At 67.4% G+C, this 55,800-nt stretch carries 54 protein-coding genes and 1 tRNA gene (2 of these 55 only partly in view); 21 read left to right on the forward strand and 34 right to left on the reverse strand.

All coding sequences use genetic code 11. The features are described 5' to 3' along the window. A protein-coding gene (modA, locus tag C5F44_RS10700; RefSeq protein ID WP_107673526.1) for a molybdate ABC transporter substrate-binding protein crosses the window boundary here: on the reverse strand, positions 1-534 show its 5' portion. Its footprint begins 237 nt before the window's first position; only the first 534 of its 771 coding nucleotides appear in the window; its start codon is at positions 532-534; its stop codon lies beyond the left edge, outside the window. A gap of 147 nt (positions 535-681) precedes the next feature. Here modA and C5F44_RS10705 point away from each other — a divergent pair, with 147 nt between their 5' ends. Further along, positions 682-1,044 carry a winged helix-turn-helix domain-containing protein gene (locus tag C5F44_RS10705; RefSeq protein WP_107673628.1) on the forward strand — a complete coding sequence of 121 codons (363 nt, stop codon included), beginning with the start codon at positions 682-684 and terminating at the stop codon, positions 1,042-1,044. A 66-nt stretch (positions 1,045-1,110) separates the two neighbouring features. On the opposite strand, the gene C5F44_RS10710 is transcribed toward C5F44_RS10705, so the two are convergent. The 20 genes from C5F44_RS10710 to C5F44_RS10800 form a co-directional block, all read right to left on the reverse strand. Continuing rightward, on the reverse strand, positions 1,111-2,100 hold the full coding sequence (locus C5F44_RS10710) for an amidohydrolase family protein (protein WP_181318249.1): 990 nt from the start codon (positions 2,098-2,100) through the stop codon (positions 1,111-1,113). A 31-nt stretch (positions 2,101-2,131) separates the two neighbouring features. Further along, on the reverse strand, positions 2,132-2,872 hold the full coding sequence (locus C5F44_RS10715; RefSeq protein WP_107673528.1) for an ABC transporter ATP-binding protein: 741 nt from the start codon (positions 2,870-2,872) through the stop codon (positions 2,132-2,134). Beyond that, positions 2,872-3,735, reverse strand: a complete 864-nt coding sequence (locus C5F44_RS10720; protein ID WP_107673529.1) for an ABC transporter permease — start codon at positions 3,733-3,735, stop codon at positions 2,872-2,874. The genes C5F44_RS10715 and C5F44_RS10720 overlap by 1 nt, the downstream gene beginning before the upstream one ends. Position 3,736: 1 nt before the next feature. Continuing rightward, positions 3,737-4,801, reverse strand: coding sequence for an ABC transporter substrate-binding protein (locus C5F44_RS10725; RefSeq protein WP_107673530.1), 1,065 nt, complete (start codon positions 4,799-4,801; stop codon positions 3,737-3,739). Between the two features lie 84 nt (positions 4,802-4,885). Then, complete coding sequence (locus tag C5F44_RS10730; protein WP_146161932.1) at positions 4,886-5,878, reverse strand: aliphatic sulfonate ABC transporter substrate-binding protein; 993 nt, start codon at positions 5,876-5,878, stop codon at positions 4,886-4,888. A 280-nt stretch (positions 5,879-6,158) separates the two neighbouring features. Continuing rightward, entirely contained in the window at positions 6,159-7,385 is a 1,227-nt protein-coding gene (locus tag C5F44_RS10735) for an ABC transporter permease subunit (protein WP_107673532.1), read from the reverse strand. After that, positions 7,382-8,188, reverse strand: coding sequence for a taurine ABC transporter ATP-binding protein (locus tag C5F44_RS10740; protein ID WP_107673533.1), 807 nt, complete (start codon positions 8,186-8,188; stop codon positions 7,382-7,384). Before C5F44_RS10740 ends, C5F44_RS10735 begins: the two co-directional genes overlap by 4 nt. Positions 8,189-8,265: 77 nt before the next feature. Next, positions 8,266-9,252, reverse strand: coding sequence for a taurine ABC transporter substrate-binding protein (locus C5F44_RS10745; RefSeq protein ID WP_107673629.1), 987 nt, complete (start codon positions 9,250-9,252; stop codon positions 8,266-8,268). A gap of 177 nt (positions 9,253-9,429) precedes the next feature. Beyond that, a complete protein-coding gene (locus C5F44_RS10750) occupies positions 9,430-10,332 on the reverse strand; it encodes a serine O-acetyltransferase (protein ID WP_228156736.1) in 903 nt (300 codons plus the stop codon). A gap of 89 nt (positions 10,333-10,421) precedes the next feature. Next, positions 10,422-11,204, reverse strand: a complete 783-nt coding sequence (locus C5F44_RS10755; RefSeq protein WP_107673535.1) for a glutathione S-transferase family protein — start codon at positions 11,202-11,204, stop codon at positions 10,422-10,424. Continuing rightward, positions 11,201-12,508, reverse strand: coding sequence for an O-acetylhomoserine aminocarboxypropyltransferase/cysteine synthase family protein (locus C5F44_RS10760; RefSeq protein WP_107673536.1), 1,308 nt, complete (start codon positions 12,506-12,508; stop codon positions 11,201-11,203). Before C5F44_RS10760 ends, C5F44_RS10755 begins: the two co-directional genes overlap by 4 nt. 11 nt (positions 12,509-12,519) lie before the next feature. Further along, a complete protein-coding gene (locus C5F44_RS10765; RefSeq protein WP_107673537.1) occupies positions 12,520-13,080 on the reverse strand; it encodes a carboxymuconolactone decarboxylase family protein in 561 nt (186 codons plus the stop codon). Positions 13,081-13,092: 12 nt separating this feature from the next. Next, on the reverse strand, positions 13,093-13,722 hold the full coding sequence (locus C5F44_RS10770) for a CMD domain protein (protein WP_107673538.1): 630 nt from the start codon (positions 13,720-13,722) through the stop codon (positions 13,093-13,095). Between the two features lie 178 nt (positions 13,723-13,900). Continuing rightward, positions 13,901-14,281, reverse strand: coding sequence for a hypothetical protein (locus C5F44_RS10775; protein WP_107673539.1), 381 nt, complete (start codon positions 14,279-14,281; stop codon positions 13,901-13,903). Between the two features lie 76 nt (positions 14,282-14,357). Continuing rightward, positions 14,358-16,217, reverse strand: coding sequence for a family 2A encapsulin nanocompartment cargo protein cysteine desulfurase (locus C5F44_RS10780; protein ID WP_107673540.1), 1,860 nt, complete (start codon positions 16,215-16,217; stop codon positions 14,358-14,360). Beyond that, positions 16,189-17,118: a family 2A encapsulin nanocompartment shell protein gene (locus C5F44_RS10785; RefSeq protein WP_107673541.1), complete on the reverse strand. Its 930-nt coding sequence runs from the start codon at positions 17,116-17,118 to the stop codon at positions 16,189-16,191. The genes C5F44_RS10780 and C5F44_RS10785 overlap by 29 nt, the downstream gene beginning before the upstream one ends. Before the next feature lie 154 nt (positions 17,119-17,272). Then, a complete protein-coding gene (locus C5F44_RS18260; protein ID WP_268876922.1) occupies positions 17,273-17,398 on the reverse strand; it encodes a hypothetical protein in 126 nt (41 codons plus the stop codon). Positions 17,399-17,674: 276 nt separating this feature from the next. Next, a complete protein-coding gene (locus tag C5F44_RS10790; RefSeq protein ID WP_107673542.1) occupies positions 17,675-19,051 on the reverse strand; it encodes a phosphohexomutase domain-containing protein in 1,377 nt (458 codons plus the stop codon). Further along, entirely contained in the window at positions 19,051-20,508 is a 1,458-nt protein-coding gene (locus C5F44_RS10795; RefSeq protein WP_107673543.1) for a mannose-1-phosphate guanylyltransferase/mannose-6-phosphate isomerase, read from the reverse strand. Before C5F44_RS10795 ends, C5F44_RS10790 begins: the two co-directional genes overlap by 1 nt. 169 nt (positions 20,509-20,677) lie before the next feature. Beyond that, positions 20,678-21,841 (reverse strand): alpha-hydroxy acid oxidase, encoded by a 1,164-nt coding sequence (locus C5F44_RS10800; protein ID WP_107673544.1) that lies wholly within the window; start codon positions 21,839-21,841, stop codon positions 20,678-20,680. Positions 21,842-22,108: 267 nt separating this feature from the next. On the opposite strand from C5F44_RS10800, the gene C5F44_RS10805 reads away from it, so the two are divergent. After that, complete coding sequence (locus C5F44_RS10805; protein ID WP_107673545.1) at positions 22,109-23,128, forward strand: P63C domain-containing protein; 1,020 nt, start codon at positions 22,109-22,111, stop codon at positions 23,126-23,128. A 344-nt stretch (positions 23,129-23,472) separates the two neighbouring features. Here C5F44_RS10805 and trpA read toward each other — a convergent pair whose 3' ends face one another. Together trpA and C5F44_RS10815 are read right to left on the reverse strand one after the other, a co-directional pair. After that, positions 23,473-24,264, reverse strand: a complete 792-nt coding sequence (gene trpA / locus C5F44_RS10810; RefSeq protein WP_107673546.1) for a tryptophan synthase subunit alpha — start codon at positions 24,262-24,264, stop codon at positions 23,473-23,475. Positions 24,265-24,330: 66 nt separating this feature from the next. Beyond that, positions 24,331-24,741, reverse strand: a complete 411-nt coding sequence (locus tag C5F44_RS10815) for a VOC family protein (RefSeq protein WP_107673547.1) — start codon at positions 24,739-24,741, stop codon at positions 24,331-24,333. Positions 24,742-24,859: 118 nt separating this feature from the next. On the opposite strand from C5F44_RS10815, the gene ychF reads away from it, so the two are divergent. The 4 genes from ychF to C5F44_RS10835 all read left to right on the forward strand — a co-directional run bounded on the left by ychF (position 24,860) and on the right by C5F44_RS10835 (position 29,247). After that, complete coding sequence (gene ychF / locus C5F44_RS10820; RefSeq protein WP_107673630.1) at positions 24,860-25,957, forward strand: redox-regulated ATPase YchF; 1,098 nt, start codon at positions 24,860-24,862, stop codon at positions 25,955-25,957. Positions 25,958-26,186: 229 nt separating this feature from the next. Further along, a tRNA-Ser gene (locus C5F44_RS10825) sits at positions 26,187-26,277 on the forward strand. A gap of 194 nt (positions 26,278-26,471) precedes the next feature. Continuing rightward, positions 26,472-27,848, forward strand: a complete 1,377-nt coding sequence (locus C5F44_RS10830) for an aspartate aminotransferase family protein (RefSeq protein ID WP_107673548.1) — start codon at positions 26,472-26,474, stop codon at positions 27,846-27,848. Between the two features lies 1 nt (position 27,849). Further along, positions 27,850-29,247 (forward strand): glutamine synthetase family protein, encoded by a 1,398-nt coding sequence (locus C5F44_RS10835; RefSeq protein ID WP_107673549.1) that lies wholly within the window; start codon positions 27,850-27,852, stop codon positions 29,245-29,247. Positions 29,248-29,253: 6 nt separating this feature from the next. Here C5F44_RS10835 and C5F44_RS10840 read toward each other — a convergent pair whose 3' ends face one another. From C5F44_RS10840 to ade, 8 genes are all read right to left on the reverse strand, one after another. After that, on the reverse strand, positions 29,254-29,949 hold the full coding sequence (locus C5F44_RS10840) for a sirohydrochlorin chelatase (RefSeq protein WP_107673550.1): 696 nt from the start codon (positions 29,947-29,949) through the stop codon (positions 29,254-29,256). Then, positions 29,946-30,857 (reverse strand): LysR family transcriptional regulator, encoded by a 912-nt coding sequence (locus C5F44_RS10845; RefSeq protein WP_107673551.1) that lies wholly within the window; start codon positions 30,855-30,857, stop codon positions 29,946-29,948. Before C5F44_RS10845 ends, C5F44_RS10840 begins: the two co-directional genes overlap by 4 nt. A gap of 52 nt (positions 30,858-30,909) precedes the next feature. Continuing rightward, positions 30,910-31,587: a DUF1028 domain-containing protein gene (locus C5F44_RS10850; protein ID WP_107673552.1), complete on the reverse strand. Its 678-nt coding sequence runs from the start codon at positions 31,585-31,587 to the stop codon at positions 30,910-30,912. Positions 31,588-31,644: 57 nt separating this feature from the next. Beyond that, entirely contained in the window at positions 31,645-32,058 is a 414-nt protein-coding gene (locus C5F44_RS10855; protein ID WP_107673631.1) for a RidA family protein, read from the reverse strand. A gap of 44 nt (positions 32,059-32,102) precedes the next feature. Beyond that, on the reverse strand, positions 32,103-33,227 hold the full coding sequence (locus tag C5F44_RS10860) for an aromatic ring-hydroxylating oxygenase subunit alpha (protein ID WP_107673553.1): 1,125 nt from the start codon (positions 33,225-33,227) through the stop codon (positions 32,103-32,105). Between the two features lie 103 nt (positions 33,228-33,330). Continuing rightward, the gene (locus C5F44_RS10865) at positions 33,331-33,978 is read right to left on the reverse strand and encodes a GDSL-type esterase/lipase family protein (protein WP_107673554.1); all 648 of its coding nucleotides are present in this window, start codon (positions 33,976-33,978) and stop codon (positions 33,331-33,333) included. A 137-nt stretch (positions 33,979-34,115) separates the two neighbouring features. Continuing rightward, positions 34,116-34,478, reverse strand: coding sequence for an arsenate reductase family protein (locus C5F44_RS10870; RefSeq protein WP_107673555.1), 363 nt, complete (start codon positions 34,476-34,478; stop codon positions 34,116-34,118). Then, on the reverse strand, positions 34,475-36,172 hold the full coding sequence (gene ade / locus C5F44_RS10875) for an adenine deaminase (protein ID WP_107673556.1): 1,698 nt from the start codon (positions 36,170-36,172) through the stop codon (positions 34,475-34,477). Before ade ends, C5F44_RS10870 begins: the two co-directional genes overlap by 4 nt. 103 nt (positions 36,173-36,275) lie before the next feature. Here ade and C5F44_RS10880 point away from each other — a divergent pair, with 103 nt between their 5' ends. Beyond that, positions 36,276-37,211 (forward strand): DMT family transporter, encoded by a 936-nt coding sequence (locus C5F44_RS10880; protein ID WP_107673557.1) that lies wholly within the window; start codon positions 36,276-36,278, stop codon positions 37,209-37,211. A gap of 1 nt (position 37,212) precedes the next feature. Here the strand turns inward: C5F44_RS10880 and C5F44_RS10885 are convergent, their stop codons facing one another. Beyond that, complete coding sequence (locus C5F44_RS10885; protein ID WP_107673632.1) at positions 37,213-38,361, reverse strand: ROK family transcriptional regulator; 1,149 nt, start codon at positions 38,359-38,361, stop codon at positions 37,213-37,215. A gap of 284 nt (positions 38,362-38,645) precedes the next feature. On the opposite strand from C5F44_RS10885, the gene C5F44_RS10890 reads away from it, so the two are divergent. The 10 genes from C5F44_RS10890 to mnhG all read left to right on the forward strand — a co-directional run bounded on the left by C5F44_RS10890 (position 38,646) and on the right by mnhG (position 48,131). Next, positions 38,646-39,668, forward strand: a complete 1,023-nt coding sequence (locus tag C5F44_RS10890; protein ID WP_107673558.1) for a sugar ABC transporter substrate-binding protein — start codon at positions 38,646-38,648, stop codon at positions 39,666-39,668. Between the two features lie 134 nt (positions 39,669-39,802). Then, positions 39,803-40,864 (forward strand): ABC transporter permease, encoded by a 1,062-nt coding sequence (locus C5F44_RS10895; RefSeq protein ID WP_107673559.1) that lies wholly within the window; start codon positions 39,803-39,805, stop codon positions 40,862-40,864. Positions 40,865-40,877: 13 nt separating this feature from the next. Continuing rightward, entirely contained in the window at positions 40,878-41,648 is a 771-nt protein-coding gene (locus C5F44_RS10900; protein ID WP_107673560.1) for an ATP-binding cassette domain-containing protein, read from the forward strand. Then, positions 41,645-42,253 (forward strand): nucleoside/nucleotide kinase family protein, encoded by a 609-nt coding sequence (locus tag C5F44_RS10905; protein WP_107673561.1) that lies wholly within the window; start codon positions 41,645-41,647, stop codon positions 42,251-42,253. Before C5F44_RS10900 ends, C5F44_RS10905 begins: the two co-directional genes overlap by 4 nt. 117 nt (positions 42,254-42,370) lie before the next feature. Continuing rightward, a complete protein-coding gene (locus tag C5F44_RS10910) occupies positions 42,371-45,166 on the forward strand; it encodes a monovalent cation/H+ antiporter subunit A (protein ID WP_107673562.1) in 2,796 nt (931 codons plus the stop codon). Continuing rightward, positions 45,166-45,519 carry a Na+/H+ antiporter subunit C gene (locus C5F44_RS10915; protein ID WP_107673563.1) on the forward strand — a complete coding sequence of 118 codons (354 nt, stop codon included), beginning with the start codon at positions 45,166-45,168 and terminating at the stop codon, positions 45,517-45,519. Before C5F44_RS10910 ends, C5F44_RS10915 begins: the two co-directional genes overlap by 1 nt. Then, positions 45,516-46,979, forward strand: a complete 1,464-nt coding sequence (locus C5F44_RS10920; protein WP_107673564.1) for a monovalent cation/H+ antiporter subunit D — start codon at positions 45,516-45,518, stop codon at positions 46,977-46,979. The genes C5F44_RS10915 and C5F44_RS10920 overlap by 4 nt, the downstream gene beginning before the upstream one ends. Beyond that, on the forward strand, positions 46,976-47,467 hold the full coding sequence (locus tag C5F44_RS10925; protein ID WP_107673565.1) for a Na+/H+ antiporter subunit E: 492 nt from the start codon (positions 46,976-46,978) through the stop codon (positions 47,465-47,467). The genes C5F44_RS10920 and C5F44_RS10925 overlap by 4 nt, the downstream gene beginning before the upstream one ends. Beyond that, complete coding sequence (locus C5F44_RS10930) at positions 47,464-47,736, forward strand: K+/H+ antiporter subunit F (protein WP_107673566.1); 273 nt, start codon at positions 47,464-47,466, stop codon at positions 47,734-47,736. The genes C5F44_RS10925 and C5F44_RS10930 overlap by 4 nt, the downstream gene beginning before the upstream one ends. After that, entirely contained in the window at positions 47,733-48,131 is a 399-nt protein-coding gene (gene mnhG / locus C5F44_RS10935; protein WP_107673567.1) for a monovalent cation/H(+) antiporter subunit G, read from the forward strand. The genes C5F44_RS10930 and mnhG overlap by 4 nt, the downstream gene beginning before the upstream one ends. A gap of 1 nt (position 48,132) precedes the next feature. On the opposite strand, the gene nhaD is transcribed toward mnhG, so the two are convergent. Continuing rightward, positions 48,133-49,437, reverse strand: coding sequence for a sodium:proton antiporter NhaD (gene nhaD / locus C5F44_RS10940; RefSeq protein ID WP_107673568.1), 1,305 nt, complete (start codon positions 49,435-49,437; stop codon positions 48,133-48,135). A 170-nt stretch (positions 49,438-49,607) separates the two neighbouring features. Between nhaD and deoC the strand changes: the two genes are divergently transcribed. The 3 genes from deoC (at position 49,608) to C5F44_RS10955 (ending at position 53,920) form a co-directional block, all read left to right on the forward strand. Next, positions 49,608-50,624, forward strand: a complete 1,017-nt coding sequence (gene deoC, locus C5F44_RS10945) for a deoxyribose-phosphate aldolase (protein ID WP_107673569.1) — start codon at positions 49,608-49,610, stop codon at positions 50,622-50,624. Positions 50,625-50,816: 192 nt separating this feature from the next. Further along, the gene (locus C5F44_RS10950; protein ID WP_107673570.1) at positions 50,817-53,156 is read left to right on the forward strand and encodes an aldehyde dehydrogenase family protein; all 2,340 of its coding nucleotides are present in this window, start codon (positions 50,817-50,819) and stop codon (positions 53,154-53,156) included. Continuing rightward, positions 53,153-53,920: a potassium channel family protein gene (locus C5F44_RS10955; RefSeq protein WP_181318250.1), complete on the forward strand. Its 768-nt coding sequence runs from the start codon at positions 53,153-53,155 to the stop codon at positions 53,918-53,920. Before C5F44_RS10950 ends, C5F44_RS10955 begins: the two co-directional genes overlap by 4 nt. Before the next feature lie 64 nt (positions 53,921-53,984). Here C5F44_RS10955 and C5F44_RS10960 read toward each other — a convergent pair whose 3' ends face one another. Continuing rightward, positions 53,985-54,992, reverse strand: coding sequence for a type I glyceraldehyde-3-phosphate dehydrogenase (locus C5F44_RS10960; RefSeq protein WP_107673571.1), 1,008 nt, complete (start codon positions 54,990-54,992; stop codon positions 53,985-53,987). A 268-nt stretch (positions 54,993-55,260) separates the two neighbouring features. Here C5F44_RS10960 and C5F44_RS10965 point away from each other — a divergent pair, with 268 nt between their 5' ends. After that, on the forward strand, positions 55,261-55,800 hold the 5' portion of the coding sequence (locus C5F44_RS10965; protein ID WP_107673572.1) for an IclR family transcriptional regulator. Its footprint extends 270 nt past the window's final position; the window shows 540 of its 810 coding nt (coding positions 1-540); it begins with the start codon at positions 55,261-55,263; its stop codon lies beyond the right edge, outside the window.

Below are 55,800 nucleotides of genomic sequence, written 5' to 3' on the forward strand. Positions count from 1 at the left end.
CAGCGTCGCCCGCACGTTTTCGGCCTGCGCGACCAGAGGTTCGACCGCCGGCCAGATCCCCAGGCTTTCCAGCGAAGCCTTGCCATATTGCCCGGCGGGCACCGAATCGACCATGGCCATGGCCAGCTTGCCATCGCCCAGCAAGGCCTTCAGATCGAAGCCGGGCTTGATCTCGACCGGGGCCGCGTCCTTGCCATGGGCGATCAGCACCAGCGTATTGCCCAGCAGGTCTTCGCGGGTGCCGGGCACCACCAGACCGGCCTTCTCGACCTCATCCATCCAGTTGACGGCGGCCGAAATGAAGATGTCGGCCGGGGCGCCTTCAAGGATCTGCTTGGCCAGCGCGTTCGACCCGGCATAGCTGATGGTCACCGTATTGCCGGTGGCGGTCTGGAAATCGGCGGCCACCGCATCCAGTGCGTTCTTCAGCGAGGCGGCGGCGAACACCACCACCTCTTCGGCGGCAGCAACCTGCGGCAGCACCAGGCTGGCCGCAATGAGCGAGGCAAACAGGGGACGGCGGGGGAAGGACATGGGGGCTCCTTGGCGTTATGTCTGGAGAAACATAACAATCCACGGACCGGCCCCGCGCAAGCGATATTTCCGGCAAAACACAACCCCGGGACATTCCCCGCCTGATCCCGCTTGATCCCCGCCGCCGTTGCCCGCAAAACTGGCAGCATGACCGACCTGCCCGATGATGCGCGCCTGTTCCTTCGCCTGTTCTTCGGCGATTTCCGGTTTGGTCCGGGCAAGGCCGCCATGCTGGAAGGCATCCGCGACACCGGCTCGATCTCGGCCGCCGGCCGCCGGATGGAGATGAGCTACAAGCGCGCCTGGATGCTGGTCGAAGAGATGAACGCCGCCTTCGCCACCCCGCTGGTCGAAAGCAGCCGTGGCGGCAGCGGCGGCGGCGGCGCGCGTCTGTCAGAGACCGGCCATCAGGTGCTGGCCCATTTCCGCGCCATCGAGGCCGCAGCCGCCACGGCCGCCACCCCCGACATGCAGGCCCTTGCCGCCCTGATGCGCCCACGGGACCACTGACGCAAACCGGCAGCACACGGGATGCGGCTCAGCCACCATGGGCCAAGGACACAGGAGCGCGGCCTTTCACGCCGATCTGACACGCCTTGCATCGTTGCCGGAGTCTGCCGCCCCCAGCCCCAACACCTTTCGCAGCGTGCCCGAGGCGATGGCGGACTGCGCGTCGGGGGACAGACCGGCGCCGTTCAGTGCGGCCTGCAGGCGGGGGCGGATCGGGCCCTGGCTGACGATGGGCCAGTCGCTGCCCGCAAGCACGCGGTCCGGCCCCAGCGCCGCCGCCAGTGCGGCAATCACCACCGGGTCAAACCCCATGGTGTCGGCAAAGACCTGACGGCGCAGCACCTTGGCCGCCGGGCTGCGCCCGTCTTCGGGCTGGTCATAAGCCGCGCCCAGCAGGATGCCGGCAATCGCCAGATTGGTGACAACCACCTGCAACCCGGGAAGGCGGTCGAAGACCCCTTCGGCGATCAGGCTGGCCAGCGCCGCACTGTTAACCGTGCCGCGGGCCAGCAGCGTGCCCAGCCGGCCGAAGGGGGCAAGCTGTTCGGTCAGACCGGGCGGATTGACCGGGTGCAGGAAGACCGGAACGCCCAACCCGGCGGCGGCTTCCAGCACAGGGCGGGCTTCGGGCGCGTTGATCAGGCGGTCGCCGCGCCCGCTGTCAAGGAATACCCCGTGCAGGCCCAGTTCCTGCACGGCGCGGGTCAGTTCGCGCGCCGATGCCTCGCCACCGAAGGTGTCAACGGCGGCCAGCCCGAAAAGCTGCCCCGGCCGTTCGGCCACCAGCGCGGCCAGGGCATCGTTCAGCCGGGCCGGCAGGTCGGCGGGAAACCCGGCCGGATGCGGGGCGATCAGGGCCAGCGGCACGTTCACCACCCGCCCGGCCAGATCGCCGCTGTCGATGTCTTCCACCAGCGCACGGGGGTCGGTGATCTTGCCGATGACCGATTGCCAATGCGCCCGGTTCGCGGCGCTGCCCGTGACCAGATGGCCCAGATCGAACCCCGGCGGGATGTAGTGGCTGTGAAAGTCGATGATCGACAGGGGCGCAGGCATGGAGACGGGTTCCTTCTGAGGGGCCGGCCGTTCAGGCGGCATGGGCACCGGGGCCGAACAGCAGATCAAGGATGCGGGCCTTTTCGGCCTGAAAGGCGGCCGAGGTGCGGGCGCGCGGCTGCGGCAGGTCGATCTTCAGATCGGCCCGGATCTCCCCGGGCGGGCCCGCCAGAACCAGAATCCGGTCAGACAGGGCCAGCGCCTCGTCGATGTCATGGGTGATGATGACGACATTCGGCACCTCCTGCCCAACCATCTCCAGCAGGTGATCCTGCATCCGCAGCCGGGTCAGCGGGTCCAGCGCGGCGAAGGGTTCGTCCATCAGCAGAAGCCGGGGCCGGCGCACCAGCGCGCGGGCGATGCCCACCCGCTGCGCCATGCCGCCCGACAACTGGCGCGGCAGGGCATTGCCGAAGGCGGGCAACTGCACCTGCGCCAGCGCCGCCTGAACCGCGGCGGCGCGGTCGCTGGCGGGCTGATCCCAGATGCCAAGCTCGATATTGGCGCGCACGGTGGCCCAGGGCAGCAGGCGGGGTTCCTGGAACACCACGGCCACATCCGGCCGCGCGCCGGTGATCGGTGTGCCGTCCAGCCGCACCGTGCCGCCGGTCAGCGGATCAAGCCCGGCCAGAACCCGCAGCAGAGTGGACTTGCCGCAGCCCGAGGGGCCGACGACGCCCAGCACCCGGTCCTCTCGCCCCAGCGAAAAGGTCACGGGACCAAGCGCGCGGAAGGCGCCGTAGGTCTTGACCAGTGACTGCACCTCAAGCATCAGCTTGCCCTTTCCAGCGTGTCCTGCCAGCGCAGCGCCCAGGCGGCGATGGCGGCAAGGATCATGTCGGTGACCTTGCCGCAGGCGGCGAAGATCAACATGCAGGCCATGACCAGCGCCGGACGGCCGGTCATCTGCCCGTCCAGCAACAGAAAGCCGATCCCGCGCGAGGCGCCCATCAGTTCCGCCGCGACGACCACGATCCAGGCCACGCCCATGGATTGCCGCAGCCCCACGAAATATGACGGCAGGCTGGCCGGCAGCAGGATGCGCCCCATGAGCCGCAGCCCGGTCAGCCGGTTCACCCGGCCCACCTCGATCAGCTTGCGGTCCACGCCGGCAACGCCGGCCATGGTGTTCAGATAGACCGGAAAGAAGGTGACCAGCGCGATCAGCGCCACTTTCGACGCCTCACCGATGCCGAACCACAGGATGAACATCGGAATCCACGCCAGCCCCGGAATGGTGCGCAGCGCATGGATGGTGGGGTCAATCAGGGTGCGGAAGGTCAGCACATAGCCGGCCAGAACCCCCAGCACGGTGGCGGTGCCGGCCCCGATGGCAAAGCCCGCCATCACCCGGCCCAGCGAGGGCGCAAGCTGGTGGCGCAGTTCGCCGCTGCGCAGCAGATCCACCAGCCAGACCACCACCTCAGCGGGATGGGGCAGCAGATAGGCGGGAACCCGGCCGGAAATGCTGACCAGATACCAGACCAGCAGGATCGCGGCGGGAAAGACCAGCGCAAGCGCCAGCCGGCGCAGACGCGCGGCCCAGGCCGGCCAGGGCTTGCCTGTCCGGGCATGGGCATCGGGCGGGGGTCGACGGGCAACGGCGGGGCGGTCGGGCAGGCTGGCGTCAGTCATGTCATTCCGCCGCCGCAATGGCCGGCACCGGCGTTTCCGCCAGCAGCGCCTGCGCGCGGACCAGCGGCCCGAAGTCGATGAACCGGGTGAAATCGACCGGCCGGTCGATGAAGCCGTGGTCCACCAGCAGCCGGTTCTGGCTTTCCAGCCGCGCGATCAGCGTGTCGTCCAGCGAAAGGCCAAGCTGTTCATGCACGCGGGGCGAGAAGGCCCGGTCAACCAGATCTTCGGGCAGGCCGGATTCGATGGCGATCAGCCGTTTGGCCTGCCGCTCTTGCGCCCTTGCCCAGGTGGCGGCGCGCAGGGTCTGGGCGACCACACGGTCCACCAGATCGGGGCGGCGGTCCAGCAGATCGCCGGTGACCGTCAGTGTCAGAGGCGCGTCGTTGTTCACCCAGCGGGCGGTGTCCTGACTGTCGAAGATCGCCCGCGCTCCGGTGAAGCCTTGCGTGATGGCGGCGATGGCGCCTTGCGAAAAGATCGCGTCCACCTCGCCGCGGATCAGCGCCTCGGCCTCTTCGCGCTGATGGCCCAGCATGAAATCAGCGCGCCAGAGGCTGTCTTCCGCGCGCCGGGCATCCTGCGCGCTGTCCACATAGGCGCGGGCGATGCGGACCTCGGTTGGAACGGTGTCCTGCAAGCGCAGGCCGTTGGCGGCCAGCACATCAGAGAAGCCGCGCAAGACGGTGGTGCGCCAGAAATCCACCGGGTCCGCCAGCCGCCGCGGGATCGAGATCCGCTTGCCGCGAAGGTCAGCCACACTGCGAATGTCGCTGTCAGGGCGGACAAGGATGACGCGCAGGCTTTCGTTGAAAGACAGCCCGATCAGCCGCACATCCCGCCCGGCGGCGCGGGAAAACAGCGGGGGTGTATTGCCGCCCTGCCGGAAGAAGTTCGGCTGGGTCTGCTGGAAATGTGATTGCCGGGCGCTGCGGTCGGGTGTGGTGGCCAGCGACCGGAAGGCGATGCCTTCGGTTTGCAGATCCTGCGCGATCCAGCCATTCAGCACGGCCAGGCTGAAGGCGGTGGGCACCGGGCAGCGGGTATACCAGAAGGTGTTGGTCATCGGGGGCTATCCTGTTCGGGCAAGACTGCGAGGGGGGCGCGCGCGCCCCGGACCTGAAGGCCCGGGGGCACATGGGGCGGCGGATCAGCCCGCCGCCAGAACCTGCGTGATGTAGCTGCCCGCCAGCAGGCTGTTCGTGGCGGCTGCAAGGTCGGTTCCGGCCGGGATCGACCCGGTGTCGCGCAGCGCCTCGCCCGCGGCGATCAGGTTGGCCACGTCGGCATCGGTGATAGCGAACTGATCCAGCACGTTGCGGTTGAACGACCGTTCGGCCACCGGCTGTTCCAGCTTGCCCGCCGCCGCGTAAAGCGCCAGCGCCTCGGCCGGGTTGGCCTTGATGTAATCGACCGCGCGGACATTGGCCTTCAGGACGGCCGTCACCAGATCGGGGTTTTCGGTGGCAAAGTCCTTGTGGACGTTCAGCACGCCGCCGGTGATCAGCGACAGGTCGCGGTAGATCGGCACCGAGCCGCGGGTGATCTCGGTGATGGCGAAATCGGGGTCCAGCGCCGCCCAGGCATCGACCTGCCCGCTTTCCAGCGCCAGCCGTCCTTCGGGGTGTTGCAGGGGCACCACCTCGACCTCGGTGGCGGGGATGCCTTCCTTCGCCAGTGCGCGCAGCAGGAAAAGATAGGGTTCGGTGGCGCGGGTGGCGGCCACCTTCTTGCCGCGCAGATCCTGCAGTGTCTTGATGCCCGAGTCGGGCAGCGCCAGAAGCGTGGTGCTTTCCCCGCGCGACAGCCACGAGATCACCTGGTTCGGCGCGCCATTGGCATGGCCCAGCAGGGCCGCCGATCCGGCAGAGGCGCCAAAGTCGATGGCACCGCTGCGCAGGAATTCCAGCGTCTGGTTCGACCCGCGCGACAGGGTCCATTCCACGGCAATGCCCTTGGCGCCGAACTCTTCCTCAAGCCAGCCCTTTTCCTTGATCACCAGCGTAGACGGCGTGGCGTAGGAAAAGCCCAGCCGAACGGCGCTTGCGGCCGCCCGCGCCTGTCTGACAAGCGCCGGTGCCGTCAGGGCCCCGATGCCGGCCAGCGTGGCCAGGGTGAAATTGCGTCGTGTGATCGTGGTCATGCTGCGCACCTGCTGGTTGATTTTCGGGCCACCCGGCCCTGAAATGTTGCCCGGCCTTCGGTGGCCGCGCGGAACAGGCCCCAAGGGTTGCACCGCGCAGACATGACGTAAATATCTACCAGATAAGTCGAGTAATTTTGGAAAACCCGCCCTGCCAGCCCCCCTTCCGGCGAAGCGGCGCTTCCCCGGAACGGCCTGTCCGCGACAAGACCGTTCCTCGCCCTGTGATTGTTGCCGGGGGCGGCAGGCGCGCGGATGATTCGCGCCGCCTGCCGGTGGGTCAGGCCTTGCCGCGCCAGGGAACCAGCCGCCGTTCGGCGAACCGCATCAGGATGTCGATGCCGTAGCCGATGATCCCGATCAGCAGGATGCCCATCACCACGATGTCGGTAAGCTGGAACTTCGAGGCCACCAGGATCATCATCCCGGCCCCCTTTTCCGCCGCCACCAGTTCGGCCGCCACCACGGTGCCCCAGCAGACGCCCAGCGCAACGCGCAGGCCGGTAAAGATGTCGGGCAGCGAGTTCGGCACGATGACATGCCACAGAACCTGTCGCGGCGAGGCGCCAAGACTGTAGGCGGCATGGACCTTGGACAGGCGGATGCCGGTCACGCCGGTGCGGGCGGCGATCACCATGATCCACAGCGCAGCCAGGAACAGCAGCACGATCTTGCCGCTTTCCCAGATGCCGAACCAGATGATGATCAGCGGAATCAGCGCAAGCGGCGGCACAGGCCGCATGAATTCGACGATCGGGTCGAACCAGCCGCGGAACCAGCCCGACAGGCCCATTGCATAGCCCAGCGGCACGCCGACCAGCGTGCCCAGCACCAGCCCCGCCAGCACCCGCCACAGCGAGAAGCCGACATGTTCCCACAGCGAATTGTTCTGGTAGCCGTTCCGCGCAATCTCGACAAAGCGCGCGGCCACGGCTTCGGGCGGGGGCAGCCAGATCGGCTCCATCTGCCAGCCGGCATCAGGGGTGAAGCTGACCGACCCCTTCGAGGTGAGGACGGCGCGGCCATGCGCCACGCGCACCGCCTGGTCTGCGGTCACGGGCTGGCCGTCGATGGCGGTGATGCGCGCCCCTTCCCCGTCATTGGCGGCGGGGCGGACCAAGGCGCTGCGCCAGGCCGGGGTGATTTCGGCATCGTCCACCGCAATGCCGCTGCCACCCGTGGCAGCCGGCGCCTGGGGCTTTTCGCCCGGGCGGTGGACACGCACGGTCACGGTGCCCTGCCCGGTGCCGCCCTTGCCATCCTCGACCGTGTAGGTGAAGGCGGTGTCGCCCAGGAACGGCCCCGGCACATGCAGCGGCACCAGCCGCGACCCGGTGAAGGCGCCCCAGATCAGGAACAGCACCCCCACCGACAGGACCGAGGCCACCCGGCTGGGCCGGATCGCGCTGGTGTCGCCAAAGGCGGCGCGGGGTGTCTTGCGCCAAAGCAGCCGGGTCAGCGCCCAGGCCACCACGAACAGCGCCACATAGGCCAGAAGGACGGTCATGCCGCCACCTCGGACCGGCCCATGATCTCTTCCTCCATGCCCCAGATCAGCGACAGGATCTCATCCCGGCGGGCATGAAAATTGGGGCGCGACTTCACGGCGCGCAGATCGGCATCGACCCCGGCTTCGGCAAAGGGCAGGTGATATTCGCGGAAGATGCGGCCCGGACGCGGCGCCATGACGATCAGCCGTTCGCCCAAGAGCAGCGCCTCTTCGACGGAATGGGTGATCAGGATCACCGTCTTGCCGGTTTCCTTCCACAGCTTCAGCACAAGGCCCTGCATCTTTTCCCGCGTCAGCGCATCCAGCGCGCCCAGCGGTTCATCCATCAGCACCACCTGCGGATCGCCCGCCAGGCACCGGGCCAGCGCCACCCGCTGCTGCATACCGCCCGACAGCGCATAGACCGGCTTTTCGGCAAAGCCCTGCAACCCGGTCTGCACCAGCAGCCGGTCGGTCTGCCGGTCCCGCTCGGCCCGTGCCACGCCGCGCATCCTTGGGCCGAAATCCACGTTGCGCCGCACGCTCATCCATTCGAACAGGGCGCCTTGCTGGAACACCATGCCCCGGTCCGGCCCCGGCCCGGCAATCGGGCGGTCGCCCAGCAAGACCTTGCCCGAGGTGGGGCGCAGGAAGCCGGCCAGAATGTTCAGAAGCGTGGTCTTGCCACAGCCCGAAGGCCCGAGGATCGACACAAGCTGCCCCGTGGGGATGGTCAGGGAAATATCAGACAGGGCCTGCGTGGGCGCCTGCCCTGCGGTGCCGAACTGCATCGACACCGCATCAAGGGTCAGGGTCGTCATACGGGGGAATCCTTCAAAACAGGTCAGGCGGCGCAGGGAGGAGGGCCCGCGCCGCCTGTTTCGCCGGTGGAAACGCCTTACAGCTTCGACGCGGCCTCAAGGTAAGAGGCATCGACGACGCCGTCATAGCTGTCCAGCGCCGACGGAATGTTGCCCGAGGCGACGAAGAAATCGGCCACGCCCTTCAGATAAGCCTGCACGCCGCCGCCCAGCCATTTGTCCGACAGCTTTTCTTCCAGCGTGGGCAACGTGAAGCCGGCCAACTGGTCCTTGGTCACCGCTTCATCCAGCCCCGAATCCTTGGCCAGGATCGGAACGAACTTTTCGGGGTCGGCGGCATAGGCGGCGTTCTGGTCGTTCACCACCTTCAGGAACTTGGCCACCAGATCAGGGTTCTCGGCGGCAAATCCGCCCGGCGTCGAGATCACGTCGAAGACGCGGATGCCGGCGGCCTCTTTCTCTTCGGCGCTCAGCAGCACATTGCCATATTCCTTGGCCCGCGCCAGCGAACCGCCCCAGCCGCAGAACACGTCGATGTTGCCCTGTGCGATGGCGGCGGCGGCATCGGGCGGGGTCAGGTCAACGACCTGCAGCTTGGACACGTCGATCTTGAAATGCTCAAGCTGCTTGAGGAAACCGTAATGCGCCGCGGTGCCCAGCGGCACGCCGACCTTCTTGCCCTCCAGTTCCTGCACGTTGTCCTTGGTGATCTCCAGATCCTTGCGCACGACGCAGTTGTCGTTTTCCGAATAGCTGACGGCCACATCCACCGCCTTCAGATCCTGTCCCGCCGAGGTGGCGGTGATGAAGGGCGGCACGCCCTGGCTGATCAGGAACTGCACGTCGCCCGCGGCGGCGGCGGCCGACATGGCAACGCCGGTGTCGAAGGCGCGCCAGTTCACCTTGAGGCCCAGTTCCTTTTCAAAGGTGCCATCCACCTTGGCCGCCTCGAACGGAAGGGGCCATTCCAGGAAGTAGGCAACGGTAATCTCTTTCGGCTGGGCCAGCACGGGGGAAGCCAGCAGCGCGGCAAAGGCAGCGGCCAGGCCGGTGATACGGGGCATTTCAGTCTCCATCGGACAGGTGCGGGCAGCGCCCGGTTTAGACGACTCATTTTGTCGTTGATCTGCAGTCTGCGATGCCGGCCGGGCGGGGGCCATTCCAAAGCCGGGGCGCCCGGCAGCAGGGCAAGGGTGGAAGAAGCAGAGAAAAGGGAAGGAAATTCCCCGGTCTGCCGCAGATCAGGCCTGCCGCAGCGCCACCACCGACAGTTGCGGCTTGGCCTGGGTGACGGCGGTGCCGGGCGGAACGCCTTCGGTCAGCCAGACGCCGCCGCCGATGACCGAGCCGCGACCGATGGTGATGCGGCCCAGGATGGCCGCGCCGGCATAGATCACCACATCATCCTCGATCACCGGATGGCGCGGCTGGCCCTTGACCAGTGCGCCGCTCTCATCGGCCTCGAAGCGTTTGGCGCCCAGTGTCACCTGTTGATAGATGCGCACATTGCGCCCGATCACCGAGGTTTCCCCGATCACCACGCCGGTGCCATGGTCGGCAAAGAAGGCCGGCCCGATGCGGGCACCGGGGTGGATGTCGATGCCGGTCACGCTGTGGGAATATTCCGCCATGATCCGCGCGGTCATGGGCGCGCCCAGCCGATACAGCTCATGCGCGATGCGGTGGTGCAGGATGGCCGACACGCCGGGAAAGCAGAACACGATCTCGTCCAGGCTTTTCGCGGACGGGTCGCCGGCATAGGCGGCAGCAATGTCGGTATCGTGCAGGTCGCGGATGCGGACCAGGCTGTCAACGAAGCCTGCCGCCACCACCGCGGCATGGGAGCTGCCGGCCTGGCCGGGGTGGGATTCGGACAGATGCCATTCCCGTTCGACCTGCTGGCGCAGGCGTTGGCGCACCGACCCCAGCATCCGCAGGACATGGGCATCGGTTTCGTCCGGGGTCAGGCCGGGGGGGCCGAAGTGGCGGGGATAGAGCAGCCCGACCACATCCGTCAGCACAGAAATGATCTCGGGCTTCGAGGGCAGAAGCGGGGTTGGCCGGCCGTGATAGCGGCGCTGCTGCGACACGATGCGGATCAGCCGCAACCGTTCCGCGACCGACTCTATTCCGGTCAGTGGCACGGTTTGGGGCCCGGTCAGGGGCCTGTCTTGTGGCGTCCCGTCCATGCGCGTCCTCACGCCTTCCCACCGCTCCAACCGTTGACGCAGCGCTATCGCAAAGCGCCGCCATCGCCAATGGAACGGACTTTCGTATTCAGGGTTCGCCAGAGAAGGTTGTTCTCCGGCACGGGCTCGGCCGCCTCGGGGCCAAGGGCGGCCGACCAGTCGGGCTGTTCGTCCCGCCGCGCCACCAGCGCCCCGCGTTCCCAGGCCTGACGCGGCAGATCCAGCCGGCGGGCGGCGGGAAGTTCCCCGCGCACCTCGGGCCGGGCCAGCAACCAGCCCGCCCGGGCCTCAAGGCGGCCGAAGCCGATCAGCAGGAAACTGTCGAACACCTCGTCCAGCGCCTTGAGCCGCCACAGAAGCGGCGCCAGCAGGGTGTCCAGCAGGCTGAACCCGGAGCCAGAGGTTGCCTGCGCCGATGCCAGAAGCGTCTCGATCCGGGTCAGGCGGCTGCGCAGCAGGTGGATCGCCAGATCCAGTTCGCGCGGGGCCTTGGCGTTGCAAACCTGATCCAGCACGGGAAACACCGTCCTGACCAGCGCCAGACCTTCGCGATGTTCGGCCCGGCGGACCGGGTCGCGGGGGTGCAGCGGCTGGTCGGGGTGCAGATCCTCGGTCAGATCCAGCATCGCCAGCGGATCGCGCAGCACGACCTGCGGCTGCGCCGCGCGGCGGCAGGTCAGCCGCAGCGCTGTGTCATCTGCCAGATCGACCGGCTGGCGCAGCGGCACCCGCTCCAGCGAGGTGCCGCGCACCGCCAGCGAGATTGCCACCGCCTGTGCCAGCGGGTGGCCCTCCGGGGCGGCCAGGCTGAGCGATGGCGCGGTCATTCTGCGGCCACGCGCTGCGCCCCGGCCGCCGCCAGCGCCTGATCCAGATCGGCAAGGATGTCGTCGATATGCTCGATCCCGACCGACAGCCGCACATAGCCCGCCGTCACCCCGGTTTTCGCCTGATCCTCGGCGGTCAACTGGCTGTGGGTGGTCGAGGCCGGATGAATGGCCAGACTGCGCGCATCGCCGATATTGGCAACGTGGTAGAACAGCTTGAGCGCGTCGATGAAGCGGCGGCCCGCCTGTTGCCCGGAAGCCAGTTCAAAGCCCACCAATCCGCCATAGCCGCCGCGCAGCACCGCATCGGCGCGGTTGCGGGCAATCCCTGTTTGCAGTCCGGGGTAGATCACGCGCGAAACCTCGGGCCGTCCGGCCAGCCATTCGGCCACGCGGGCGGCATTGCTGCTGTGCCGTTCGATCCGCAGCGGCAGCGTTTCAAGGCCTTGCAACGTCTGCCAGGCGTTGAACGGCGACAGCGCCGCGCCCAGATCGCGCAGCAGCGTGGTGCGGGCCTTGATGATATAAGCCACCGGCCCCAGCGGTTTCGTCGCCTCGACCCAGACCGCGCCGTGATAGCTGGCATCCGGCGTGTTCAGCGCCGGCTGGCGTTGCGGATGCGCCGCCCAGTCGAAGGTGCCGCCATCGACGATCAGCCCGCCGATGCTGGTGCCATGCCCGCCCAGATACTTGGTCGAGGAATAGACCACGATCGCCGCGCCATGATCGAAGGGCCGCGCAAGCAGCGGGGCGGCGGTATTGTCCACGATCAGCGGAATCCCCAGCGGACGGCCCAGATCGGCCACCTCGCGGATCGGGAACACCTCGAGCTTGGGGTTGGGCAGGGTTTCGGCATACCAGGCGCGGGTGCGGTCATCGCTGGCGCGGACAAAGGCATGTGGATCGCGCGGATCGACGAAGCGCACCTCGATGCCCTGATCCTTCAGCGTATTGGCAAACAGGTTCCAGGTGCCGCCGTACAGGTCGGTCGAGGACACGATGTTGTCGCCCGCCCGCGCCAGGTTCTGGATCGCGAAGGCCGAGGCCGCCTGACCCGAGGCCACCGCCAGCGCGGCAACCCCGCCTTCCAGCGCGGCGATGCGCTGTTCCAGCACATCGGTCGTGGGGTTGCCGATGCGGGTATAGATATTGCCCAGCTCGGCCAGCGAGAACAGCGCGGCGGCATGGTCCGTGTCGCGGAACTGGTAGCTGGTGGTCTGGTAGATCGGCACCACGACCGACCCGGTGGCGGGGTCGGCCCGATAGCCGGCGTGAAGGGCAAGGGTCTCGGGGTTCAGGGTCATGGCTGTTTCCTTCAAAGTTCGGTTGTTGTCGGTTCGCCCAGTCCCAGCGTCAGCCGGACCGTCCAGTTCATCAGCGCGGCCGCCAGGATCAGATCGACGATCTCAAGGTCGTCGAGCCGCTCTTCCTCAAGCCGCCAGATCTCGCGGCGGGTCAGGCCGGGGGGCACCGCGCTTAGCGCCCCGGCGGCGCTGACAATGGCCCCCAGCCGCCCGGTCAGCGGCGAGGGAAGCCCCTCTTCCAGCAGCACCCGCACCTCTCGCGGGCGTTTCAGCCCTTGCACGGCGGCCTGTGCCTGTTCGGCCGTCTGTGCAAAGCAGCCCAGCCGCCGGGCCACCGCCGCAGCCGCCAGCGCGCGTTCCCCCGGGGCAAGCCCGGCGCGGCCACCGTCCTGCACCGCCTGCGTCAGGGCGGTTGCTGCCGCATGTGCGTTGCCCGCGCGGGAAAACAGCCGGTCCGAGGCCGCGATGCCCGCGCCGCCGCCCGGTTCAAGCCAGGGCAACCAGCCGACCGGCGCGCGATCAAAGGCGGTCGGGCGCCGGTTGGCAGGGCGATGCAGCACGGTGTCAGCCATCGGCCGCGGCCCCTATTCGGCGGCCAGCAGGCTGGCCTGCCGGGCGGCAAGATAGCTGCGCAGCCCGGCCACCACCCGAACCTGGAAGCTGACCAGCCCGATCACCTGCGTCAGCACGACAATGCCATCCCGGGTCCATCCGGCGCTGAGCAGCGCCTCCAGCGCCTCGGGGCCGGCATCGCGCGGATGCAGCGCCAGAAGGTGGGCATGTTCCAGCGCCGCTGACAGCCGCTCGCCAAGCTCAAGCCGGGTCGCGTCATCGACAACATAGACCGGCCCGTCCAGGCTTTCGGCCGACAGCGGGCCTTCGGGAAAGGCGCCATAGGGGCCGGGATGGGCGCTGCCATCGGCCTCATGCGCAATCAGGCGGGCCAGCGGCGCCAGGGCCGGATCGGTCTGGCGCAGCAGGGCCAGGAAATGCGCCCGTGTCTCGGGTTCGTCCTGCAGGGCGGCCACGAAGGCCGCGACCGCGCGGCGCTCCAGCAGCGAGACAGGGCCGGCCACCTCGGGGAACAGCAGCAGTTGATAGCAGCGTTCCGACTGCGCCCGCGCCTCGGGCCGGGCGCGGAAGGCACGGCCGACCGGGCTGCCCGGGGCCACACCGGCCAGACGTTCGATCAGGGTCAGGTCATGGTGGGTCATCTTGGGTATGCCTTCATGCCGGTTGCGGTGGTGTTGTCCCCTCAAGGTTGCATGGAGCGGCATAAAAGACGATAAAACAGAGCGTGTTTTTTGCGGGCTGTTTGGGGAAGGATCATGTCCGACCGGGCGATGCCAGAGATGGAAGTCGCCGCCGGCGGTTCCCACCCGGCGAATCGCCTCAGTCCAGACGGCCAAGCCTGGGTTGCAGTTGCAGCTCCGCCGCGCGCAGGGCGGGCAACAGCACGTCAGGCACCGAAGCCGCGAACCCGGCCCGGGCCAGCCGTTGCAGGGCAACGGCAAGCAGTTGATCTTCGCTCAGCAGCCAGGGCGGCGGCAGGATCAGCAGGCGGCGGGCGCGCTGCATCGCCCCGTCCCGCCCCCACAGGATATCGGCCTTCGGCCCGGCGAAACGCACCGACCAGCCCACCTGAAAGGCCGGCGCCAAAGCGGCGGCCAGCGCGGGGCGCCGGGCCAGAAACCGGGCACGGCAGGGCCGGGTCAGCAGCCACAGCGCAAGGCCTTGGGCAGGTCGGCGTGTGCTGACGCTGGCTTCCATCATTGCTGCCCTGCCCCTGATCCGCGACACGGAACGGCAGGCCGGCCCCCGTGCGGCCGGCCTGCCTTCTTCTTGCCTGTCATGCCTTTGCCAATCGCCGCACCACGGCGATGAAGCGGTCCACCTCTTCACAGGTGTTGTAGAAGGCCAGCGAGGGGCGCACCGTGGCCTCAAGCCCGAAGCGCCGCAGGATCGGCTGGGCGCAGTGATGCCCGGACCGGACGGCGATCCCTTCATCATTCAGGGCACGGCCCACCTGCTCGGTCGTGTGCCCGTCCAGCACGAAGGACAGGACGCTGGCCTTTTCCGCGGCGGTGCCGATGATCCGCACCCCCTTGATCGGGGCCAGATGCTGCGTGGCATAGGCCAGAAGGTCATGCTCATAGGCGGCAATCGCCTCAAGCCCCAGCTTCTGCACATAATCCAGCGCCGCCCCCAGCCCGACGGCATCGGCGATATTGCCGGTGCCCGCCTCGAACTTGTTAGGCGGCGCCTGGTAGAGGGTTTTCTCGAAGGTCACGTCGGCAATCATGTTGCCCCCGCCCTGCCAGGGCGGGATGGCGTCCAGCACGGCCTTGCGGCCATAGACCACGCCAATTCCCGTGGGGCCAAAGACCTTGTGCCCCGAGAACACGAAGAAATCGGTGCCGATGGCCTGCACGTTGACGCGCAGGTGGCTGACCGACTGCGCCCCGTCCACCACCGTGGTTACCCCGGCGGCCTTGGCCAGCGCCACGATCTGATGCACCGGAACCACGGTGCCAAGCGCGTTCGACACCTGCGTGACCGAGACCAGCTTTGTGCGCGGGGTCAGCAGGCGGGTGTACTCCTCAAGGATCACCTGGCCGGTATCGTCAACCGGGATGACGCGGATCTTCGCCCCCTTGCGTGCGGCCAGCATCTGCCAGGGCACGATGTTGGCGTGATGCTCAAGATGCGAGACGATGATTTCGTCGCCCGCGCCGATATTGGCCTCGCCCCAGGTGTTGGCGATCAGGTTGATCCCCTCGGTCGCGCCGCGGACAAAGACGATCTCTTCGCTTGAGGCGGCTCCCAGGAAGAGCCGCACCTTGTCGCGCGCGCCTTCATAGGCATCGGTCGCGCGGGCGGCCAGTTCATGCGCCGCGCGGTGGATGTTCGAGTTTTCGTGTTCGTAGAACCGGGTCAGCCGGTCGATCACGGCCTTCGGTTTCTGGGTGGTCGCGGCATTGTCAAACCAGACAAGCGGCCGCCCGTTCACCCGTTCCTGCAGGATCGGGAAATCGCGGCGGACGGCGTTGACATCCAGCCCGTGAAACGGGGCCGAGGCAGGGGCCGCCCTGGGGGTTGCGGGGGCGAAATAGTAATCCGCGCCCGGCGCGGCAGGCCGTGGCGGCTCCGCCAGAAGATGCGCCAGATCGCCCTGCCCCGGCAGGCCGAAGCCTTGCGCCGAAACAAGGTCTGGTCCGGGCGGCACCGTCGAAGCCGGGGCCGCGGGTGTGCCGGCCAGGAAGTAATAGGCTGGGACAGGAGGGTGCGCGGCCGGGGCCGGGGTCGAAACCGGGGCGGCAGCCGGGGCCGGAACGCCCAGCGAATGGCCCCCGAAGCGGCCATTGATGGCGGGCGGCGCGATGGCGGCCAGATCGGGCAACCCGTTCACCGCCACCGCCTTGGGAACCAGCGCCGGGGCCGAAGCGACCCCGGCCACCGCCGATTGCGGCGAGGTTGGCGCCAGATTTCCCCCCGGCACCAGCGCCCCCGGCAGCGCCGGCCCCTTGGCAAAGGGGCCAGGGTTCAGCCCGCCGGGCAGCGGATCTTCGGGCACCGGGTTTGAAGGCAGCACGTTGCCCCCGCCGCCGGGCAGCGCGGCAAAGACCTGTGCCGCAAGCTGCGTCAGCGTGGCCACATCCGGCAGCCCGGCCGCCCCCGGATCATGTCCGGTAGGTGTCGGGATAGTCATGGAATTTTCCGATCTCAACATCTTCAAGCACGGCCAGCGCATCGGGGGATTGCACCACGAGGCTGCAGTAAAGGCTGATCAGGTATGAGGCGATGGCCGCCCGGTTGATGCCCATGAAGCGCACCGACAGACCCGGCGACTGTTCCCCCGCAAGACCGGGCTGATACAGCCCGATCACGCCCTGACGCTTGTCGCCCACGCGCAGCAGCAGGATCTTGGTCTTGCCGCCCACCACGGGAATCTTGTCCGACGGCACCAGCGGCAGCCCGCGCCATGTCAGGAACTGCGAGCCGAACAGGCTGACGGTCGGCGGCGGCACGCCGCGGCGGGTACATTCGCGCCCGAAAGCGGCAATGGCATCGGGGTGCGCCAGAAAGAAGGCCGGTTCCTTCCAGACCTTGGCGATCAACAGATCCAGATCGTCGGGCGTGGGGGCGCCGGTGCGGGTCTTGAGCACCTGCCCCTGCGCGACATTGGCCAGAAGCCCGTAGTCCGGGTTGTTGATCAACTGGCCTTCCTGGGTTTCCTTGATCGTCTCGATTGCCAGCCGAAGCTGTTCCTTCACTTGGTCGAAGGGGCTGGAATACAGGTCCGAAACCCGCGTATGCACATCCAGCACCGTCGAGACAGCATTCAGGAAATACTCGCGCGGTTTCTCGTCATAGTTCACGAACGTGGTCGGCAGGTCCGATTCATCGCGGCCCGCGCAGGCCACCTCGACGTTCTCGGGGTTCTTCACCGTGTTCAGCCGGTAGATGCCCGCTTCAACCGGCACCCATTGCAGCAGATGCACCAGCCAGCGCGGGCTGATCGTCGGCAGGATGGGGGCGGTCTTGGTCGCATTGGCAAGCTGGCGCGCGGCGTTGTCGCTCAGCGCAGCCTGCGGAAGAAATTCAGCCATGTCTGTCTTGGGCTCCTTTGGGGGTCACAGGGGTAAGAACGGTGGTGGCGACGCCGGGCCGGGGCGGGGCGGGCAGGCGCAAGGCGCGGGCATGGCCGCCCTGCCCGCCCGCGGCTGCCGCCGCATCGCTGGCCCGCCTGGCCGGGCGCAAACGTCACGACAGCGCGGCCAGCAGCAGCGCGACGGCGACGTAGCCAAGGCCAAGCGCCAGAGCCACGACCTGCGCCCCGCGCGAGGCCTGCGGTTCGATCTCGTCCGGCTCGCCTGCAAGCAGGGCCACAAATTGGGGGTCGTAACCGTTCCAGTACATGTGATGTCCTTTCTTGCCTTGGCCCCGGGCGGGATGAAGCGGAATGCCGGGCCGTCAAGAAAAGACTATTCGACTGGTCGTGATTTATCTTTCCAAAGACACAGGTCTTTCAAGAAGACCGTTCTCCTGAAGCGACCGCCGCCTGCGGTTTCATCCTAAAAATGCTGTCGGGACGATCGGCCGCAGCCGGCCCGCGATGCAGCAAGGCACGACAGGCGCCAGCCCGGTTGCTGCTTCCGCGCGGGGTCAGGGTTCGGCGCGGATCAGGGCGCAGAGTTCATCGACCTTGCGGTCCAGCAGCGCGCGGTCTGCGCGCGTCTCGACGTTCAGGCGCAACAGGGGTTCGGTGTTCGAGGAGCGCAGGTTGAACCGCCACACCCCCATGTCCAGCGAGAGCCCGTCGGTTTCGTCGCGCCCGCGGGCCCCGGCGGCATAGGCGGCATCCACCCGCGCCCGGATGGCTGCCGGGTCTGCGACGACAAAGTTGATCTCACCCGAGGACGGGAACGCCGCGCGGCGGGCCGCGACCAGCGACGCCAGCGACTGGCCCGACCGGCCCATCAGCTCGATCACCAGAAGCCAGGGGATCATGCCGCTGTCGCAGCAGACGAAATCGCGGAAGTAGTGATGCGCCGACATCTCGCCGCCATAGACGGCATCATGGTCGCGCAGCGCGGCCTTCAGGAAGGCATGTCCGGTGCGCGACTGGATCGCGGTGCCGCCGGCCTGGGCCACCACGTCGCGCGTGTTCCAGATCACCCGCGGATCGTGGATGATGCGCGCACCCGGTTCGCGGGCCAGGAAGGCCGCGGCCAGCAGGCCGACGATGTATTCGCCGTCGATGAACCGGCCCTCGGCATCGAAGAAGAAACAGCGGTCGAAATCCCCGTCCCAGGCAACCCCAAGGTCCGCCCCGGCCGCGCGAACGGCTTCGGCGGTGACAGGCTGGTTCTCGGGCAGCAGCGGGTTGGGAATGCCGTTCGGAAAGCTGCCGTCCGGCTCATGGTGCATCCGCAGGATCTGGAGCGGTGCGCCCCGTGCGGACAGGGCCGCCGCGATGGCATCGAAGGTCGGGCCGGCCGCGCCATTGCCGGCATTGACCACGATCTTCAACGGCCGCAGCGCCGCCACATCGACAAATTTCAGCACGGTTTCAACATAGGCGGCCCGCGCCGTTGCGGCGACATCGACCCGCCGGCCACCGGCCCGCGCGGGGCCAAAATCATCGGCCTCGGCCAAGGCCCGGATCGCGGCAAGCCCGGTGGCGCTGTCCAGCGGCGCCGACCCTGCTCGCACCATCTTCATCCCGTTGTAATCCATCGGGTTATGCGAGGCGGTGACCTCGATCCCGCCGTCGGCACCGAAGAAGGTGACGGCGTGATACATCTCCTCGGTCCCGCACAGGCCAAGGTCCAGCACTTCGACGCCCTCGTCGATCAGCGCCCCGGAAACGGCGGCGGCCAGCTCCTCGCTTGAGGCGCGGATGTCGCGGCCCAGCACCACACGCCGCGCCGTCAACGCCCGCGCAAAGCCGCGGCCAATCCGGCGGGCAATCCCGACATCCAGATTGTCGCCCAGCCGCCCGCGCACGTCATAGGCCTTGAAACAGGTCAGCGTCGCCATCAGCCCTTCGCCCCCTGACCCCGGGCGTAGATGTCGTCGTAGCGCACGATGTCATCTTCCCCCAGATAGCTGCCGGTCTGCACCTCGATCAGCACCATCGGCACCTTGCCGGGGTTTTCCATCCGGTGAACGGCCCCAAGCGGAATGTAGACCGACTGGTTCTCGCCCAGAAGCTGCACCTTGTCGTCCACCGTGACCCGCGCCGTGCCTTCGACCACGATCCAGTGTTCCGACCTGTGATGGTGGCTTTGCAGGCTGAGCGCCGCGCCCGGATTGACGACGATCCGCTTGACCTGGAAGCGCGGGCCAAGGACCAGCGTTTCATACCAGCCCCAGGGACGATAGTCGCGCGGCAGGGTTTCGGCCTGGCGCTGGCCACGCGCCTTCAGCAGATCGACCGCCTTCTTCACATCCTGCGCCCGGTCCTTCGGCGCCACCAGCACGGCATCCGGCATGGCCACGGCAATCATGTTGTCCAGCCCGATCCCGATCAGCACCTGGCCCTCGGATTCCGCGCGCAACAGCGTGTCATGGCAGTCGATCGCCGCGGCCGGGCCGGACAGCGCCACCCCGTCGGCATCTGTCGGCTGTTCGCGCCAGACGGCATCCCAATCGCCCAGGTCGGACCAGCCGGCCGAGAAGGGCACCACGGCCAGATTGGGCGCCTTTTCCATCACGGCATAATCAACCGAGATCGAGGGCGCCTGTGCAAAGGCCGCAGGGTCAAGCCGCAGGAAGCCAAGGTCGGCGCGGGCGGCGGCCAGCGACCGCTCGACCGGGGCCAGGACATCGGGCGCATCTTGGCGGAAGGCGGCCACCAGATCAGAGGCCCGAGCCAGGAAGATTCCGGCATTCCAGAGGAAGTTGCCCGAAGCCAGCATGGCCCTTGCGCGGTCTGCCTCGGGCTTTTCGACAAAGCGCAGCAGATCGACGGGGGCCCCGTCTGCCCCCGGACGGGCCGCAAGTTCCAGATAGCCATAGCCTGTCTCGGGCCGGTCGGGGGTGATGCCGAACGTCACGATCTTGCCCTGTGCCGCCGCCGCCCGCCCCCGCGCCACGGCATCGCCGAAGGCCGCGCTGTCAGGGATGGAATGGTCCGACGGGGCGATCAGCACGATCGGATCGGGCGCATCCGGGTTCCGCGACACCAGTGCCAGAACGGCCGCCAGAATGGCCGGCGCCGTGTTGCGCGGTTCGGGTTCGATCAGAATCGTGCCGGGGCGGATGCCCACCTCGGCCAGTTGTTCGGTGACGATGAAACGGAAGTCGGACCCCGTGACGATCGTCGGCGCCGCAAACCCGCCTTGCCCGAACCGCAGCGCGGCCTGCTGGAACAGCGATCTGTCCCCCAGAATCTGCGCGAACTGCTTGGGATACGACTTGCGCGACAACGGCCAGAGCCGGGTTCCCGAGCCGCCGCAAAGGATGATGGGACAGACTTGGTCAGGTTCGGTCATGCTTTTCACACAAGCGCGATTTCCGCATCAAATCAAGGCCGCAAGCCCCCTGCCCCGCGATCATGGCGAAAGCCTGCGTCGGTTGCGGGGGGCCACGCCCCTCACCGGCAGCACCACAGGCAGCGCCTTGCAGATCCATCCCGGCGCGGTGATGCGGCGGCCCTTTGCCTCAGGCCCACTTGCCTTCGAAATCTGCCGGGACCAGCAGGTTCTGCGGGCCAAGATGCGCCACGTCGCGTTCGCCGCACAGGGCCATGGTGACATCCAGCTCCTTGCGGATCACCTCCAGCGCCTTGGTCACGCCGGCCTCGCCCATGGCGCCCAGGCCGTGAATGAAGGCGCGGCCGATCATCGTGCCGGTCGCCCCCAGAGCCAGCGCCTTCAGCACGTCCTGCCCCGAGCGGATGCCGCTGTCGAGCCAGATCTCGGTCTTGCCACCGATCGCCCGCACGATGGACGGCAGCATCCGGATCGACGACAGCGCGCCGTCCAGTTGCCGCCCGCCGTGGTTCGACACCACGATGGCATCGGCCCCTGCGTCCACCGCCATCTGCGCATCCTCGGCGTCAAGGATGCCCTTCAGCACCAGCTTGCCGCCCCACTGATCGCGGATGCGGGTCACCTTCGACCAGTCAAGCCTGAGGTCGAACTGCTCGTTCGTCCAGGCCGACAGGTCGGCCAGGTTGGTCACGCCCTTCACATGGCCCACGATGTTGCGGAACTGCCGGCGCGGGGTTTTCAGCATCCCCAGCGACCAGCGCGGCTTGGTGGCCATGTTCAGGATGTTCGGCAAGGTCAGGCGCGGCGGGCTGGTCAGCCCGTTCTTCAGATCCTTGTGCCGCTGCCCGATGATCTGCAGGTCCAGCGTCAGCACCAGCGCGCTGCATTTCGCCGCCCGGGCGCGTTCGATGATGCGGTCCACGAAATCCTCGTCCCGCATGACGTAAAGCTGGAACCAGAACGGATCGGGGCTCGCCGCCGCCACATCCTCAATCGAACAGATCGACATGGTGGACAGGGTGAAGGGCACGCCGAACCTTGCCGCTGCCCGCGCGGCCAGGATTTCGCCGTCAGGATGCTGCATCCCGGTGCTGCCCACCGGCGCCAGCGCCACCGGCATCGTAACTGTCTGGCCCAGCATCCTGCCCGACAGAACCCGGTCCGACAGATCACGCGCCACCCGCTGCCGCAGCCGGATCAGCGAGAAATCCGCGCTGTTGTCGCGGAAGGTCTGCTCGGTATAGCTGCCGCTTTCGCAGTAATCCCAGAACATCCGCGGCGTCCGCTTCCGGTGCAGGCGCTTGAGGTCTTCGATGCAGGTGATCACAGGCATGCACGGCTCCTTCGCGGGCTGTCTTCCGCCTGTTACCAACGGTGCAACGGCGCGTCTATGGGGAGCGGGGGGTGGGGGATGGGCGGGGAGCGGACGGTCAATGCGAACGTGCGCGCTCAGACTACCGGCTTAACCTGAGCAGATTCAGATGGGCATCACAAAACGGCACGCTCGAGCAAGCATAATTTGCCACACTGAAAAATATGCTTGCAACGGCCCATTTTAGCAAGCATATTTTGCAACATAATTGCAAGCATGGAGTGTTCTATGATTGAGACCCCACAAAGTAAGGGTGGCAAGGTTCGCGCGGAAAAGCTGTCGCCGGAAGAACGTCAAGCGATTGCCAGTGCGAGCGCAAAGGCTCGTTGGGCTAAGGCGAAAGACGAGGGCTCTCCTCCGAAGGCAACCCATCGTGGCACGCTCAGGATCGGGGATTCTGAGATCCCTTGCGCAGTTCTTGAGGATGGAAGGCGCGTTCTGTCGGAGACCGGAGTTACATTGGCCCTTGGCTCTCGAAGCGGTGGCTCAAAGAGGATCAAAAAGGCAGAGGAAGCTACGGGTTCTGCTTTACCTGTTTTTGTGGCACCTGCGAATATCCGACCCTTCATCAAAGAGGAACTCATAACGGGAGCACTTAAGCCGATCCTTTACAAGGATGGGCGGCGGCACGTTGTCGGTTACGATGCGTCCGTGCTCACAAAGGTCTGCGACGTTTGGTTGGCTGCCCGCGAGGCCGGAGCGCTTCAGAAACAGCAGCTTGACCGTGCGCAGAAGGCTGAGGTTCTGATACGAGCGCTTGCCGACATTGCTATTGTCGCCTTGGTCGATGAGGCAACCGGATTCCAGTATGAGCGCGAGAAAGATGAACTGAGCAAGTTGCTTGCTCTTTACCTATCCGAGGAGAGGCTTTCGTGGGCAAAGCGTTTTCCGAACGAATTCTATCATCAGATCTATCGGTTGCGTGGCTGGGAGCTACCAGTTGGGCGAGCCAAAACACCACTTCTCGGTCAAATCACCAATGATATCGTTTACGAGCGTTTGCCTGAGGGTGTTTTGGCGAGATTGCGCGAGCTCAACCCCACTGACGAGGCAAGCAAGCGCCGGAAGTGGAAGCACCACCAGTTTCTTTCGGAGGAGGTCGGACAGACTGATCTCCGTGACCACATTCTGCAGATCTTGCCCATCATGAAAATCTCCAAGAACTGGGCAGCCTTCATGAAGCACCTGAACATCGCGTTCCCAAAGCCTCACTCCCAGATCGAGCTTGACCTTGAGGACGGCGACTGAAACTCAGCGGCGATGCCGAGTTGATCTCCAAGCTTGATAGTTGGCGGTCATCTCGGCTCGGCCTCGCCTCAGTTTCCTTAAGCATCCCGCCAATTCGCCACCGATAGACCTTGACCAGATCTGGCCCGCCCAGCGCCTGCAAGATTTCGCTCAGCTTGCGTCCGATCCTCGTGAACCTCAACGAGAAGACTCGCCCTCAACCGCGCGGCAGACCGAAATCAGGCAGCTTTGTGCTAGTAGGTCATTGAGATCGGTCAGGCTAGAACGACCTAATGCGGCTGCGCCCAGCATCTGATGCGAGCGTCCGCTCTGGGCCAACTTACACCGCCCTCCGCTCCCTCGCCTCAGGCCGAATGCGCGCCTGCGGCCAGGGCGGCCACCTTGGTCAGCACTTCGGCCACGGGTTTGCCTTCGCCGATGTCCTTGACGATGGCAGAGCCCACCACGCAGCCATCGGCGATGCCGGCAATCGAGCGGGCGGAGTCCGGGGTGTTGATGCCGAAGCCCACGATGACCGGCAGGTCGGTAGAGCGTTTGATCCGGGCCACTTCCGGCGCCACATCGGCCGCCTGTGCGGCCGCCGCGCCGGTGATGCCGGTGATCGAGACGTAATAGACGAAGCCGCTGGTGTTCTGCAGCACCTTGGGCAGGCGCTTGTCGTCGGTGGTGGGCGTGGCCAGCCGGATGAAGTTCAGCCCCGCCTTCTGCGCCGGCAGGCACAGTTCGTCATCTTCCTCGGGCGGCAGGTCCACCACGATCAGCCCGTCGATCCCGGCCTCGGTCGCGTCTTTCAGGAAGCGGTCCACGCCGCGGGAATAGATCGGGTTGTAATAGCCCATCAGCACGATCGGGGTGGTCTTGTCGCCGTCGCGGAAGGCGCGGACCATGGCCAGCACGCGGTCCATCGTCATGCCGCCTTCCAGCGCCCGCTGGCCCGCGGCCTGGATGGTGGGGCCATCGGCCATCGGGTCGGTAAAGGGCATCCCCAGTTCGATGATGTCGACGCCCGCGCCGGGCAGGCCCTTCATCACGGCAAGCGAGGTTGCCTCATCCGGGTCGCCGCCCATGATATAGGCGACGAAGGCCTTCTTCCCCTGCGATTTCAGTCGCGCGAAGGTATCGTCGATCCTGGTCATGGCCGTCCCCGTAGCACCTGTGCGCCTTGGGGTTTCGCACGGGCGCACGGGAAAGATCAATGGCCCTCAGCCCTGCCGCCAGGGGGCCGAGATCATCCAGTGTGTTCCGAACCTGTCCTTCAGCATCCCGAAGCCGTCGGACCAGAAGGTCGGGGCAAACTCCATGATCACCTCGCCCCCTTCGGCAAGGGCCGCGAACACCCGCTTTGCGTCGGGCACCGAGCCGGCGATATGGCTGACCGAAACCGCCTGCTGCGGATCGCCCTTGAATCCCGGCGGGAAATCAGAGGCCAGCAGCATCCGCCCGTCCGTCAACAGCATCCCATGCATGATGCCGTCCGAAGCCTTCATTTCGGCCGTCGCGTCGGGCGCATCGCCATAGCCCATCAGTTGCAACTCGCCGCCGAACACGGCCTGATAGGCCGTCATCGCCGCACGGCAGTTGCCCTGAAAATGCAGGTAGGGGTCGAAGGGCATGGCGGGATACTCCTGTAAACACGTTACGCCACCAGCCTAGCCCTGAGGGGCTGAGTCGGAGAACTTGATCCTTCGCCCGCCCGCCCGTAGAAGCGGCCCGTCGCCAATGGAGGGCAAGATGGGTTTCAAGATGGGCATCGTGGGGCTGCCGAACGTGGGCAAGTCCACCCTCTTCAACGCGCTGACCCGCACGGCGGCGGCGCAGGCGGCGAATTTCCCGTTCTGCACCATCGAACCCAATGTGGGCGAGGTGGCGGTTCCCGACCCGCGGCTGGAGGTTCTGGCGAAGATTGCCGGATCGAAGCAGATCATCCCCACCCGGATGACCTTTGTCGATATCGCCGGCCTGGTGCGCGGCGCGTCCAAGGGCGAAGGTCTGGGCAACCAGTTCCTGGCCAATATCCGCGAATGTGACGCCATCGCCCATGTGCTGCGCTGTTTCGAAGACGGCGACATCACCCATGTCGAAGGCCGCATCGACCCGGTGGCCGATGCCGAGACCATCGAGACCGAGCTGATGCTGGCCGACCTTGATTCGATCGAGCGGCGCCGCGCGAACCTAGCCCGCAAGATCAAGGGCGGCGACAAGGACAGTCTGGATCAGGACCGGCTGCTGGCCCAGGCCGAAGCGGCGCTGAGCCAGGGACAGCCGGCGCGCACCATCAAGGTGGCGGAAGACGATGCGCGGGCCTGGCGGCTGCTGCAACTGCTGACCGCGAAGCCGGTGCTTTATGTCTGCAACGTCGAGGAAGCCTCGGCCGCCACCGGCAACAGCCAGTCGGCCCGCGTGGCCGAGATGGCGGCGAAGCAGGGCGCCGGCACCGTTGTGATCTCGGCCCGGATCGAAGAGGAACTGGCGCAGCTTCCCGAAGAAGAGGCGGCGGTGTTCCTGGAAGAGATGGGCCTGCACGAAGCCGGCCTTGACCGGCTGATCCGGGCCGGCCACGAACTCTTGGGCCTGCAGACCTATTTCACCGTCGGCCCCAAGGAAGCGCGGGCCTGGACCATCGCCAAGGGCACGCTGGCGCCGCAGGCGGCTGGCGTCATCCATGGCGATTTCGAAAAGGGCTTCATCCGCGCCGAAACGGTGGCCTATGACGACTATGTTGCCGGCAAGGGCGAGGCCGGCGCCAAGGAAGCCGGCAAGTTCCGCGTGGAAGGCAAGACCTATGAGGTGAAGGACGGCGACGTCCTGCACTTCCTGTTCAGCGGCTGAAGCCGACCGCAGCCCGACATCACCGCAGCGGACCAGCCCTCGACGTGTTCGGCAGAGGGTTCCCCGTTCCCCATGCGCCCCCTTCCCCAGGGCCGCCGGAGCTTGGCGCGCGCCGGGGCCCGGAGGCTGCGCGCTGTCTTTGACCCAGGATGTGGAAGCTGCGGCAAATCCACCATCCCCCACGCCTTTCCGCTTGCCCCCGCCCGGCTTCCCCAATAAACACGCCGGCGGAGACGTGGCCGAGTGGTCGAAGGCACGCCCCTGCTAAGGGCGCAGACCTCTAAAGGGTCTCGAGGGTTCGAATCCCTTCGTCTCCGCCATTTCCCTGCTAACCCGCTGATACAAAACGATACCGCGGTTCGGGAAGGCCGAAACCCGTGTTGTGGCACCGCGAGGGCACCCCTTACGACCCGGCCCCGCACTCTGCGCAACAGATCCGGGGCGCCGCACAGTTGCGGCTCTTGCAATTTGATCAAATCATCCGGCATAGTGTCTGGCGACCAGAGGTGCCATCATGACCGCCGAAACCATTGCCGGACTCCGCAAGGATCGCCTTGACGCCTTTGCCGCGCGTGAGGCGCGGCGCTTTGCGCAAGGCCGCCCGAAATCGGCCGAAGCTCAGGCCGAAGCCGCCGGTTTCTGGCTGGGCGGGGTGCCGATGCACTGGATGGCCGACTGGCCGATGCCGCACCTGCCGGTGATCGCCAAGGCCGAGGGCGCCCGCATCACCGATATCGACGGCTATCAGGTTGATGACTTCTGCCTGGGCGATACCGGCAGCATGTTCGGCCACAGCCCGAAGCCGGTGGCGAAGGCCATCCGCCATCAGGCGCGGCGCGGGCTGACCTATATGCTGCCCTCGTCGGACACGGCCGAGGCGGGGCGGCTTCTGTCCGAACGCTTCGGCCCCTTCCGCTGGCAGATCGCCACCACGGCGACCGATGCCAACCGCTTTGCCCTGCGGGTGGCGCGGGCGGTGACGGGGCGGCGCAAGGTTCTGGTGTTCAACGGCTGCTATCACGGCACCGTCGATGACGCGATGGTCACGCTGGATGGCACGGGCCGCACCATCACCCGGCCGGGCCTGCTGGGCCAGTTTGCCGATCTGGCCGAAGGCGCGGTCTGTGTCGAATTCAACGATCTGGCCGGGGTCGAAGCCGCGCTCAAGGCCGGCGACGTGGCCGCCGTGCTGACCGAGCCGGTGATGACCAACAGTTGCATGGTGCTGCCCGAAGCAGGCTTCCATGACGGGCTGCGGCAGCTGACCCGCCACTATGGCGCCCTGCTGATGATCGACGAGACGCATACGCTGTCTTCGGGTCTGGGCGGCTATACCCGCGTTCATTCGCTGTCGCCCGACATGTTCATCGTCGGCAAATGCGTGGCCGGCGGGATGCCGACCGCGGTCTGGGGCATGACCGATGACGTGGCACGCCGCTATGCCGAGGCGAACGCGAACCGCGCCTCGGGCCATTCCGGCATGGGCACCACGCTTTCGGCCAACCCGATGCAATTCGCCTGCCTGCGGGCGAACCTGTCCGAGGTGATGACGGAAAAGGCCTATGCCCATATGGAAAAGGGCGCGGACCGGCTGTCGCATGGGCTGTGGAAGGCGATCGAGCGGCATGGCCTGCCCTGGCATGTGGTGCGCGTGGGCGCGCGGGTCGAATTCATCTGCGCCCCCGGCCCGCTGAAGAACGGCGCCCAGGCGGCAACCGCGCATCAGCCCGCGGTCGAGGCGGCGCTGCATGTGGGCCTTCTGAACCGCGGCAGCCTGATCGCCCCCTTCCACAACATGATGCTGGTCAGCCCGGTCACGAAAAAGGGCCAGATCGACCGGCTGATCGCCAGCTTCGATGAAATCCTTTCCGACCTTTGCCCGAAAGACTGACATGACCGCCGCCGACGCCAGCCCCTCCGGTTCGACCCTTGCCGAAGCCGAGGCCTTTCTTGCCGCCCACCCCGAGATCGAGGCCTTCGACATCGTGCTGCACGATGCCAATGGCATCGGCCGGGGCAAGATCATCCGCCGGCATGAACTGCTGTCGTTCTACAAATCGGGGCGGCACCTGCCGATCTCGATCCTTGGCCTCGACATCGTGGGCGAGGATGTACACGAGACCGGCCTGATCTGGGATCAGGGCGACGGTGACCTGCGGGCCTGGCCCATTCCGGGCACGCTGGTGCCGCTGCACAACACCACGCCGCCGCGCGGCGAGGTGTTCATGTCGATGTACACGCTGGACGGGGTCAAGATGACCTCGGACCCGCGCCACGCGCTGCAACGGCAGGTCGATGCGCTGGCGGCGGAAGGGTTGCACCCGGCGGGCGCGTTCGAGCTGGAATTCTTCCTGTTGGACAACGACCGCGGGCCGGACGGCAAGATGCAGCCCGCCCGCGACGTGCTGGACGGCCGCAAGTCGCGCAAGACCGAGGTCTATTCGGTGGATCACCTGCACGGGATGATGCCGCTTTTCAACGACATCTATGCCGGCGCCAAGGCGGCCGGGATCACCGCCGAGACGATGATCAGCGAATACGCCCCCGGCCAGTATGAACTGACCCTGCACTACCGCACCGATGTGATGCAGGCCGCCGATGATGTGGTACGCCTGAAGCGGATCGTGCGGGCACAGGCGCGGGCGCATGGCGTGACGGCCTGTTTCATGGCCAAGCCGAACGAGGATTATGCCGGTTCGGGAATGCATTTCCATGTGTCCATGCTGGACGATGCCGGCAAGAACGTCTTTGTCGAGCCGGTCGAGGGCCAGTGGAACCCCACGCTGCTGCACGCCCTTGGCGGGTTGCGCGACACCATGGCGGAATCCATGCTGGTCTTTGCCCCACATGCCAATTCCTGGCGCCGCTTCGCCAGCCAGAGCTATGCGCCGGTCAGCCCAAGCTGGGGCGTCAACAACCGCTCGGTCGCGCTGCGCATCCCGGCGGGCGACATCCGCGCGCGGCGGATCGAACACCGGCCCTCGGGCGTGGATGCCAACCCCTATCTGGTGGCTGCCACCGTTCTGGCGGGCATCCGGCACGGGCTGGCCAACCGCATCGACCCCGGCCCCGAAACCACCGGCAACGGCTATGAAGACGGGCCGGACCATGCCGGCATCCCGTCCGACTGGAAATCGGCCATCGACGCGGCCAGGGCCTCGGCCTTCCTGAAGGATGCGCTTGGCGAAGACATGCACCGCACCTTTACCGCCATCAAGGCGGCGGAATACCAGCGGGTGATGCGGACGGTCAGCGAAGTGGACTTCGACCTTTATCTGCACACGGTCTGACGCCGGTCACGCCCAGCGGCAGGCCCCGGCGCAGACCGGGGCGGCGGCCACAATCGCGCGGGCGATCAGCGCCGGCACGTCAGGGTGCTGCCCGACAGCGGGCAGCAGGCGCCCGCCGAAGCCGGCCTCGGCCAGCGCGGCGGGCAGGTCGGTGGTGACATGGCCGCCCGGCATGGCAAAGAACGGCAGGCAGACCGCATCGGCGCCATAGCCCGTGGCCAGTGCCAGCCGCGGGGTCTGGTCGATGAAGGCGGCCGCAGCCTCGGCCCCGGTCGCGGCGGTGATGCGGGCGGCAAGATACCGGGCAATGGCCGAGGGCGCGGGAGATTTCGAAGATCCATGCGCCGCCAGCAGCACCCGCGCGGCACCGCTTTGCGCCGCGATGCGCACCGCCAGATCCTGCACCGCCGGATCGCAGCCGAAGGGTTCCAGCACCTGCCAGCCCGTCGCCCCCGCCTCGGCCAGACGGGCGGGGATCAGGTGGCGGGTGAACCATCCCCCGGCCATGAACAGCGGAAACACCACGCCGGGCGCGCGCCCCGCCGTGGCCCGCGCCAGCGCGCCGGGCTCCGCCAGCGTGGCGGCGGCAAGGTCATGGTCCGGCAGCAGGGCGGCCACCCGGTCGGCCAGGCGCGCCAGTTCGGCGGCCGCAGGCAGCGGGTCCGATGGCTGGCCATGCGCCACGATCAGCGCGGCGGTCATGCGGGCGCCCCGCCGGCCAGCCGGTCACGGCAATGGTCGATGAAGGCACGGATCGTCAACGCGCCCTTCGCGCCCTCGGTCAGCACCAGCCCCAGATCCAGCGGCGGCGGCCCTTGCAGCGGCACTGTCACCAGCGGCTGCCCGTCCGGCGCGGTTTCCGGTGCGGGGCGGATATTGGCGATGGAATAGCCGAACCCGTTGGCCACCATGGCCCGCATCACCCCGATGTCGCGCGTCCGCTCCACGATCTGCGGCTTCCGGCCCAGCGGGCGGAAGGTTTCCAGGAAGTAATCGGTGGAAAACGGCAGGTCGAGCAGCACCATCGGCAAGGGCGCAAGATCGGCGGGCGTCACGCTGGCACGGGCGGCCAGCGGATGCCCCACCGGCAACAGCGCATAGGGCGGCAGGCTGATCAGCGGCACGAAGGACAGGTCGGGCGGAATGTCCAGATCGTAGGTCAGCGCGACATCCAGCCGGGCCTGCCGCAACCCTTCAAAGATTTCGGCCTGATGATGTTCGGACTGGCGGAAATCCACCTCGGGGAAACGGGCGGTGAAGCTGCGGCGCAGGCCCGGCAGCAGCACCTGCGCAAAGGTCACAAGGCAGCCCACCGACAAGGGGCCGCGCACCTGCCCGGTGATGGCATTGGCCAGATCGTTCAGCCGCCCCGCCGCGGCCAGCACGGCACGGGCCTCGTCCACGAACTGCCGCCCGCCTTGCGTCAGCGACAGGCCCTGCGCATGGCGGCGCACGAACAGCGGCAGGCCGAATTCCTGTTCAAGCTGGGCAATCGCAGTCGAGATCGAGGGCGACGAGACATTCACCCGATCCGCCGCCGCGGCGATCGACCCGGTCTCGCCGACGGCGACCAGATATTCCAACTGTCGAAGGGTGAAGCGCAGCGCCATGCCCCGCAGGCTATCCGCCCGGCGGGCGGCGGGAAACCCCGTTTGTCACAGCCTATTCGTCGCCCGGCACACCGTAAGAGGGCGCCGCGCGCGGGTCACGGGCGCGCTGGACATAGGCCGCCATCTGCGGCGCATAAACCGCCCAGGCGCGGGCAACCTCTTGGATGGGCGTGGCGGCATCGGACCAGTCGGCGCGCAGGCTGGCCACCGGCCAGCTTTCGCGGTCAACCATCAGCAGCCCGGCGGATTGAACAGGCCCCGCTTCGCCCCCGGCGGCGGCCCCGGCCTGCAAGGCGGCGACCAGCCGGTCCCCGAAATCGCCCGCGGCGGCGGCAAAGCCCGCAACCATGGCCTGCGGCACGGTCGGGTTGGCCAGCAGATTGCCCCCCGCCACCACCCCCGGCCCTTCGGCCAGCGCCCAGACCCCCAGCGTCTGCGCGCCGGAATGGCAGGCGGTGCGGCCCTGCGCATCGACGCACAGAAGCTGGCGATAATCGACATGCGGCGCCTCGGCCACCACCTGCGCCATGGCCTGCGGCGCAGTCGCCCCGGCCTGCATCAGATCCAGCAACCGCGGCCCAAGAGCGGGATCGGTGATGTTCTGTGTTGCCGCCACCCCGACCCCGGCACGGGCATGTGCGCAGCGCGCGGCAACCGCCGGCGATGAGGACGAGATCACCATGCCGAAACGGCCGGTCGTCGGGCAGCGGGCAAGCAGGGAAAAGGTCATGCGGCAGCTTTCCGGGGCTGGCCGCCGGGGGCGCTTCGCCCCCCGGCAGCGAAACGGTCAATCGGGAATGACGGCGGTGGCGTCGATCTCGACCAGCCACTCGGGGCGGGCCAGGGCCACCACCACCAGGCCGGTGCATACAGGATGCACGCCGCGGATATAGTCGCCCATGGTGCGATAGACCGCTTCGCGGTGGCGGACATCGGTCAGATAGACCACCAGCTTGGTCACATGTTCCATCCGGCCGCCACATTCCTCGACCAGTTGGCGGATGTTCTGCATCACCTTGTGGGTCTGTTCGACCGGATCATGGCTGTCGATGTTCCTGGCGGTATCCAGATCCTGCGGGCACTGGCCGCGCAGGAAGATGGTGGTCCCGCGGGCCACCACGGCCTGCGCCAGATCATTGTCCAGCTTCTGCTCGGGGTAGGTGTCTTTCGTGTTGAACTTGCGGTGGCGGATATGGGCCATCATGGTCCTTTCGGGGTGTCTTGCGGCGTCTTGCGGGCCTGGCTTCAGGGCATCCGCGAGGCGATCCAGCGGGCGAAATCGTAATTCGGGCGTTCCAGATGGCTCAGGGCGCCCGGCACGGAGAGGCCGGCGCAAAGGCCGCGATAGACCCGCTCGACACAGCCCTTGTCCTCCAGGTTCACCTCATCCAGCAGCGTCTTCAACTGCGCCAGATGCGCTGGCGCCTCGGGGTCGGCGATCCAGTCCGCGCTCATCCCGCCGCCGAACAGCACATGCACCCGGCCGGGGCCTTTCGGCGTCAGCGACAGATACCAGAAATAGCCCGGCGTCAGGGTGATCAGCAGGCTGGGATAGATCGCCAGCAGCCAGGTGATCCGGCGTTCGTCGCCTTGCAGGGCGGTGTTCGACGGATGCGCCAGCGACAGCGGCAGCGAATCGTTCTTGACGATCCAGTGGTGGTTGAAGGCGGCATCGCCTTCAGGGCAGGTCATCAGGTTCAGGTCGCAGGTGCCGCCGATGGTGGCCTCATGGCAGACCGGCAGGTGGTAGCTTTCCATGAAATTCTCGGCCAGCACCTTCCAGTTGGTGTCCCAGTCGAACTCTTCGCGGAAGACCTCGGAATAGGTTTCCATCGGCAGATAGCCGACCAGCCGGTCCACCCCGGCCAGCGTTTCCGCCGGGGGCGGCGCGTCGGGGTTCAGCGTGACCATGATCCAGCCGCGCCAGTTTTCCACCCGAATCGCCGGCAGGCGGATCTGGTCGCGACAGAAACTTTCGTTCCGGGCCATCGCGGGGGCACCGCGCAGGCTGCCATCCAAGTTGTAGGTCCAGGCATGGTAGCTGCAGACGATGCTGCGCACATTGCCGCGGCCTTGCAGCAGGGTGCTCATCCGGTGGCGGCAGACGTTCGACAGGCCGCGCAAACTGCCGTCACGGTCGCGCAGGATGATGACCGGCTCGCCCGCGATCTCCATCGTCAGATAGTCGCCGGGGTTCGGCAGCGCCTCGGCCCGGCCCGCACACAGCCATTCGGCGGCAAAGATGTGGCGGCTTTCCAGCTCGGCAAAGGCTGGCGAGGTATAGACCGATTTCGGCATGGCCTGCGCACGTTCGAACGGCAGCGCGACATTGGCGCGCAATTCCTGCAAGGCGGGGTCATGTGCGGTCATGGGGCGGCCTTTTGCGAACGGGGATCGGGGGACACAGGAAAGAAATCACCCAGATTCACGTTTTGGAAAAGGACGTTGTGGCAGAGCCGTGATTAGGTTGCGCCTAAGCAGGGGCGAAATGCCGGCGCACGGCGGCGGCCACCGCCTCGGCCAGCACGGGGTTCGCCTCGGGGCCGTAGTGAACACCGTCGATCGGGCTGACGCGAACCATGGCCCCGGCATCCAGCCAGGGCACGCCGATGCGCTGCGCCATCTCGGCGATGCGCGCGCCCAGAACCTGAGATTTCGCCGCCCCGCCCCGGAACATCCCGGCCAGCACGCCGACCTCAAGAACAGGCGGCGGCGCGATCAGCAGAACACCGGGGGCGGCCCCGCCCGGGCCGGCGCCCGAGGTGCGGATCACCCCGACCAGCCGTTCCAGCGACAGGGCGATGTCATCGGCATTAACCGAAAAGCGATCTTTCAGGTCATTGGTGCCCAGCATGACCACCACCGCATCAACCGGGCGATGCGATTCCAGAAGTGCTGGCAGCACCCGCAGCCCGTTGCGATGTGCGCCTTCGATCGGGTCGTCATGCAGCGTGGTGCGGCCGGGGTGGCCTTCGGCGATCACCTCCCAATCGGGCAGCAGGGCGCGCAGGCGGCCGGGCCAGCGTTCGCCGGGGCCATAGCGGCCCTGATCGCCCAGCGAAGCCACCGGCATCGTGCCATGGGTGTTGGAATCGCCAAACAGAAGCAGGGTGCGTGTCATGTGGTCCCTCATGCAGCCGGGCGCCCAGCTTAACCGGGTCTGGCCGCAGGGAAAGGCCCCAAGACCTTTCCTCTTGGCCCAAATACCTCGGGGGTAGCGCGGAACGCGCGCGGGGGGCAGCGCACCCCTGCCTGCAGTTACCGGGGGCGCAACGCCAGCAGATCCTGCACCGTGCCGGCCGGGCGGCACAGACGGGTGCCCCAGGGCGTTGCAATGAAGGGCCGTTCGACCAGCGTCGGATGCACGACCATGGCCTCGATCAGCCCCTGTTCCGACATCTCGGGCGCGGTCAGGCCCATGTCTTCCGCCGGCGTGCCGCGGGTGCGCAGCGCCTGCCGCGCGGTCAGCCCGGCGTCGGCGAAAAGCCTGCGCAGGTCTTCCGCCCGCCAGCCCGGCTTGCGCGCGTCAATCACCTGCAGGGTCAGCCCCGCCTCGCGCAGGGCGGCCAGCACCTTGCGCGAGGTGCCGCAGTTCGGGTTGTGCCAGATCGTGACGGTCATGGGATCACCTCGAATCTATCGACATCCACCAGCCCGTGATCGGTGATCTTGAGATGCGGGATCACCGGCAGGGCCAGGAAGGCCAGTTGCAGGAAGGGTTCCTCAAGCGTGACGCCAAGGCTGTGGGCGGCGGCGCGCAGGGGGATGAGGGCATCGCGCACCTCTTCGAAGGACAGCAGGCTCATCAGCCCGGCCACCGGAAGGGCCAGTTCCGCCAGCACCTTGCCGCCTTCGGCCACGACAAACCCGCCCTCGATCTCGGTCAGGCGGTTGGCGGCCAGCGCCATGTCGGCGTAATCGGCGCCCACGACGGCAATGTTGTGGTGATCATGGCAGACGGTCGAGGCGATGGCGCCGCGTTTCAGCCCGAAGCCCTGCACGAAGCCGGTGGCGCGGTTGCCGTTGCGGCCATGGCGTTCGATCACCGCGATTTTCACCAGATCGCGGTCCGGATCGGGGCGCTTGTCACCATCGACCGGCGGGATGTCGAAGGTCAGGTGCGGCGTGATGATCTTGCCGGGCAGGATGCCGATCACCGGGGTTTCCACCCGGTTGCCGCCGGTGCGGAAATCCTGCGGCGTCACCCGTGGCGCCTTGACCGAGGCGCGGGCGACGGGCGCGGTGGTCGGCCTTGCGGCAAAGGCGGCGGGGGTCAGTTCCACCCCGCGGGCAAAGACGCGGCTGGCGTGGCAGGTTTCCAGACTGTCGATCACCGCGATGTCGGCGCGCTTGCCCGGCGCGATCAGCCCGCGGTCCTTGAGCCCGAAGGCCTCGGCCGCCGAAAGGCTGGCGGCGCGATAGACGGCAAGCGGCGGGCAGCCCAGCGCGATCAGGCTGCGGATCATGTAATCCAGATGGCCGTGTTCGGCGATGTCCAGCGGGTTGCGGTCATCGGTGCAGAGGCAAAGATAGGGGGAATGGCGTTCCGTCAGGATCGGGGCCAGCGCGTGCATGTCCTTGGAAACGCTACCTTCCCGGATCAGGACGCGCATCCCCTTGCGCAGTTTTTCCAGCGCCTCGGCCGCCGTGGTCGCCTCATGTTCGGTGCGGATGCCGGCCGCGATATAGCCGTTCAGATCGGCGCCGCGGAGGAGGGGGGCGTGGCCGTCGATGTGGCGGCCGCGGAAGGCTTGCAGCTTGGCGAGACAGGCTTCGTCCTTCATCAGCACGCCGGGGAAATTCATGAATTCCGCCAGTCCGATGACCTGCGGATGGTCCTTCAGCGGCAGAAGATCGGCGGCGTCCAGACGCGCGCCCGCGGTTTCCATATGGGTCGAGGGCACGCAGGAGGACAGTTGAACCCGGATGTCGATCAGGGTTTGTGCTGCAGAATCAAGGAAATACCGGATGCCGGTCAGGCCGCAGACATTGGCGATTTCATGCGGGTCGCAGATCACCGTGGTCACGCCGCGCGGGCCGACGCAGCGGTCGAATTCATGCGGGGTGACAAGCGAGCTTTCGATATGCAGGTGGGTGTCGATGAAACCCGGCACCAGCACCTGACCGGAAACGTCTGTTTCGCGTATGCCTGTATAGCTGCCAAACGTACCGACGATGGTGTCACCACAGATCGCCACATCGGTTTCGACCAGATCGCCGGTGATCAGGTCGAAGACGCGGCCGCCCTTCAGCACCAGATCGGCGGGGGTCAGGCCACGGCCCTGGTCGATCAGGCGGGATAGCGGTTCTTGCATGGGGCACCTCCGGGCGGACAGCAAAGCCGCAAGGCAAGGCGGCGTCCAGAGGGATTGCGCCCCGGCGGTCCGCGTGATTCATCGTAACCGGAAGGAGACCGCGATGCCCACCCATGACCGGCCGCTGCGCGGCATTGCGCTGAAACTTGGCTCGGTGCTGATCTTCATCGTGATGTCGGCGATGATCAAGACGACCTCGGCCCATGTGCCCGGCGGGCAGGCGGTGTTCTTCCGGTCGTTCTTTGCCATTCCGGTGATCGTGGGCTGGCTGCTGTGGAGGCGCGAGCTGTCATCGGGGCTGCGGACGGACAACCCGCTGGGCCATGTCTGGCGCGGCTTTGCCGGGACGGTGGCCATGGGCCTTGGCTTTGCCAGCCTGGGCTATCTGCCGCTGCCCGAGGTGACGGCCATCGGCTATGCCGCGCCGCTGCTGACGGTGATCTTTGCCGCGATGTTCCTGGGCGAGGAAGTCCGCGCCTTCCGCATCGGGGCGGTGGCGCTGGGGCTGCTGGGGGTGCTGATCGTGCTCAGCCCCCGGCTTTCGGTGCTGCACGGCGCGGAAACCGGCCATGCCGAGGCCTTCGGCGCCAGCCTTGTGCTGACCAGCGCGGTCTTTGCCGCCCTGGCGCAGGTGTTCGTGCGCAAGCTGGTGCAGACCGAACAGACCCCGACCATCGTGTTCTGGTTTTCCGTGACCGCAACCGTGCTGTCGCTGGCCACCCTGCCCTTCGGCTGGGTCTGGCCCACTCCGGGCGAGACGGCGTTCCTTGTCGGCTCGGGGCTGCTGGGGGGTGTGGGGCAGATCCTGCTGACATCAAGCTACCGCGAGGCGGATGCCTCGCTGGTGGCGCCGTTCGACTATGCCTCGATGATTTTTGCGCTGCTGATCGGCTATTTCATCTTTGCCGAGGTGCCGACGCTGACCATGCTGGGCGGGGCGACGCTGGTCATTCTGGCGGGCATCCTGATCATCTGGCGCGAACGCCGGCTGGGGCTGGAACGCGCCCGCCAGCGCAAGGCGATGACACCGCAGGGATAGGCTACCCCTGCCGGGCGGGGGCGTTCTGGTCGATCAGATAGCGGTGCGACAGCGGAATGGCCGCCGCGCCAAGGGCGCGGGCATCCGCCCCCACGGTGCCTTCGCGGATGACGGGCGGATCGACGCCGGCCAGATCCAGCGCCTTGAACGCCGCTTCGGTGGCCTGCACCAGTTCGGCGCGCACCGAGACAGGCATCCAGCCATCCAGAATGACGGCCTCGATTTCGACCAGGGCGGCGGCGTTCAGCGTGGCATGGGCAAGGCCCTGCGCGGCGCTGGCAAGCCAGCGGTCCAGCAGAGGGCGCGACACCTGCCAGTGCTGGTGCTGTTCCCAGATATGGTCGCTGGATTCGCCCGCCTCCTCCATCTTTTCGGCCAGCACGTTCAGCGAGGCCACTTCCAGCAGCCGAAGCAGGCGGCCATCGGGGCCGGGCACCAGCATGGGGCCAACGCCGGCGGCATTGCCGGTGCGGCCCAGGAAAAGCTGGCCGTTCATCACCAGCCCGCCACCGATGAAGGTGCCCAGATAGAAATGCAGGAAATCCTTGGGCCGGTCGCCGGTGCCGAAGATCAGCTCGGCCCCGCAGGCCGAGGTGGCATCGTTCTGCACATGCACCGGCAGGCCCAGCAGGGCCGACAGGTCGGCGCCGATGTCGCGGTGGCGCCAGGCATCCATTGCCTGTTGCGGGGCGCCGATGATGGTGACCCAGTTCCAGAGCTGGAACGGGATCGCCACCCCCATGCCGGTGACGCGGGCGCGTTCGTCGGCGCCCAGCGGGGCCACCAGCGCGGGCGCGGCCTCGGCCACGAAGGCCACCACGGCATCGGGCGTGGGGTAGCGATAGGTCTTGCGGCGGGCGGCGCGGATGCGACCGAGAAAGTCGATCAGGATCAGGTCGGCCGACCGGCGCCCGACCTTGAGCCCGAAGAAGAACGCCCCCCCGGCGGCCAGCGACATGGGCACCGAAGGCTGGCCCACGCGGCCCCGGATCGGCTCGCCCCGGGTCAGCAGCCCGTCCTGTTCCAGTTGCCGCATGATGACCGACACGGTTTGCGCCGAAAGCCCGGTCATGCGGGCGATGTCGGATTTCGCCAGCGCCTCATGCCGGCGCACCAGGCTGAGGACCAGACGTTCGTTATGCGCCCGCATCCCCGACTGGTTGGTGCCGCGCAGACCCGCCTCATCCGGCACGGGTCGCAGGTCGGCGGCGGTGTCGACGGCGTATCTCACGTTTCCCCCCAATCCCCGCCGGTGCGCGGGGTCTGACCAGAGTGCGGAGGAAACGGGCAATCTGTCAATAATAAATCAGAGTGATTTAATTATCTTGACGCAAGGGCGGGAATCGGCTTTCCTGTGCCCGTCGCAGCGGGAGAGACGGGCTGCGCCAGGAATCGAAACGGGGGGCGCCTGCCCCCTTCCGTGGGAGGAAGCAGATGAAATTCACCACCAAGGCCCTGATGGGCGCAGCCACTGTTGCGCTGCTGTCGGCGGCGCCGGCGCTGGCCGATGGCGTGACCGCGTGCCTGATCACCAAGACCGACACCAACCCGTTCTTCGTGAAGATGAAGGAAGGCGCCGAGGCCAAGGCCAAGGAACTGGGCGTCACGCTGAAAGCCTATGCCGGCAAGGTGGATGGCGACCATGACAGCCAGGTTGCGGCGATTGAAAGCTGCATCGCCGATGGCGCCAAGGGCATCCTGATTGCCGCCTCGGACACCAAGGCGATCGTCGATCAGGTGAAGAAGGCACAGGCCGCCGGCATGGTGGTGATCGCGCTGGACACGCCGCTTGACCCGGCCGATGCCGCCGACGCCACCTTCGCCACCGACAACCTTGAGGCCGGCAAGCTGATCGGGGCCTGGGCCGCCGCCACGCTGGGCGACAAGGCCAAGGATGCCAAGGTGGGCTTCCTGGACCTGACGCCGTCGCAGCCCACGGTGGACGTGCTGCGCGACCAGGGCTTCATGATCGGCTTCGGCATCGACCCGAAAGACCCCGCCAAGATTGGCGACGAGGATGATCCGCGCATCGTGGGCCATGACGTGACCAACGGGAACGAGGAAGGCGGCCGCAAGGCGATGGAGAACCTTCTGCAGAAAGACCCCGACATCAACGTGATCCACACGATCAACGAACCCGCCGCCGTGGGCGCCTATCAGGCGCTGAAGGCCGTGGGCAAGGAGAACGACGTGCTGATCGTGTCGGTCGATGGCGGCTGCCCCGGCGTGGCGGCGGTGAAGGACGGCCAGATCGGCGCCACCTCGCAGCAATACCCGCTGATGATGGCCGCGCTGGGCGTGGAAGCGATCAAGAAATGGGCCGACGAAGGCGTGAAGCCGCAGCCGACCCCGGGCAAGGACTTCTTCGATACCGGCGTGACCCTGGTCACCGACAAGCCGGCCGAAGGCGTGCCCTCGGTCGATACCGCCAAGGGCACCGAGCTGTGCTGGGGCTGAGGCGGACCGCCTGATCCGAAAATCTTGTGCGGGGGCCGGTGCCCCTGCATGATCCCGCTCGGGGAGGAGGGCGGCCTTCTGGGGCCGCCCTTGTTGCAAGCGTCGGCAGGTTTGCCGGGGGACAAGGGGGGAAGATGAGCCAGCCACAGGAATTCGAGAAGGTTCTGACCGGCAGCGCGACGACCGTCGCACAGTTCGAGGAACCGAAAAGCGGGCTGAAGAAGTTGCAGCACATGCTGCACGGCAACCCGGCCCTGGTGCCGCTGATCGTGCTGGTGGCGCTGGTGTTGTTCTTTGGCATTGCCAAGGGCGAGCGGTTCTTTTCCGCCTATACGCTGACGCTGATCATGCAGCAGGTCGCGGTGGTGGGCATCCTGGCCGCGGCGCAGACGCTGGTGGTGCTGACGGCGGGGATCGACCTGGCCATCGGCGTGATCATGGTCTTTTCCTTCGTCATCATGGGCAACGCCGTGCTGTCCTATGGCCTGCCCTGGCCGCTGGCCATTCTGGCCGGATTTGCGATGGCGGGCTTCTGGGGCTTCGTGAACGGCTTCCTCGTCTCGCGGCTGAAGCTGCCGCCGTTCATCGTGACGCTGGGCACCTGGAACATCGTGATGGCGATCTGCCTGATCTATTCCGCCAACGAGACGATGCGCGAAGCCGACCTGACCGCCATCACCGGGGCGCTGCACATCTTCGGCACGCCGATCAAGATTGGCGGCGCGGTGATCACGCTGGGCGTGCTGGCGATGATCGGGCTGTATGTCGCGCTGTGGTACATGCTGAACTACACCGCCTTCGGCCGCCACATCTATGCCGTGGGCGATGATTCCGACGCCGCCGACCTGGCCGGTATCCGCAGCAACAACATCCTGCTGAAGACCTATACGCTGGCGGGGCTGATCGCGGGGCTGGCGGCCTGGGTGTCGATCGGGCGGAACGGGTCGATCTCGCCCTCTACGGTGACGACCGACTACAACCTTCAGGCCATCACCGCCACGGTGATCGGGGGCATCTCGCTGTTCGGCGGGCGCGGCTCGATCCTGGGGGTGCTGTTCGGCACGCTGATCGTGGGCGTGATGAGCATGGGCCTGAACATGCTGAACGCCGATCCGCAATGGAAGGTGCTGCTGACGGGTGGGCTGATCATCGGCGCGGTTGCCGTGGACCAGTGGATCCGCAAGGTCTCGGGCTGAGGGAGAGCGACAGATGGAACCCATTCTCACCGGACGCGGGCTGGTCAAGCGCTATGGCCGCGTCACCGCGCTGGACCATGCCGATTTCGACCTGTACCCCGGCGAAATCCTGGCGGTGATCGGCGACAACGGCGCCGGAAAATCCACCCTGATCAAGGCGCTGTGCGGCGCCGTGGTCCCGGACGAGGGCGAGATCCGGCTGGAAGGCCAGCCCGTCCATTTCACCAACCCGATGCAGGCCCGCGATGCCGGTATCGAAACGGTGTACCAGACGCTTGCCATGTCGCCCGCGCTGTCGATCGCGGACAACATGTTCATGGGGCGCGAACTGCGCAAACCGGGCCTGATGGGCAAGGTGTTCCGCCAGCTTGACCGCCCGCGGATGGAGGCTTTCGCCCGACAGAAGCTGTCGGAGCTGGGGCTGATGACGATCCAGAACATCAACCAGGCGGTGGAAACGCTGTCGGGTGGCCAGCGGCAGGGCGTGGCCGTGGCGCGGGCCGCGGCCTTCGGGTCGAAGGTGGTGATCATGGACGAACCCACCGCGGCGCTGGGGGTCAAGGAAAGCCGCCGCGTGCTGGAGCTGATCCTGGATGTGAAGAAGCGCGGGCTTCCGATCATTCTGATCAGCCACAACATGCCGCATGTGTTCGAGGTGGCCGACCGCATCCACATTCACCGCCTTGGCAAGCGGCTGTGCGTGATCGACCCCAAGGAATACACCATGTCCGATGCGGTGGCCTTCATGACCGGCGCCAAGACGCCCGAGCATGTGATGGCATGACGCCGGACGGGCTGATCAAGCTGATCCGCGCCCGGGCCGATGGTCCGGGCCGGTTCCTGGTGGCGCTGGCCGGTCCGCCGGCCAGCGGGAAATCAACGCTGGCGGCCCGGCTGGCGGCCGACCTGGCGCCGGGCGCCCGCGTGGTGCCGATGGACGGTTTCCATTATGACGACGCGGTGCTGACCGCGCGGGGCCTGCGGGCGCGCAAGGGATCGCCGCCCACCTTTGATGCGGCGGGCTTCGTTCACCTGATCCGCCGCCTGCGGGCCGAGGATGAGGTGGCCATCCCGATCTTTGACCGCAGCATGGAACTGTCACGCGCGGCCGCCGATGTGGTGGGGCCGGAGGACCGCATCCTGATTGTCGAGGGCAATTATCTGCTGCTGGATCAGGCGCCGTGGAACGCGCTGCCGGCGCTGTTCGACCTGACGGTGTTCCTTGACGTGCCCGAGGCCGAACTGGTGCGCCGCCTGACCGCGCGCTGGCGCGACCACGGCAAGGACGACGCGGCGGCGCGCGACTGGATCGCGTCGAACGACCTGCCAAATGCGCTGACCGTGATCCGCGAGTCCCGCCCGGCCGAGATTGTTCTTCGGGGCGTCTGACGCGGTTTTCGGGCCGCAAACCCTTGACACCCCCCGCGATGTGCCCAAGTTGAGGCGAAACCCGCCGCGACGCGCGCGACAGCCGCCCGCCACGCCACGACGAGGAACACCGCCCGCATGTCCCCTGCCCTGATCGCCGCGCTTCCGTTCCTTGGCGCGCTTTTGCCTGCCATTGCCGCGCAGGCGGGCCGGTCGGCGGCGGCGCTGGCGGCGGGGGCCGTGACACTGGCCGCGCTGGCGGGGCTGCTGGCCCATGCGCCGGCGGTGCTGGCCGGCGGGACGGTCACGGCGCATCTGGACTGGGTGCCCTCGCTGGGGCTGGCCGCCAGTTTCCGGCTGGACGGGCTGTCGCTGATGTTCGCCGGGCTGATCCTGGGGATCGGGGCGCTGATCATCCTGTATGCCCGGTTCTATCTGGCCGAGGATGAGGATGTGGGGCGGTTCCTGTCCACGCTGCTGATGTTCCAGGGCGCGATGACCGGGGTGGTGCTGACCGACAACATCCTGATGCTGCTGGTGTTCTGGGAGCTGACCTCGCTGTCGTCCTTCCTGCTGATCGGCTGGTGGCAGGACCGGCCCGAAGGCCGGCAGGGCGCGCGGATGGCGCTGGCGGTGACGGGCGGCGGCGGGCTGGCGATGATTGCCGGGATGATGATCCTGGGCCAGATTGCCGGGACTTACGAGATTTCCGATATCATTGCCCGCGGGGCCGAGATCAAGGCAAGCCCGCTGTATCTGCCCGCGCTGGTGCTGATCCTGATCGGGGCCTTCACCAAATCGGCCCAGTTCCCGTTCCATTTCTGGCTGCCCCATGCCATGGCCGCGCCGACGCCGGTGTCGGCCTATCTTCATTCGGCAACCATGGTGAAGGCGGGGCTTTACCTGATGGCGCGGCTGTGGCCGGCGCTGGCGGGCACGCCGGAATGGACGGCGATTGTCGCCACCGCCGGGCTGGTGACCATGCTGGTCGGCGCCAAGATCGCGTTTTTCAAGGACGACCTGAAGGCGCTGCTGGCCTTTTCCACGGTCAGCCATCTGGGGCTGATCACCTTTCTGCTGGGGCTTGGCACCAAGGCGGCGGCCACGGCGGCGATGCTGCACATCCTGGCCCATGCCAGTTTCAAGGCGGCGCTGTTCATGGTGGCGGGGATCGTCGATCACGCCGCGCATACCCGCGACATCCGGCGGCTGGGCGGCCTGGCCCGCGCGATGCCGGTGACCTTTGCGCTGGCCGCGGTGGCCGCGCTGTCGATGGCGGGGATACCGCCGCTGAACGGCTTTCTGTCGAAAGAGGCGATGCTGACCGAGGCGGCGGCAAGCGGCCTTCTGGTGGCGGCGCTGGCGACCATCGGGGCGATGTTCTCGGTGGCCTATTCGCTGCGCTTTCTGGCGCATACCTTCCTGGGCAAGCCGCGAAAGGCGCTGGCGCATCCGCCGCATGACCCGGGCCCCGGCCTTTGGGCGGCGCCCGCGGTGCTGGTGGGGATCGTCATCGCGTCAGGCCTGCTGCCGATGGCGACCTTCGGCCCCTTTGTCGATGCGGCGGCGGGCGCGGTGACGGGCGGGCCGGTCCATGCCCATCTGGCGCTGTGGCACGGGCTGGAGCCGCCGGCGCTGTGGCTGTCGCTGGCGGCGGTGGGCGGCGGGCTGATGGTGCTGGGCGGCTGGCCGCGCCTGCGGGCGCTGTGGGATGCCGCCCCGCGCCCCGAGGCCAAGGCGATGTTCGATGCCACCCTGTCCGGGCTGGTTTCGCTGGCCCGCATGGTGACCGATGCACTGCACGGCGGCGGACTGCCGCGGGCGCTGGCGATCACCACGGCGGCGCTGCTGGCGGGCGGGGCCTGGGCCTTCCTGACGGGCAGCCACAGCCCCGGCACCCGCGCGATGTTGCCGCTTGAGGCCGCGCCGATGGTGGTCTGGGCGGTGCTGATGGCGGCCACGCTGGCGGTGGCCGCGCTGCACCGCAACCGCCTGCTGGCGCTGCTGTTGACCGGGATCGTCGGGCTGCTGCTGGCGGCGGCCTTCGCCTGGGCCTCGGCCCCCGATCTGGCGCTGACGCAGATCGCGGTCGAGGTGGTGGCGATCCTCTTGATGCTGCTGGCGCTGAACTTCCTGCCGCGCCAGACCCCGGTGGAAAGCAGCCGGCTGCGCCGCGCGCGCGATCTGGGGCTGGCCGCGCTGGCGGGGCTGGGCACCGGGGCGCTGGCCTTTGCGCTGATGACGCGCGAGGCGGCCTTTGCGCCGATTTCCGCCTTTCACTGGGCGCAGTCCAAGCCGGGCGCGGGCGGCACCAATGCGGTGAACACGATCATCGTCGATTTCCGCGGCTATGACACCTATGGCGAGATCATCGTGCTGGGCATCGCCGCGCTGGTGATCTTTGCGCTGGCCGAAACGCTGCTGGCCAGCCGCCGCGCCACCGCCCGGCTGGCCGCGCTGGACACCGGCGGCAACGCCGGCGATCCGCATCCGGTGATGACGGCGATCGGCCTGCGCTTCCTGCTGCCGATGGCGCTGATGGTGGGGGTGTATCTGTTCCTGCGCGGGCACAACCTGCCGGGCGGCGGCTTTGTGGCGGGGCTGGTCTTTGCCATTGCGCTGCTGCTGCAATACCTGGCCTCGGGCTATGTGTGGTCGTCGCGCCGCCGGCGGTTCGACAGCCATGCGCTGATCGGGGCGGGCGTGCTGGTCGCCACGGCCACGGGGGCCGGGGCCTGGGTGTTCGGCCTGCCGTTCCTGACCTCGGGCTATACCTATGTGAAACTGCCGGGGATCGAGAAGTTCGAGCTGGCCACCGCGGCGCTGTTCGATCTGGGCGTGTTCTTCTGCGTGCTGGGCGCGGTGCTGCTGGCGATTGCCACGCTGTCGCGGCTGGCCCAGCACACGCCCGACCGCGAAAGGAGGGGTGGCTGATGGAGGCCCTGTTCGCCATTGCCATCGGGGCGCTGACCTTTACCGGGGTCTATCTGATGCTGCGGCTGCGCAGCTTTCCGATGATCCTGGGGCTGACCTTCATTTCCTATGCGGTCAACCTGTTCCTGTTCATCTCGGGGCGGCTGCGCAGCGGGGCGGCGCCCATCGTCGGCACGACCGACACGCCGGCAGACCCGCTGCCGCAGGCGCTGGTGCTGACCGCCATCGTGATTTCCTTCGGCATGACCGCCGTCATCGTGATGATGTCGCTGGGCGCCCGGTTCGAGGGCGGCGATGACCGGGTTGATGGCGGCAGCGACGGGCCGGGCAACCGGCCGGAGACGACGCAATGACCGGCGACTGGATCATTGCCCCCGTGGTGCTGCCGGCGGCGCTGGCCGGGCTGGCGCTGCTGTTCGCGCGGCGAAACCTTGGCCTGGCGCGCGGCATTTCGCTGGCGGGCACGGGCGCGCTGCTGGCGCTGGCGATCTGGGCGGTGGCCACGACCGGCGACCCGCAGGTTTACCGGCTGGGCAACTGGCCGGCGCCCTTTGGCATCGTGCTGGTGCTGGACGGGCTGTCGGCCTTGATGCTGCTGCTGACGGCGGGGCTGGCCCTGACGGTTCTGGTGCAGGCCGTGACCACCGGGCGCGACCGGAAGGGCCCGCATTTCCATGCGCTTTGGCTGTTTCAGGTGATGGGGCTGAACGGCGCCTTCCTGACCGGCGACGCCTTCAACCTGTTCGTCTTTTTCGAAGTGCTGCTGATCGCGTCTTACGGGCTGATGGTGCATGGCGGCGGGGCCGGGCGTTACCGCGCCGGCATTGCCTATATCGCGGTCAATCTGGTGGGATCGACGCTGTTCCTGTTCGCGCTGGCCACCGTCTATGCGGTGATGGGCACGCTGAACATGGCCGATCTGGCCGTGAAGCTGGCCGAATTGCCGCCGGGCGATCAGGCGCTGATGCGGCTGGCGGCGGTGCTTTTGCTGATGGTCTTTGCCGTCAAGGGCGCGCTGGTGCCGTTGCAGGTCTGGCTGCCCGGCACCTATGCCAATGCGCCGGGCGTGGTGGCGGCGCTGTTTGCGGTGATGACCAAGGTCGGCGCCTATGCCGCCATCCGCTTTGGCACGCTGGTGTTTCCGCCCGGCAATGCCGCCACGGGCAATATCCTGTCTGACCTGATCCTGCCGGCGGCGGTGCTGACCATGGCCGTGGGCGGGCTGGGGGTGCTGGCCTCGCGCGGGGTGGCGCGGGTGGCGGGCTATGCGGCGATTGCCTCGATGGGCACGGCCTTTGTCGCCATCGCGGGCTTTACCGCGCCCGGCCTTGGCGCGGCGCTGTATTACATCGCCCATTCCACCTTTGCCGGGGCGCTGCTGTTCCTGGTGTCCGACCTTGTGACCGCCCGCAAACGCGGCGCGCGGCTGCCGGGCGGGCTGGCCGCGCTGTTCCTGGTTGCCGCGGTTGCGGTGGCCGGCCTGCCGCCGCTGTCGGGCTTTGTGGGCAAGCTGTTCGTGATGCAGGCCACGGCAGACCATGCCGCGCTGATCTGGTCGGCGGTGCTGGGCACATCATTCCTGCTGGTGCTGGGGCTGTCGCGCTGCGGATCAAGGCTGTTCTGGAAGGCGGACGACGCCCCTGCCCCACGGCTGAGCGCCGGCGAACTGGTCGGGCCGCTGTGGCTGACCGCGACGCTGGTCGGGATGACGGTCTGGGCCGCCCCGATCAGGGCGCATCTGGATGGCATCGTGGCCGGCCTGCTGAACCCGGCCGCGATCATCGCCGCCAATACGCTGGGGGCCGTGCCATGATCCGCCGTCTGATTCCGCATCCGGGCCTGTCGGTCTTTCTGGCGCTGTTCTGGCTGGTGCTGGCCAATAGCTGGACCACCGGCAGCCTGATCGTCGCGCTGTTTCTGGGCATCACCGTGCCGCTGATCACCCGGCCCTGGTGGCCGGACCGGCCGCGCGTGGCGCGGCCCTGGCTGCTGGTGCCCTATGCGCTGCTGGTGCTGTGGGATGTGATCGTTGCCAATTTCCAGGTGGCGCGGGTGATCCTGTTCCTGCCGAAAGATCGCATCCGGTCAACCTTCATTGCCGTGCCGGTCGATCTGACCGCGCCCGAAGCGATTTCCATCCTGGCCGGAACCATCACCATGACCCCCGGCACCGTCACCGCCGACTGGGCCGCCGACGGGCGCACGCTGCTGATCCACGCGCTGCACGCCCCCGACCCCGATGCCGTGCGCGACGACATCAAGACCCGCTACGAAGCCCGGCTGAAAAGGATTTTCGGATGATCCTCGGATATGCCCTGATCTTTGCCATGGGATGCTTTTCGCTGGCGCTGCTGATGAACCTCTGGCGCATCGCCAGCGCCCCCACCATGGCCGACCGCATCCTGGCCGTTGATACGATGACCGTGAACGTGATCGCGCTGATCACACTTTATGGCGCCTGGATGGGAACCTCGATCCTGTTCGAGGTGACGATGCTGCTGGCGATGACCGGCTTTGTCGCCACCGTGGCCTTTGCCAAGCACATCCTGCGCGGGAGCATCATCGAATGATCCTGATGGCACTGGAATGGGGCCTTGCGGCCATGCTGGTGGGGGGCGGGATCTTCGCGCTGATCGGAAGCTGGGGCCTGCTGCGCCTGCCAGACCCGATGCAGCGCCTTCATGCGCCGACCAAGGCCACCACCGTGGGCGTGGGCGCGGCGCTGGTCGCGTCGGGGCTGGGCCTGACGCTGACCGATGGCGTTATCTCGTTGCAAGAGGCGCTGGTCGCGGTGTTCCTGTTCGTGACCGCGCCCCTGTCGGCGCTGTGGCTGGCGCGGGTGCATCTGTGGCAGCGGGTGCCCAAGGACAGCCTGCCGCCGCCGGTCAGCGGCGACTGGGCGGTGTTTCACGGGGCCGATGCCGCCGATCCCGCCGGGCGGACCGGCGACGGACCGGCGCGATAGGCTAGAACAGCGCGGCGTTCAGCAGCAGGTGGACGCCGATGGAAGCAAGATAGCCCAGCGCCACCGCCCAGCTCCATTTCAGATGCGCGCCGAAGGTATAGACGCCGCGCGCCTGCCCCATCAGCGCCACCCCCGCCGCCGAGCCGATCGACAGCAGCGATCCGCCGGTGCCGCAGGTCAGCGTGATCAGCAGCCATTCGCCGTCGGACATCGACGGGTCCATCGTCAGCACGGCGAACATCAGCGGAATGTTGTCGATGATGGCCGACAGCACGCCCAGGATGACGTTCGCGGTTGTCGGACCCAGGTCGGTGAACAACAGTTCCGAGGCCAGCGAAAGATACCCCAGCACCCCCAGCCCGCCGACGGCAAAGATGATGCCGAAGAAGAACAGCAGCGTGTCCCATTCCACCCGCTGCACTTCCTTGAAACTGTCCAGCACGAACTCTTCGTCCTTGCGGCGCTGGCCGGTCAGCCGCAGCCAGTAGGAGAACATCTGCAACAGCCCCAGCCCCAACATCATGCCCAGCGCGGGCGGCAGGTGCAGGAAGTTCTTGAAGCTGACGGCAATGGCGATGGTCAGGCCGAACAGCGCCACCACGCCCCACATGCCGGGCTTGGCCTTGGCGCGGTCGGTCACGGCGGGGGGCTTTTCGTTCGGGATTGCGAAATACAGGATCACCGCCGGCACCGCCCAGTTCACCGCCGAGGGCAGGAACAGATCGAAGAACTCGAAGAAGCTGAGCTTTTCGGCCTGCCAGACCATCAGCGTGGTGATGTCTCCGAAGGGGCTGAACGCGCCCCCGGCGTTCGAGGCGACCACGGTCGAGATGCAGCCCAGCGTGACGAAGCGCGGATTGTCCCGCCCCAGCGCCATGACCACGGTGCCGATCACCAACGCCGTCGTCAGGTTGTCCAGCACCGAGGACAGGAAGAAGGCCAGCACGCCGGTCAGCAGGAACAGCGGCCGGTAGCCCAGGCCCCGGCCGATCAGCCAGGCGCGCAGCACGTCGAAGGTGCGGCGTTCCTCCATGGTGTTGACGTAGGTGATGGCCACCAGCAGGAACAGGAACAGCTCGCCATATTCCTCGATGATCTCGCGCGCGTGGCGGCCGGCGCTTTCGGTATCGCCCATGCCCAGGAAGGCCAGGCCGATCAGCGCCCAGATCAGACCCGCCGCCAGCATGACCGGCTTGGATTTCCGCATGTGGGTGGATTCTTCGAAGACCACCAGCAGATAGGCGGCCACGAAAATGATCACCGAGGCGATGCCCGCCCAGTGCGTTGTCAGATCAATCTCAGGCATGATGTCGCGAACCCCTCACGGCCCGTCTTGCGCGGGCGCTGTCGCGGCCAGACAAGGCACCTTTCGCGGGGCACCGTCAAGCGGCGGCGGAAACCTGACCATATGGTCAAAACCACCCGCCAATCCGCTTGCCAGCCGCCGGGCCGTCATGGCATCGTCGGCCCGCGCTTATGCGGGCGGAGGACCCCCGGTTGACCACGCTTTCCCCTGAAACGGCCGCGACCGGCCTTCTGCCGCAGCTTGCCCATGCCCGCAATCCGGGCATGGCGCTGGATCTGGACTGGGTGGCCGGCGTGCAGGCCAATACATCAGCCATCGAACGGCGCTGCGCCACGCTGGGCGGGCGACGGTCGGTCAAGAAGGACTGGCAGGCGGCCTGGCTTTTGAAGGCGATCTCGCTGATCGACCTGACCACGCTGTCGGGCGATGATACCCCCGGCCGGGTGGAACGGCTGTGCGCCAAGGCCCGCCAGCCGGTGCGCCCCGACATGCTGGCCGCCCTGGGGATGACCGGCCTGACGGTGGGCGCGGTCTGCGTCTACCATGACATGGTGGAAACCGCCGTGCGCTGCCTTGAGGGCAGCAATATCCCCGTCGCCGCCGTTTCGACCGGCTTTCCCGCCGGCCTGTCACCCTGGCGCCTGCGCCTCGCCGAGATCGGCGAAAGCGTGAAGGCGGGCGCGAAAGAAATCGACATCGTGATTTCGCGCCGCCATGTGCTGACCGGCAACTGGCAGGCGCTGTATGACGAGATGCGCGAGATGCGCGCCGCCTGCGGCGAGGCGCATGTCAAGGCGATCCTGGCCACCGGCGAATTGCAGACGCTGCGCAATGTCGCCCGCGCCTCGCTGGTCTGCATGATGGCGGGGGCCGATTTCATCAAGACCTCGACCGGGAAAGAGGCGGTGAACGCCACCCTTCCGGTCACGCTGACGATGATCCGCGCCATCCGCGACTATCAGGACCGCACCGGCCACAAGGTCGGCTACAAGCCGGCAGGCGGCATTTCCAAGGCCAAGGATGCGCTTCTGTATCTGGCGCTGATGAAGGACGAACTGGGGGCGCCCTGGCTGCAACCCGACCTGATGCGCTTCGGCGCCTCGTCCCTGCTGGGCGACATCGAGCGGCAGTTGGAGCACCACCTGACCGGCGCCTATTCCGCCGGCTACCGCCATGCGCTGGCCTGACATGGCCCCGCAAGGCCGGAGGACGCAGAAGACAGGGGCGCTGCCCCTCGCGGCTTCGCCGCTCACCCCGGGATATTTTCGTTCTGAAAGAAGCCCGGTGCTGCTTCTTTCAGAACAGAAATATCCCCGCCGGAGGCGCAGGCCGGGGCCGGGCGATCCCGCCCGGGGTCTGGCACGACTGGAGATGATGGAATGACGATCAAGGAAATCTTCGACTCCATGGCCTATGGCCCCGCCCCCGAAAGCAATGCCGAGGCGCTGGCATGGCTGGCGAAGCACAAGGCCGGCTTCGGCCATTTCATCAACGGCGCCTTCACCGCGCCCGAGGCCCCGTTCGAGACGCGCAACCCCGCCAATGGGGCGGTGCTGGCGACCGTCTCGCAGGGATCGGAGGCCACGGTTGCCCGGGCCGTGGCCGCCGCCGCGCGGGCCTTTCCGAAATGGTCGGCCACGCCGGGGCCGCAGCGGGCGCGCGTGCTTTATGCGCTGGCGCGGCTGGTGCAGAAGCACAGCCGCCTGTTCGCCGTGCTGGAGACGATGGACAACGGCAAGCCGATCCGGGAAAGCCGCGACATCGACATTCCGCTGGTCGCACGGCATTTCTATTATCACGCGGGCCTTGCCCAGTTGCTGGAATCCGAGCGGCCGGGGATGCAGCCGCTGGGGGTTTGCGCGGCGGTGATCCCGTGGAACTTTCCGCTGCTGATGCTGGCCTGGAAGGTGGCGCCGGCGCTGGCTGCCGGCAATACGGTGGTGCTGAAACCCGCCGAATACACCCCGCTGACCGCGCTGCTGTTCGCCGAGATCAGCCGCGAGGCCGGGTTGCCCAAAGGGGTGCTGAACATCGTCACCGGCGATGGTGAGACCGGCGCGGCGCTGGTGGCCCACCCGGGCGTGGCCAAGGTGGCCTTTACCGGATCGACCATGGTCGGCCAGCGCATCCGCGAGGCCACCGCCGGGCAGGGCAAGGCGCTGACGCTGGAGCTGGGGGGCAAGTCGCCCTACATCGTCTTCGACGATGCCGATCTGGACAGCGCCGTCGAGGGGCTGGTCGATGCGATCTGGTTCAATCAGGGGCAGGTCTGCTGTGCCGGGTCGCGCCTGCTGGTGCAGGAAGGCGTGGCGGACCGCTTCCACGCCAAACTGAAACGCCGGATGGACGGGCTGCGTCTGGGCGATCCGCTGGACAAGTGCATTGACATGGGCGCGATTGCCGACCCGGTGCAACTGGAGACCATCACCCGCCTGGTGGATGGCAGCGAGGGCCAGATCTATCGCGCCGCAACCCCGGTGCCACAGGGCTGTTTCTATCCGCCGACGCTGATCACCGGGCTGACCACATCCTCACCGCTGATGCAGGAAGAAATCTTCGGCCCGGTGCTGGTCAGCATGACCTTCCGCACGCCGGCCGAGGCGGTGGAGCTGGCGAACAACACCCGCTTCGGGCTGGCCGCCAGTGTCTGGACCGAAAACGTCAACCTGGCGCTGGACATGGCGCCCAAGCTGAAGGCCGGGGTGGTGTGGGTGAATGCCACCAACCTGTTCGACGCCGCCGCCGGCTTTGGCGGGGTGCGCGAAAGCGGCTTTGGCCGCGAAGGCGGGTGGGAGGGGCTTGCGGCCTATCAGAAGCCCGCCCGCAGTGCCCGGACGCTGAAACCGCTGGCCGCCTTCCCCGAACCGGCCAGCCCCGAGGTGCCGGCCATGGACCGCACCGCCAAGCTGTTCATCGGCGGCAAACAGGCCCGGCCCGACGGCGGCTATTCCCGCGCGGTCTGGTCGCCCAAGGGGCGGCTTCTGGGGCATGTCGGCCTGGGCAACCGCAAGGACATCCGCAATGCGGTCGAAGCGGCCCATGCGGCCAGGGGCTGGGGCAAGGCGACCGGCCATAACCGCGCGCAGATCCTGTATTATCTGGCGGAAAACCTGTCGGCGCGTGGGGCGGAATTCGCCGCCCGCCTGCGCGACCTGACCGGCAAGCCCGGCGAGGCCGAGGTCGAGACCACCATCACCCGGCTGTTCACCTGGGCCGCCTGGGCGGACAAATACGAAGGCGCGGCCAAGCCGGTGCCGATGCGCGGCATTGCGCTGGCGCTGCACGAACCCGTTGGCGTGATCGGCGCGCTTTGCCCGGACGAGGCGCCGCTTCTGGGGCTGGTGTCGCTGATGGGCCCGGCCATCGCCATGGGCAACACCTGCGTTCTGGTGCCGTCTGACCCGTTCCCGCTGGCCGCGACAGATTTCTATCAGGTGCTGGAAACCTCGGACGTGCCGGCGGGCGTGGTGAACATCGTCACCGGCGCGCCGGACGAACTGGCCAAGGCGCTGGCCAGCCACCGCGACGTGGATGCGCTGTGGTCCTTCGCGGCGGCGCCGCTGTCGGCGATGATCGAGCGGGAAAGTGCCGGCAACCTGAAGCGGACCTGGGTCAACAACGGGCTGGCGCGCGACTGGAGGACGGCCGAAGGCGAGGGGCGCGAATTCCTGGCCCGCGCGACCGAGGTCAAGACGGTCTGGGTGCCCTACGGCGAATGACGCTGCGAGCCCGTCTGCGCGATCTGTACGAAGGCGAAGGCGAGGCCGGCGACCGGTTTCGCTATGGGTTGCTGGCGTTCGACCTGTTGACCGTGGCCTATCTGGTGGCCACCTCGTTCCTGCTGCGGGGGGCGCATACGGTGGCGATCGACATCGCCATCGGGCTGGTGTTCCTGGCCGATCTGCTGGCGCGGCTGTGGATCGCGCGCCGCCCCGCGCATGAGCTGTTCAGCCTGTGGACGCTGGCCGATGTGCTGGTGATCGTCTCGCTGCTGTTTCCGCTTTGGGGCGAAGGGCTGGCCTTCCTGCGGGTGATCCGGCTGTTCCGGGTGTTCCACTCGCCGCAGACGCTGGACCAGTTGCGCGACGACATTCCCGGGTTCCGCCGCAACGAACAGGCGCTGCTGGCCGGGGCGAACCTGCTGATCTTCCTGTTCGCGATGACGGCGCTGGTCTATCAGACGCAAAGCGGCGTGAACGACAAGATCGCGAACTATGTCGATGCGCTGTATTTCACCGTCACCACGCTGTCGACCACCGGCTTCGGCGATGTGACGCTGGTGGGCACTGGCGGCAAGCTGCTGTCGGTGGCGATCATGATCGTCGGCATCTCGCTGTTCCTGCGGCTGGTGCAGGTGGTGCTGCGGCCGCAGAAGGCGCATTTCCCCTGCCCCACCTGCGGCCTGCGCCGGCACGACCATGATGCCGTGCATTGCAAAGCCTGCGGCACCATCCTCAACATTCCCGACGACGGGGCGGACTGAAACCGCCGCGGGGGCGCTGCCCCCGCACCCCCGGGATATTTGAGGACAGATGAAAGCGGCAGCTTCAGGCCATGCGGGCGGCCATGTCGAGCATCCGGTTGGAAAAGCCCCATTCGTTGTCATACCAGCCGAAGACCCGCAGCATCCCTTGCGGGGTAAGGCGGGTTTCCGGGCAGGCCATGACCACGGATTCCGGCCGCGCCCGCAGGTCGGTAGAGACCAGCGGCCGGTCGGTGAAGCCGATCACCCCGCCGGCAGCGCGGAAGGTGGCGTTCACCGCTTCCGTGGTGGCGGGGCGTTCGGTCATCACCTGAAGATCAACGCAAGAGACGCTGGCGACCGGCACCCGCACCGCCTGCGCGATCAGCCGGCCCGCCACCTGCGGCAGCACGCCATCGAGCAGCCGGGCCGCGCTGGTGGTGGTGGGCACCATCGACAGGGCCGCCGCGCGCGACCGGGCGAAATCGGCCGCCGGGGCATCCACCGTGGGCTGGCTGCCGGTGTAGCAATGCACGGTCGTCATCGAGCCGGTGACGATGCCCCAGCCTTCGTCGATCAGCTTCGCCAGCGGGGCCAGCGCATTGGTGGTGCAGCTTGCGTTCGACACGATCCGCTGCCCGGTCAGCACGGACTCGTTCGCGCCCAGAACCACGGTGGCATCCGCCGCGCCGGACGGGCCCGAGATCAGCACCCGCGCCGCGCCGGCGCGAAGCCCGCGTTCGGCCACGTCGCGCGCTTCGGCCCGGCCGGTGCATTCCAGCACCAGATCGACGCCGGACAGGTTCAGGGTGGACAGGTCTGCTGTGCGGTGTAGCGGGATGGGCCGACCGTTCACCACCAGCGCCCCGCCGTCCAGCGCCACCGTGCCGCGCCAGGGGCCGAACACGCTGTCATATTCGAAGAGATGCGCGCACATCTCGGGCGCGGCGATGTCATTGATCCCGGCGATCTGCACCGTCGGCCAACGCTCGGGCGCCTGGGCCCAGGCCCGCAGCACCGACCGGCCGATCCGTCCGAATCCGTTAAGGAAAACCTGCATCGCGACCTCCACTTCCGCGGGCAGAGTGACCATGGCCCCGGCGCCGGGCAAGGGCTGTCGCAAAATTTGATCAAACGCTGGCGCGGGCGAATCAGCGGGACCGGCTGCCCTGGTGCGTGGCGCCACAGGGGCGAGCGCTGCCGGATTCCCGGGCGTTTCCCCGGCGGAATTGCAACGAACGCACCGTTTCAGCCGCCAATCCCGGGCCGCGCTGCGATGCGGCATCGACAGCGGGCAGAAAAGCGTTTCCATTTCGCGGAACCGGCAGTCTTGGCCGCTTCTTGGCAGAAGGACAGGCGTCATGGCCCAGAAACCCCGCGGTCGGCCGCGCAGCGCGCCCGAAAAGCCCGAACAGGCCACGGTGCAGGCCCTGGACCGGGCGCTGGCACTGCTGGAACATCTGGCGCGCAGGCCGGGCCTGACGCTTTCCGATCTGGCCGAGGAGACGGGCCTTCCCATCGCCACCGTGTTTCGGGCGCTGGCCACGCTTCAGGCGCATGGCATGGTTGAGGCGCAGGAACCGGGGCAGTTCTGGCACATCGGCCCCGGCGCCTTTCGCATCGGGTCGGCCTTTCTGCGGCGCACCGATGTGGTGGACCGCGCCCGCGCGCCCATGGAACGGCTGATGCGCGAAACCGGAGAGACCGTCACGCTGGGGGCCGAAGTGGCCGATCTGGTGACGATCCTGGCGCAGGTCGAGGCGCAGGCGGGCATCCGCACCTTCCACGCCCCGGGCAGCACGCTGCCGATGCACGGTTCGGCGCTTGGCAAGGCGCTGCTGGCCTGGCTGCCCGAAGACCGGGTGGCCGGCATCCTGGACCGGCAGGGCCAGGCCCGGCTG

The organism is Fuscovulum blasticum DSM 2131, from assembly GCF_003034965.1.
GTDB lineage: Bacteria > Pseudomonadota > Alphaproteobacteria > Rhodobacterales > Rhodobacteraceae > Pseudogemmobacter > Pseudogemmobacter blasticus.

Coding starts and splice junctions, on each gene's coding strand:
- C5F44_RS10705 (WP_107673628.1), top strand. CDS start 682: ATGACCGACCTGCCCGATGATGCGCGCCTGTTCCTTCGCCTGTTCTTC.
- C5F44_RS10710 (WP_181318249.1), bottom strand. CDS start 2,100: ATGCCTGCGCCCCTGTCGATCATCGACTTTCACAGCCACTACATCCCG.
- C5F44_RS10715 (WP_107673528.1), bottom strand. CDS start 2,872: ATGCTTGAGGTGCAGTCACTGGTCAAGACCTACGGCGCCTTCCGCGCG.
- C5F44_RS10720 (WP_107673529.1), bottom strand. CDS start 3,735: ATGACTGACGCCAGCCTGCCCGACCGCCCCGCCGTTGCCCGTCGACCC.
- C5F44_RS10725 (WP_107673530.1), bottom strand. CDS start 4,801: ATGACCAACACCTTCTGGTATACCCGCTGCCCGGTGCCCACCGCCTTC.
- C5F44_RS10730 (WP_146161932.1), bottom strand. CDS start 5,878: ATGACCACGATCACACGACGCAATTTCACCCTGGCCACGCTGGCCGGC.
- C5F44_RS10735 (WP_107673532.1), bottom strand. CDS start 7,385: ATGACCGTCCTTCTGGCCTATGTGGCGCTGTTCGTGGTGGCCTGGGCG.
- C5F44_RS10740 (WP_107673533.1), bottom strand. CDS start 8,188: ATGACGACCCTGACCCTTGATGCGGTGTCGATGCAGTTCGGCACCGCA.
- C5F44_RS10745 (WP_107673629.1), bottom strand. CDS start 9,252: ATGCCCCGTATCACCGGCCTGGCCGCTGCCTTTGCCGCGCTGCTGGCT.
- C5F44_RS10755 (WP_107673535.1), bottom strand. CDS start 11,204: ATGACCGCGCCATCGCTCAGCCTGGCCGCCCCGGAGGGCCACCCGCTG.
- C5F44_RS10760 (WP_107673536.1), bottom strand. CDS start 12,508: ATGACCCTGAACCCCGAGACCCTTGCCCTTCACGCCGGCTATCGGGCC.
- C5F44_RS10765 (WP_107673537.1), bottom strand. CDS start 13,080: ATGGCTGACACCGTGCTGCATCGCCCTGCCAACCGGCGCCCGACCGCC.
- C5F44_RS10770 (WP_107673538.1), bottom strand. CDS start 13,722: ATGACCCACCATGACCTGACCCTGATCGAACGTCTGGCCGGTGTGGCC.
- C5F44_RS10775 (WP_107673539.1), bottom strand. CDS start 14,281: ATGATGGAAGCCAGCGTCAGCACACGCCGACCTGCCCAAGGCCTTGCG.
- C5F44_RS10780 (WP_107673540.1), bottom strand. CDS start 16,217: ATGACTATCCCGACACCTACCGGACATGATCCGGGGGCGGCCGGGCTG.
- C5F44_RS10785 (WP_107673541.1), bottom strand. CDS start 17,118: ATGGCTGAATTTCTTCCGCAGGCTGCGCTGAGCGACAACGCCGCGCGC.
- C5F44_RS10790 (WP_107673542.1), bottom strand. CDS start 19,051: ATGGCGACGCTGACCTGTTTCAAGGCCTATGACGTGCGCGGGCGGCTG.
- C5F44_RS10795 (WP_107673543.1), bottom strand. CDS start 20,508: ATGACCGAACCTGACCAAGTCTGTCCCATCATCCTTTGCGGCGGCTCG.
- C5F44_RS10800 (WP_107673544.1), bottom strand. CDS start 21,841: ATGCCTGTGATCACCTGCATCGAAGACCTCAAGCGCCTGCACCGGAAG.
- C5F44_RS10805 (WP_107673545.1), top strand. CDS start 22,109: ATGATTGAGACCCCACAAAGTAAGGGTGGCAAGGTTCGCGCGGAAAAG.
- trpA (WP_107673546.1), bottom strand. CDS start 24,264: ATGACCAGGATCGACGATACCTTCGCGCGACTGAAATCGCAGGGGAAG.
- C5F44_RS10815 (WP_107673547.1), bottom strand. CDS start 24,741: ATGCCCTTCGACCCCTACCTGCATTTTCAGGGCAACTGCCGTGCGGCG.
- ychF (WP_107673630.1), top strand. CDS start 24,860: ATGGGTTTCAAGATGGGCATCGTGGGGCTGCCGAACGTGGGCAAGTCC.
- C5F44_RS10830 (WP_107673548.1), top strand. CDS start 26,472: ATGACCGCCGAAACCATTGCCGGACTCCGCAAGGATCGCCTTGACGCC.
- C5F44_RS10835 (WP_107673549.1), top strand. CDS start 27,850: ATGACCGCCGCCGACGCCAGCCCCTCCGGTTCGACCCTTGCCGAAGCC.
- C5F44_RS10840 (WP_107673550.1), bottom strand. CDS start 29,949: ATGACCGCCGCGCTGATCGTGGCGCATGGCCAGCCATCGGACCCGCTG.
- C5F44_RS10845 (WP_107673551.1), bottom strand. CDS start 30,857: ATGGCGCTGCGCTTCACCCTTCGACAGTTGGAATATCTGGTCGCCGTC.
- C5F44_RS10850 (WP_107673552.1), bottom strand. CDS start 31,587: ATGACCTTTTCCCTGCTTGCCCGCTGCCCGACGACCGGCCGTTTCGGC.
- C5F44_RS10855 (WP_107673631.1), bottom strand. CDS start 32,058: ATGGCCCATATCCGCCACCGCAAGTTCAACACGAAAGACACCTACCCC.
- C5F44_RS10860 (WP_107673553.1), bottom strand. CDS start 33,227: ATGACCGCACATGACCCCGCCTTGCAGGAATTGCGCGCCAATGTCGCG.
- C5F44_RS10865 (WP_107673554.1), bottom strand. CDS start 33,978: ATGACACGCACCCTGCTTCTGTTTGGCGATTCCAACACCCATGGCACG.
- C5F44_RS10870 (WP_107673555.1), bottom strand. CDS start 34,478: ATGACCGTCACGATCTGGCACAACCCGAACTGCGGCACCTCGCGCAAG.
- ade (WP_107673556.1), bottom strand. CDS start 36,172: ATGCAAGAACCGCTATCCCGCCTGATCGACCAGGGCCGTGGCCTGACC.
- C5F44_RS10880 (WP_107673557.1), top strand. CDS start 36,276: ATGCCCACCCATGACCGGCCGCTGCGCGGCATTGCGCTGAAACTTGGC.
- C5F44_RS10885 (WP_107673632.1), bottom strand. CDS start 38,361: ATGCGGGCGCATAACGAACGTCTGGTCCTCAGCCTGGTGCGCCGGCAT.
- C5F44_RS10890 (WP_107673558.1), top strand. CDS start 38,646: ATGAAATTCACCACCAAGGCCCTGATGGGCGCAGCCACTGTTGCGCTG.
- C5F44_RS10895 (WP_107673559.1), top strand. CDS start 39,803: ATGAGCCAGCCACAGGAATTCGAGAAGGTTCTGACCGGCAGCGCGACG.
- C5F44_RS10900 (WP_107673560.1), top strand. CDS start 40,878: ATGGAACCCATTCTCACCGGACGCGGGCTGGTCAAGCGCTATGGCCGC.
- C5F44_RS10905 (WP_107673561.1), top strand. CDS start 41,645: ATGACGCCGGACGGGCTGATCAAGCTGATCCGCGCCCGGGCCGATGGT.
- C5F44_RS10910 (WP_107673562.1), top strand. CDS start 42,371: ATGTCCCCTGCCCTGATCGCCGCGCTTCCGTTCCTTGGCGCGCTTTTG.
- C5F44_RS10915 (WP_107673563.1), top strand. CDS start 45,166: ATGGAGGCCCTGTTCGCCATTGCCATCGGGGCGCTGACCTTTACCGGG.
- C5F44_RS10920 (WP_107673564.1), top strand. CDS start 45,516: ATGACCGGCGACTGGATCATTGCCCCCGTGGTGCTGCCGGCGGCGCTG.
- C5F44_RS10925 (WP_107673565.1), top strand. CDS start 46,976: ATGATCCGCCGTCTGATTCCGCATCCGGGCCTGTCGGTCTTTCTGGCG.
- C5F44_RS10930 (WP_107673566.1), top strand. CDS start 47,464: ATGATCCTCGGATATGCCCTGATCTTTGCCATGGGATGCTTTTCGCTG.
- mnhG (WP_107673567.1), top strand. CDS start 47,733: ATGATCCTGATGGCACTGGAATGGGGCCTTGCGGCCATGCTGGTGGGG.
- nhaD (WP_107673568.1), bottom strand. CDS start 49,437: ATGCCTGAGATTGATCTGACAACGCACTGGGCGGGCATCGCCTCGGTG.
- deoC (WP_107673569.1), top strand. CDS start 49,608: ATGCGGGCGGAGGACCCCCGGTTGACCACGCTTTCCCCTGAAACGGCC.
- C5F44_RS10950 (WP_107673570.1), top strand. CDS start 50,817: ATGACGATCAAGGAAATCTTCGACTCCATGGCCTATGGCCCCGCCCCC.
- C5F44_RS10955 (WP_181318250.1), top strand. CDS start 53,153: ATGACGCTGCGAGCCCGTCTGCGCGATCTGTACGAAGGCGAAGGCGAG.
- C5F44_RS10960 (WP_107673571.1), bottom strand. CDS start 54,992: ATGGTCACTCTGCCCGCGGAAGTGGAGGTCGCGATGCAGGTTTTCCTT.